Source organism: Halomonas hibernica, assembly GCF_013183775.1.
Classification (GTDB): Bacteria; Pseudomonadota; Gammaproteobacteria; order Pseudomonadales; family Halomonadaceae; genus Vreelandella; species Vreelandella citrativorans.
On the sequence record NZ_VIFN01000012.1, the window covers coordinates 1 to 57,671 of the forward strand.

A 57,671-nucleotide genomic window follows, 5' to 3' on the forward strand; every position below is an offset into this window, starting at 1 on the left:
TACTAACACCTTCTGAGCGTATTCAACCCACAGACCGCTGCATTAATATTCAGTATCATTTAGAAAATCCGATATTGTTGCGTTGGAAAGTTGGGATGCTTTACTGGCTGAAGGCAAGCAAATGCATCACTGCATTGGCAGTTATGCGGCACAAGTCAGCGCTCGCCAGGTATTTGTCTACCACATGGAAGCACCAGAAGCGTTAACCATCGCGCTCTCCCCACAAGGCAGCCAGTGGGGAGTGCAAGAAATACGTGGCTATTGCAATGCATTACCGAGCGAGGCGTCACTTAAGGCAATACAGCGATGGTTAACTGCTCACTATTAGGCGTGGGTTGTGGCTTGGGCTTCTGGCAGGAAGGCGTGCTCGTTCACCCATTTAGCTAAATCGCCCAGCGCTTTCATGGCGCCTGCTTTAGTGTACTCGTGGGGCCATGCACTCAATGCTAACCAGCGCCCTTTAACTTCGTACCAGGTATGCGTGTCATTGCCGTCTCTGTACCAACTACAGCTCGGCTGCTTAGTGACAGGCGTTACGTCCAGGAAAGCTTGCTCGATATTTTTTAGCCAAGGGTCATTGCTTGTTTGGCTTTCCAGATATACTCGAACTTCAAAACCGATACTTTCATCGCCTTCTGACACTGAAGAAGGATAATAAATGAGACATATTTGGGCAGCTCCTGAATTACCCCAAGTACTGGGGGAAAAGCGCCAGGCTTTTATATTGTCACCCCAGTCCTCGGGGTTATTTTTGGTATTAATGTCTGTCGTCGCTATTTGCAATGCAGCAGCAATATGACTTTTACCTTCCGCCACCAGTTCTTGCTCGAATTGTTTCAAACGTTGAGATGCTTCATATAAGCTATTGAAATGCTTTAACGAAAAATCCAGTTCGTTTTTTGTCATCGTCTTTTCTTCAGTTGGGTGGGCGATAGAGGCGAGATGCTGTAATAATTCCTGGTAGAAAACTTGCCATTTTGTCTGATTGGACGGGGCCACGTCTTGCCCGTAAAGTTCATACGCCGAGGCCACTATTTCCGAGTAGGATAGCGTCGGCCAGCCTGCGTTACGGGCGGGTATCCGAACACCTTCTTTGGTGTCATCCGGGCATAAAACGCACTTGTAGGTGGTAACCGCATAGCTTTCCAGCAATTTGTCATAGGCATAAAACGGATTATTCGTCGCTGCAGCCCATACTTTATGCTCGATGCCTAATACGAAGTCGTTTCCCGAAACCACTAAGTCCAAGCGTTTGGTTGACTCGCTTTCAACATTCCAGCTTCCTACTTCCCGTTCGGTAGTGATTGCTTCCCAGTCGACTTGCTGTAGATCGTCATGATCAAACTTACGAGCTAGCGCATGCAAAATGGCCTTGGCTAACCAGTGCGGTGCGCCGGGATAGCCGCCCATAAAGAAGGCCATTAAGTCGGATAGCCGGTTCTCATGCTGACCTGGCCCTGCAACGGAAAACAAATTGGGTGTTAAAGGTTCTGGTTTAGGCAGCAGTGCCAATTTCTCGAAAAAACGCTCCAACGCTGCCAAATCGGCCGATTCTGAAGACATTGATTAATCCTAAAGAGTGGTAAATGGATCCCGTCCATTAGCTTGCTGCCTAATTATACTATTGGCGAATGCGAATCGTATGACTAGGTAACCTTAAATTATCCAGCGATAATTGGTCACGCGATAGCATAGCGTTAAGGGAAACTGTCGGTATTCGTCATCGTTGCCAGGCGGGCCACGTGGCGCTGACGCCTTCTACGTTAACTGATAAGAGCGAATTAAAAGCTCAGCAATAGCTCACAGGTAACGCAGATAGCATTTCGCCCAGGGGCAAGCGCTCCTTGATGTTGTTCGCCACCGATACCGACAGAGACTGCTTGAAGTGAGGGTTGCCCATCTTTCAATGTTCCATCGAGTATCAGTATTTCATTCGCGTGGCTTTTAAGCTGGTGGCCGTCTGTAAAACAGGTTTGCACCAGGCTTCCAAGGCCCATGATCTGTGCCGTATCAATCCCGTAACGTTTAGCGGTTGCTGCGATGGCGGCATTGAGGTCTTGATTCGGGCGTAGCGTCAGTAAAAGCGCATTGGGCTTAGCAGCACTGCTGGCACCCTGGTAAGGCGCAAAAAGAGGAAACCGGGTTTCTTCATCAGCCGTGACGGCCAAATAGGCGCCTTCTATCGCGATACACGACACCTCAATGTCATTGGCTAATATCGACGCGGGCGCTAGCAGATGGCCAACCGCGGTATGCCCATCGCCTTGCTGCCATATCCCGTGGCAATGCAGGAAAGGTTCACCATCACGCAGGCCTACATGAATGCCTGCGGTGTGTATGTTTGCCGGTGGTGATAAGCGATGCGTTTCACTATACCAGGCAGCATGTTGCCCACTTGGGTCATCGCCCGGGATGACATAGTGAAGCGTTTGCATCGCTGCATTATTGATCGTTAAGTACGCTGACGAGATGGCCTGCTTTTGAAGCGCCTGGACGATGGCGTCATGTAGCGTTTGGCCGCCTTCAAGCGTGAGTGATCGCTCTTGTGTATGGCAGAGCTGCGCCTGGTAGCGCGTTTGTGCAGGCGTGCCTGGGTGTTCGATATAGCCAAGCGCTACCGCATTGCTGGGAGGAGAACTCATGTTGCCTCCTGTAATTCACCACGCTCAGTTAATGTTTCACGAATGAGCTTTTTAGTGATTTTTCCGTAAGCCGTTTTGGGCATTTCTTCCCAGAATACGTAGCTTTTAGGCATCTTGTAGCGAGCAATGCGCTCACTCAGCCATGCATTCAAGGAGGCAGTATCCAGTGGCTGGCCGGGGTAAAGCACACACACGGCCATGCCGACTTCACCCCAGACAGGGTCAGGTACGCCCAATACGGCTGTTTCGGAAATGGCAGGATGGCTAAGCAGCTTCTCTTCGATCTCGCGAGGATAAATGTTGGAGCCGCCCGATATATACATGTCCGAAACGCGCCCGGTCAGGTAAATGAATCCTTCTTCATCCCGATGGCCCAGGTCGCCCGTTAAAAACCAGCCATCTCGAAAGCTCTTTTGATTGGCTTCGGCGTTATTGTAGTAGCCCGCAAAAACAGCCGGCCCGATGACGGCGATTTCTCCCGTTTCACCGGCGGCCACTTCAGCACCGTTGCTATCCTGAATTTGCACCTGCATGCCGGTACGCGAAAAGCCGCAGCTCCCGATTTTCATGCGGTTATCGTCAACGTGGTGAAGCGCAGGGGGCAGCACCGTTATATTGCCGGTCACCTCGCCAAGCCCGAAATACTGGACCAGTACGGATCCTAATGTTTCCAGCGCTTTCACCTGGTCGGACCGGTACATGGGCGCACCAGCGTAGACAACGTAGCGTAAGGAAGAGTGGTCATGCCGCTTTACACTGGAGTGCTCAATGAGCATTTTGACGATAGTGGGCACGGTGAAAAGGTTGGTCACGTTCCACTTTTCAACCAGCTGCCAAATCACCTCGGGGTCAAATTTCTCGTCCGCCGGGAGTATGGTTTTAACGCCGTGAGCGACTTGGGCAAGCTGGTGAACGCCCGCGCCGTGAGACAAAGGCGCGACGACGATAGACGCGTCAGAGGCGTTGGTTCCTGGCATCAAGTCACATAAATGATTCGTGACAACGAAGGCCATTTGGCCATGGGTCAGTACCGCTGCCTTGGGGCGCCCGGTGGTGCCAGAGGTAAAGAAAAACCACGCAGGGTCATCGCGATTAACCGCGGCGGTTGGCATGTGCTGGCCTGAAAAGCGTTCCACCAGCGTTTCGTAATCGACGGCGAAATCACTCTCTCCAATCGAGATCGCTACATCAACAAGAGGGGCGCAAGCGGCGGCGTGATGGGTAAAGCTGGCGCCACAAAGCAGGCCTTTTGCCCCAGAGGATTCAGCCAGGTAAGCCACCTCGTCGGGCGACTGACGATAGTTGGTCGGCACCCATACGGCGCCTATTCTCCAACAGGCGAACATCGCTTCAAACATTTGGTGGCAGTTGGAGGACTGAACCAGCAAACGGTCACCCTTTTGCAGGCCCATTTCATGGCGGAGCGCGTACGCAAACGCTTGTGAGCGCTCCTCCATCTGTTTCCATGTCCAGGTCTTTTCGCCCCATACAAAGCCAATCTCATTCGAGAAGCGGCGCGCGCTTTCGGTGAGAAGGTGAGACAGGTTCATTACTCGGGTAGAAACAGGCATGACGCTATTGTGTTCATTCAGGCTCATTTCACACGCTCCAGAATAGACACGTAATTAGTGACGGCCGCGCCGCCCATATTGAAGACGCCAGCCAGGCTTGCATTGGGTATTTGCATCTGTTCCGCCTCACCCATTAACTGCATGGCGGCCATTACATGCATGGAAACACCCGTAGCGCCGATAGGATGACCTTTGGACTTTAGCCCGCCGGATGGATTGACGGGCAAGGCGCCATCTTTTTGCGTGATACCTTCCTGGATAACACGATAGCCTTCCCCCTTCTTGGCGAGCCCCATCGCTTCGTACTCAAGCAGCTCGGCGATAGTGAAGCAGTCGTGCGTTTCGACGAGGGATAAATCCATAATATTGACGTCAGCGCTTGCGAGCGCTTTCTGCCAGGCCATTGATGCCCCACGAAACTCCAATATGTCTCGTCTTGAAAGCGCCATTAAGTCATTGGCTTGCGTTCGTGCCCGAAAGGCAATCGCACGCTTTAATTGAGCGGCCGTCTCAGCATCGGCAATAATCATGGCTGCGGCGCCATCCGAAATGAGCGAGCAGTCTGTGCGGCGCAAAGGGCCTGCGACCGTCGGGTTGCGCTCAGAAACGGTGGCGCAGAAGTTGACGCCGATATCTTTACGCATTTGGGCATAGGGGTTAAACACACCGTTGGCGTGGTTTTTGGCCGCGATCATGGCGAGTTCGTAGGAGCGGTCCCCGTAGGTTTGGAAGTAACGTTCCGCAATTTCGCCGAACACCCCCGCAAAGCCCCCTGCAATATGGGCTTCTTCACGGTGATAGCTGGCACTTAGCAGAATGTTGCCCACTTCAGCAGTGGGCGTTGCTGTCATTTTTTCAGCGCCGATGACCAGGGCGATGCGCCCACGTCCAGACTCTATAAAGTCGAGCGCGCCATGCAGCGCTGCGCTGCCTGTCGCGCAGGCATTTTCGTAACGCGTGGCGGGCGTGTGCGCAAAGCGCTCATCGCCCATCGCAACCAGCGCTGCCTGGAAGTCCTGAGCCGAGAAACCGTTGTTATAGACACCGACAAAAATGCCGTCGATAGCCTCATGATCGACGCCTGCATGAACGAGCGCATCCTGAACGACGCTTTGCATCAGCGCTTGGGTGTCGGGTTCGGGCAATTTTCCAAAAGGGGAGTGGGCCCAGCCGACGATCTGTGCTTTTGTCATTATTTGCTCCTGGCGAGGGGAGTGGGAGATGTTTGATGTCTTGTAAATTCAGCGGCTAACAGATGCTCAATCGCTAACGCCTCTTCTTTTAATCTCGGCACAAGCGTTTGGGAGCGGCGTGGTTCCTGCATGCGGCTCTCTATCGCTGCCAACGAAAGTGAGCCGGCCAGTACGCCATCAGGCCAATGTAGGGCAATGCCGATTCCCCATGAATCCGCAAACACCAGCCCAGGGTTAACGGCATAGCCCTGCAACCGCGTTTCGTTCACCAGATTTACCATATGCTCTGGAGCCAGTTGGGGGTACTGCTGTTCAAGGAGCGGGCGTTGTGCATCTAACACGTGGGTAATTTCAGCGTCAGGCAGCGCTGCCAGCATGGCGAGTGAGCCTGCGCCTACTCCCAGAGGATGATAGGCGCCTTGCACAAGGGCATGGGTCCGAATGGGATAAACGCCGTCTTCACGATACAGACACAGCGAGAAGTGGCCTCGGCGGATAGAAAGACAGGCGGCATCTTCCGTTCGCTGCGCTAAACGAGCGACATTGCACGTAGCCAGTCGCGTCAGGTTATGTTGCTCGGAAGCTCTGTGGCCCAGCAAATAGGCTTCTGGGCCTAATTGATAATGATGATTAGCGGGCGATTGCTCTACCATTCCTGCATTAATAAGTGCCAGCAGCAATCGTCTTACCGTGGGCTTGTTTAAACCACTGTGCCTGGTTAAATCGGCCAGTGAGCTGCCTTCGGCTTGTCGAGCAATCAGGCTTAATAACCCCAGTGCACGGTCGACGCTTTGTGCACCAGCGGTTGTGCTCTCCGTTATTAAGGCTTTGTGTTCCATATTATGGACCGATTGTTGTTTTAGTGGCGCGTGTATTGAGCTTATTTTGCTGATACTTTGACTTTCTGGAGTGCTTTTGGCAAATTTTTATTGTCGTATATATAACGAATGGTCCATATTGTGGATTATAACAATCAAGTGCGTTAGCACGGATACGCCACGAGGAATAGAACATAATGAAACGCCATGCTTTTTTAAAAACTGTCTGGGCCACCTCTGCTGCAAGCTTGCTTTTTGCCAGTGCGGCATCCGCTGAAACATTAAGGCTTTCTCATAACACCGGTGACACCACCACGTGGCATGAAGCCGCTGAACTCTTTAACGACTTGTTAAATGAAGCCTCAGGAGGCGAACTATCGGTTCGTACGTTTCCTAACTCGCAGTTAGCGGGTGGCGACCAGATGCGCCAGTTTGAAATGGTGGGTAGGGGCGCTATTGATTTAGTGATGACCTCCGCCATTAATGTCACGCCGTTAATACCTGAAATGGCTGTTTTTTCACTGCCTTATCTCTACGACGGTTATGATCAGGTGGACGCCACCATGAACGGCGAGCCGGTTAAGTTGCTTGAAGAGATCATGGATGAAAAGGGCGTTAAGGTGCTGGCCTGGGGTGAAAGCGGTTTTCGTGAACTGACCAATAGTAAACGGCCGATTCGTAGCCCTGACGATATGCGCGGGTTAAATATGCGTGTGGCAGGCCCTATGTATGTTGATGTTATGGATGCACTGGGCGCCAACCCGCAGCAAATGCAGTGGGTCGAGACGATCTCGGCATTACAGCAAGGCGTTGTTGACGGCCAGGAGAACGGAATTGGTGCCGTTATCATTCCCCAGCGTATTTATGAAGTGCAAGACTATATAACGCTCTGGCACTACTCGTATGACCCTGTCTTTTTAGGCGTTTCCAAGCAGCGTTGGGAAAGCTTCGATGCTGAAACGCAGGAGATGGTTCAGCAAGCGGCTGACCAGGCCATGGCGCATCAGCTCGCCATCACTCGCGAAAATACGGCCAAGGGCGTCGACTTCCTTCGTGAGCAAGGCATGGATATTACCGAATTGACTCCGGAAGAGATCGAGGTATTTAGGCAAGCAACGGCACCTGCCTTTGATATCTGGGCTGAAAGAGTCGGTCCTGACATCGTTTCCAGCTTTGTCGAAACGATAGAAAGTTCCAAGCAGCAATAACGAATAGCATTTACTGACAATAACTCTGACTAACCTTAGTCAGAGTTATTGGTGTCAGTATAGGGTCAATGCCTTATGAAATTTATAATTAACGAATTTGAAAAAATAGTATGCACTGGCCTCTTTTTGAGTATGGCGCTGCTTGGTTTCGCTAATGTCGTTGTTCGATACGGTACTAACTACTCGCTTGCCGCGACAGAAGAGCTTCTTACCAATGGGTTTTTGATATTAACCATTTTTGGCGCGGCGATTGCGGCAAGGCGGGGTGAACACTTGGCGGTAACTGTTCTCTATAACGTATTGCCAAGGCACGCTAAAACAGTCGTCTTTATGTTGTCTGTGCTGCTGTCTGTAACGTTACTATGCATGTCAGCCTATTTCTCCTGGGAAGTGCTAAGCAATCAGTTTAATAGTGGAACCCGCTCTTACGGCCTAGGGTTACCCGCCTGGTACTACCACGTTGCGATACCTTTTGGCTTTATTCTCATTGCTATTCGATTTTTGCAGCGTGCATGGCAAGAAATGAACGGCAACGTGGAAGCCACGATCGGAGGCGCCGATGTTTGATATCTTCGGTACGCTTTCGACAGGTTCACAGATGATTACCGTCTTTTTCCTGCTGCTTTTGTTGAGAGTGCCCGTCGCATTCTCACTCGGCCTGTCCGCTATTTATGCCATGTGGCACATGGGGTTTGGATTAGATCTCGCCGGTGATTTGATTGCGACAGGTATTACCAAATTTTCATTATTAGCGATTCCCTTCTTTATTCTTGCTGGAACGTTGATGGGAAGGCTTGGAATCGCTGACCGGATGATCCGTTTTTTCAGAGTACTGGTGGGTGGTCTGCCCGGAGGAATGGGCATCGTCGGTACGGTCGTTTGTTTGTTTTGGGGGGCTGTTAGCGGTTCTGGCCCGGCATCGGTTGCCGCCATTGGGCCCATGATCATAAAAGGCATGGAAGAAGACGGCTACCGCAAGGCCTATGCTGCAGGTTTGGTGTGTACGGGCGCGGCCTTGTCGATCGTTATCCCGCCTTCTATCGGGTTGGTGATTTACGGCGTTATTGCTGAAACCTCAATATCGAAGCTGTTTATGGCTGCCATTTTACCTGGCCTGATGATGGGCGGTTTAATGATAGTGACCCTGCCGTGGGGGCGCGTGAAAAACGCGGGAACTGCGGGATCATCTGGCCTGTCATCTGAACCTTCCGTTATGTCGATGGGCGATAACCCTTACCCGCAACTGGGCTATGCAGGTCGATTATGGGCTTCCTTTAAAGACTCTTTTTGGGGCCTGCTCACACCGGTCGTTATTTTGGGAGGGATATACGCCGGTGTGTTTACCCCTACGGAAGCCGCATTAGTGGCCACTATCTATGCGTTACTGGTGGGCGCGGTCATCTATAAAACATTAAGCATCAAAAAATTGTATGAAGCTGTTAGTGATGCGGCGGCATCGTCTGCCGTCGTTATGCTGGTGGTTGCTTACGCAAGCCTGTTTGGTTGGGTGGTAACGGTTGATGACCTGGTAGGCACTTACTCTTCCATGCTGTTAGGCATGAGCAACAACGAGTGGGTTGTTTTATTGGTTATCATGCTGATTCTACTGATTATTGGCATGTTTATGGATGCGGTAACGGTAATGTTTATTTCGTTACCGGTGTTTCTTCCTATTGTGCACCAGCTTGGCTGGGACCCTGTCTGGTTTGGTGTTTTGGTGATGATTAACCTCTCCATTGGCCTGATAACACCACCTGTGGGTATTAATCTTTATGTCGCTGCGAATGTGACAGGTCTTTCCATTGAAAAAATAGCGCGAGGCACCTTTATTTGTGTTGGCGCGTGTTTGGTAGGGCTCGCATTAGTGGCTTTCTTCCCGCAGATATCCATGCTTTTGGTCAGTCAATAATAACGAGAGAAGAGGTGCTTGATGGTCACTAAAAAAGTTGCCGTTGTAACCGGTGGTGCACGGGGAATCGGGCTTGCTGCCGTAGAGGTTTTTCTTGCAAAGGGTTATGACGTAGCCGTGGTGGACATGAGCTATACGGTTGCCAACGAATTGGCCGAGACGTACAGCGGCGTGCTGCCAATCGAATGTGATGTTTCTAATCCTGATGACGTTATCGCCATGGCTGCGGTCATCGAGCGCCAATATGGTCGTGTCGATGCGCTCGTCAATAACGCAGGAATAGCCGCTCTTCATCCGATAGAGGAGACTGGCTTTGATAGTTGGAAAAAAATCATGTCGGTGAACCTGGACGGCACTTTTCTTGTCACGCAGGCCCTTACGCCGCTGATGAAAAAGGTATCCGGAGCGATTGTTAACGTAGCTTCTATCGCGGGTTTGCGCGCCAGTACGTTAAGAACGGCTTATGGTACGTCCAAGGCGGCGGTTATTCATTTAACCAAGCAGCAGGCAATGGAGTTGGGCGAGCACGGTATAAGAGCCAACTGCGTAGCGCCTGGGCCCGTAGAGACGGAGCTATTGGCAAAACTGGTGGAAGCCGCGCCGGAAATGAAAGCAAGCTACCTTGAGACCATTCCTCTTAACCGGTTTGGTCAGGAGAAAGAAATAGCCGAGGTGATTGCCTTTTTGTGCTCCCCAGAGGGCGGGTATGTCACCGGGCAGACGATTGCGGTTGATGGTGGTTTTCAGTCAGCGGGAGTGGGGCTCACCGCCTTACGAAGTGCTAATAACCCGTAAGTAGCTGGCGCAAGCTCCACTACTTGGCAGCATGCGCCACTGCGTTTATCGGCCGTTATTAAATACTTTTATCCCCTCTTAAACGGATTCAACCCATTGGCCTGCTGCATCATCATGCGCTTGGCGAGTGGGAAGCGTTCGGCCAAATGCAGGCTTAGATCACCCAGCTGGCGCAGAGGTTTGGCGCCGGTGAACAGGTGGTGGAAGCTGTCGGTCGCGGCGATCATGGCCTGGTTTGCCACGCGGCGCTGGCACTCGAAACGGTGTAGGTTAATGTGGTCGCCCGGGTCGCGGCCTTTAATAACCATCTCGGCCAATGTATCGGCATCGTGCAGGCCAATATTCAACCCTTGGCCTGCCAGCGGATGAACCACATGGGCAGCATCGCCAATTAACGCCAAGCGCTTGCCGATATAGCGGCGGGCGTGCTGGCGCTTAATCGGGAAGCTGGCGCGGGCGACAATGCGGGTCAGTTTGCCCAACCGTTTGGGGTACGCGTTTTCAATCGCCGCTTTAAGCGCGTCGTCATCCAGCGCTTCGCGGGCTTTGGTCGTCTCATCATGGTCGTACCACACTAACGATGCCCGATGGCCGGGTAGCGGCAGCATGGCGATGGGCCCGGTCGGCGTAAAGTATTGCCAGCTCACATCCTGCTGAGGAAGCGCTGTTTCCACGTTCACAATCAGCGCCCGCTGATGGTAGTTATGGCTAGTGACCTCAATGCCTGCCAACTGGCGTAGCGTTGAACGCGCACCGTCGGCACCGACCACCAGACGCGCGCTCAGCATCTTGCCGTTATCCAGCTCGACCACCCGCTTGTCGCCAGCAATCAGCGTATTGATAGGCGCGCAGTGGGTATAACAGGTAACGCTGGGCAGCTCTTTAAGGCGCTGCCAAAGGGCGTACTGAAGCGTTCGGTTTTCAATAAACAGGCCAAAATCGTCCATGCCGCTATCACTGGCAGAGAACACGCTATGCCCAGTGCCGTCCAGGTTGGAGACATCAATATGACGGAAGGGGCAGCAGCGTTCCTGGGGCAGTTCTGTACCGCTAAGCTTAACAAACGCCAGCGAGCGGGCGTTTAACGATGAAATACGCAGGTCATAATCGCCGCTCATGGGGGTAGGCTCGGCACCTCGCTCGATCAGTCCGATAGCGTAGCCCGCGTTACCCAACCGGGCCGCCAGCGCGGCTCCCACCATACCGCCGCCAACAATAATAATATCGTGATCGCTCTGCATGAGGCGCTCCTTCAATGCATGGTCAGGCATCGCTGCTCAGTACGCTGAGACCAGGTACGTTGCATGTGCCCATAATGTCCTACAGTATCGTCGAGATAGGGGAAACTTGCCTAGGGCATCAATTGACGCAGGCCGTGGAAATGGAAAAAAGTGTGGCCCAAGCGGGGTTTGAACTTGCTCGCTTTATCGAACAGCACCCCAGGTTGTGGGTAATTACCGGCGCAGGTGTGAGTACGGATAGCGGTATTCCCGACTACCGCGACGCTAACGGGCAGTGGAAGCGGCCACCTCCTGTTCAGCACGGCGACTTTATGGCATCGCTCAGCGTGCGTCAGCGCTATTGGGCGCGTGCGCTGGTCGGATTTAAAGCGCTCCGCGAAGCCGAAATAAGTGGCGCTCACCAGGCGTTGGCGGCGCTAGAGGCGATGGGGTTTGTAGAGCTTTTGGTAACGCAGAACGTTGACCGCCTTCATCAACGGGCAGGTTCAAAGCGTGTCATCGACCTGCACGGCCGGGCAGATTTGGTGAAGTGCATGACTTGCCATTACCAGATGATGCGCCACGCCATGCATAGCGAAATGGCGCGCATGAATCCTGCCTTTGCGGTACTTAATGCCACGCACGCGCCGGATGGCGACGCTGACCTGGAAACCGATTTCAGTACGTTTCGCGTGCTTGATTGCCCGCGTTGCGGCGGTATTTTAAAGCCGGACGTGGTTTATTATGGCGACGTGGTGCCTGCAGAGCGTCGCCAAGCGGCGCAGGCAGGCTTGAACAAGGCGGATGCGGTGCTGGCCGTAGGCACGTCGTTAATGGTGTTTTCGGGCTACCGCTTCTGTCGTGATGCTCATGCCATGGGCTTGCCCATTGCCTCGCTGTCGCTGGGTGTTACCCGGGCAGATACGCTACTCAGCCATCAATGGCGTGCCCCATTAACGCCGGTATTAACCCATGCCGTTAAGCGGTTGACGCTGGGTCAGCGCGCTTTGGATACCCACGGGTTGCCTTCCAGCCAAAACCGCCAGGGCGCATCACGGTCATGAGGCTCGGCGTAGTCGATGCCGACACGCGGGCCGCTGGCAATGGGCGTCGAGTGGCTGCCTGCACATACCCACAACTGCTCGGCGCGCGTCATATCGTGGCCGTAAAGTGCTTTATCCACGCCAAGTGCCCGGGTGAGTTTGCCGGGCCCGTTACATAATTGCCTGCCCGGTATACTGCGCCGCTCGCGCATGGCGTGTTCGTTAAGCACGGGTTCAACAGCGCGGATCAGCACTGCACAAGGCGACCCTTCAGGTTCGGTGACGATATTAAGCAGCCAGTGCATGCCATACACCAAGTACACGTAGGCGTGGCCGGGCTGGCCGAACATCGCCGCCGTGCGGGGCGTTAATCCACGGTGGGCATGGCAGGCTGAGTCGTGGGCGCCGCAATAAGCTTCGGTTTCAACAATACGCACCGCCATTTGAACGCCGTCTATGACACGCACTAACCAGCAACCTAACAGGTCGTTGGCGACGGCGACGGTATCGCGTTGATAGAAGTCGCGTGCTACCGGAGGCAAAGGTAACCCGTGAAGAGATGACATTATCTCACCGCCTGCTTGAGTGAACTGCTAGGGTATTAGGAGATAACGCCCAATGATAGAGGAGGTGACTGTGCTGACGTTTGAGCATTTTTACAAAACACTACCTGAGCCGCTGTGGATGGCGTGCCAGCCCACGCCGGTAAAAGCGCCCAGCTTAATTGCCTTTAATCACTCCCTTGCTCAAACCCTGGGGGCGAGTGAGGTGCCTGATAACGCCACGCTGGCGCAGTGGTTTAGCGGTAATACGCTGCCCCCAGGCGCGGACCCTATTGCGCTTGGCTATGCGGGCCACCAGTTTGGTAATTTTGTCTCTCAGTTGGGGGATGGCCGGGCACTTTTGCTGGGCGAAGTGGTAGACGAGCAGGGCCAGCGGCGGGATATACAGCTGAAGGGCAGCGGGCGAACTCCTTTTTCACGCGGTGGTGATGGCCGCTCGCCCTTGGGGCCTGTGCTGCGTGAGTACCTGGTCAGTGAATTTATGGCGGCGATTGGCGTACCCACTACGCGGGCGCTGGCAGCGGTAGCCAGCGGAGAGGTGGTTAGACGCCAACTACCTGAGCTAGGGGCTGTTTTTACCCGAGTGGCTCGCAGCCACGTGCGCGTTGGCACCTTTCAGTTTGCTGCGGTGCTGCGCAATGAACAGACCCTAAAAGCCCTGGCGGATTACGCGATTGAGCGCCACTACCCAAGCGCGGCCCAGGCCGATGATCCTTACCTGGCACTGCTGGAGGCGGTTGTTGCCCGCCAGGCCGCGCTGGTGGCGCACTGGATGAGCGTAGGCTTTATCCACGGTGTGATGAATACTGATAACACCAGCATCACCGGGGAGACCATTGATTACGGCCCCTGTGCCTTTATGGAGCAGTTTGATCCGCAAAAGGTGTTTAGCTCTATTGACGAGGCAGGCCGCTACGCCTTTGGCAATCAGCCGGCGATTGCCCAATGGAACCTGGCCCGCCTGGCGGAAACGTTACTGCCGCTAATGCAGGCGCAGGGCGATGAGGCGGTGGAGCAGGCAACCCAAGCCATTCATCGTTTTACCGATATACATGCCGATGAGCAGCGCAAGCGTCAGGCGGACAAGCTAGGGCTTTCGTCTGATAGCGAGCAAGCCAATACGCTGATGGCGTCGCTTGAAATCCAAATGGCCCAAGGCAAGATGGATATGACGGCGACCTTTGACGCGTTGACCCAGTACGCGGCCTCACCGGGTGCCCAAGCCCATGATGCCTTGCTTGCGTTAACCACTCAGCCTGACGCCTTGGGCGCGTGGATAGAAGCCTGGCAGGCCGAGTGTGTTGCTCATCAGGATGCAGCGCGTTGGGAGGCGATGCGGCACGCCAATCCGATCGTTATTCCGCGTAATCACCGCGTTCAGGAGGTCATTAATGCCGCTTACGAGGGCGACTACGCACCTTTTCATACCTTGCTTGCAGCGGTGACTAAGCCCTTCGAGGATTCACCGGAAGCGCGCTGCCTAGCCGTTCCCGCCACCAGCAGCGAACAAGTATTGAGAACATTCTGCGGGACCTGAACAGGAAAAACCTGTGATAAACTGTGTTTTTTTACAGGTGAGAAGGGTGGCCAGTGCGCAAAATTATCCACTGCGACTGTGACTGCTTTTACGCGGCGGTAGAAATGCGCGACAACCCGGCGCTCAAGGATATTCCCATTGCCATTGGGGGGAGCGTCGAGCAGCGCGGGGTGGTCGCAACCTGCAATTACCCCGCCCGCGAATACGGCATTCATTCCGCCATGCCGATGGCTCAGGCACTGAAACGCTGCCCACATTTAACGCTTATCCGTGGCAATATGGCCAAGTACAAGGAAGTGGCGCGCCAGGTCTTTGCGATTTATCGCGAGGTGACCGATTTAATCGAACCGCTGTCGTTGGACGAGGCGTTTTTGGATGTCTCCGAGGTGACGCTGCACCAGGGCAGTGCCACGCGCATGGCGCAGGCGATCCGCGAGCGGGTTCGGCGGGAGGTAGGCATCACCGTGTCGGCGGGGGTGGCACCCAACAAGTTTCTCGCCAAAATCGCCAGCGACTGGAATAAACCGGACGGCCTGTGTGTGATTACGCCTGATGAAGTGGAGCACTTTGTTCAGGCGCTGCCGGTGAAAAAGATTCATGGAGTGGGCCCACGCACCGCTGAAAAGATGGCGCGGCTGGATATCCATACCTGCGCTGACCTGCGCGCTCGCCCACTTACTGAGCTGGTGGAACAGTTTGGCCGCTTTGGTAAACGCCTGCATGAGTTAAGCCTCGGCCATGACGAGCGGCCGGTTAAAACCCATCGTGAGCGTAAATCGGTAAGTACCGAGCAGACCTATGCCAAGGACCTGCCCACGCTTGCGGCGTGCCGCCAACAACTCCCCGTGCTGTTAGAAGATTTAGAGCGCCGCTATGCCCGCCTGGACCCACCACCTGGGGTAAGAGGGTTAATGGTCAAGGTGAAGTTTAACGATTTTACCCAAACCACGGTGGAGCATGCCGACCCCGCGCCCAACCTTGAGCAGTTCGAAACGCTGTTGAACGTTGGTTGGGCGCGCGGCGAGCGCCCGGTGCGTCTGCTGGGGGTGGGGTATCGCCTGGCAGAAGCCGCACCGGCCGAGCAGCTCTCTCTGTTTTAGAAATCAGCGCCTACCGATATTTTGTTAGCCTGTTAAACCTTATGTCGATTGACGCTCTTTAGTTCGCACGTTAAAACGCTTATATGAAAACGGTTGTATGAAAACGCTTGTATGAGAACGATTGTATGAAAACGGTATTGCCACGTGTACTGGCGACCATAACGGCGGCGTTAAAGGCCCAAGAGTTTTTTTATGACAACAACCCCCGCACGGCCTCATCTGATGTTTGCCCATGCCAATGGGTTTCCTGGGCTAAGCTATAAAAGCCTGCTCGAACCCTTGGCCGATACCTTTGAGATCCACCCCGTGGATCGGCTTGGCCATCATCCGGACTACCCAGTGAACCACAATTGGGCCAACCTGGTGGATGAGCTATTAAGCTATCTGCCGGATACCGAAGCACCCCTGCTAGGCGTGGGGCATTCGCTGGGCGGCACCCTGATGGCCATGGCGGCCGACAAGCAGCCCGAGCGTTTTTGCGGGGTGATCCTGCTCGATCCGCCGTTGATGTTGGGAGCCGATGCCTGGGCCATGAAAGTGGCCAAGCGTTTTGGTTTTATAGATCGCATCACACCGGCAGGTAAGACCCAAGGGCGGCGCAGCGTGTGGCCAAGCCGCGAGGTGATGGCTAAATCCTTAAGTCAGCGCGGCCTCTTTAGCCGCTTTACCCCGGCAGCGCTTAACGACTACATTGAAGCAGGTACCCGGCTTTTAGAGGATGGCAGCGCAGAATTGACGTTTGATCCGCGTGTCGAGGTGGAGATTTTTCGCCACTTGCCGGACCACCTTTCGCGCTTGCCGAGCCGGGTAGGCGTGCCGCTGGCGATTATTGCCGGTCAGGAGTCGGATTTGCTTACCACAGCGCGTATCAAACGTTTGAAGCGGAAAGGCTTAACCGTGAGCGACACGCCAGGAACCCATATGTTTCCGATGGAGCATCCCGACGAAACACGGTTAGCCATTTTGGCCGCTTGGCAGCGCTTTTCGAGTGCAGCGGGTAGGCCACCACACACAGCGTAAGGAGGCGTTATGTATCTTTCTGTGCAGCTTAGTTACTACCCGCTGGGCAATGATGTTAAACCGCTGGTAAAAGACGTGGTCAAGCGCCTTGAGGCGACGGGGTTAGAGGTGTATCCCAACCGCATGAGCACTCAGATATTTGGTGAGTTCGATGCGGTGATGGCAGCCTTGAGCGAGGTGATGAAGTGGTCGTTTGAGACGTACGGCAAAGCGGTGTTTACGGCCAATTTCCTGGAGGGCGATCGACGACCCCGTGATTGATTTGGCGACGAAACGCCGCTCAATTTGAGCGGCGCGTTTGTTTTCGACACGTGGTCGTTCTAAGCCAGCGATTCCAAACATGACTCGATAATATCCAGTCCTTCGTTCAAAACGTCGTCTTCGATGGTAATGGGCATTAAAAAGCGGATGGTATTGCCGTACATCCCGCAGGAAAGCAGAATCAAACCCTCTTCGCGGGCCTTTTTGCATAATGCGCTGGCAAGCTCTGCATTGGGTGCTCGGGTAGTTTTATCAGCGACGAGTTCAAAGGCGGCCATAGCGCCCATGTGGCGAACATTAGCGACGCTTTCGTAACGTGCCTGCCACTGATTAAAATGCTTGGCCAGCTTATCGCCGAGGGCTTGGCTTTTCTCCAGGATGTTCTCTTTCTCAAACACTTCCATAACGGCAAGTGCGGCAGCGCAGGCGGTTGGGCTGCCTGTGTAGGTGCCACCCAATGAGTTGGGGCCTGAGGCGTCCATTATTGTATCGGTGCCTACCACGGCTGAAATCGGCATGCCGTCGGCCATGCTTTTGGCCATGGTCATGATGTCGGGCTCAACACCGCTGTGCTCAATGGCGAACATCTTGCCTGTGCGCCCGAAGCCAGACTGCACCTCGTCAATAATCATCAGAATGCCGTGCTCATCACAGATGTCGCGGATCTTTTTAAGAAACGAGGCCGGCGCCGGGTAAAAACCACCTTCGCCAAGCACGGGCTCCAGGATGATGGCGGCGGTATTGGACGGGCCCGCGTCGGTTTTAAGCGCCATCATCAGGCCGCGAAGGGCTTCATCTTCACTAACACCGTGATAATCGACCGGGTAGGGCGCCCGAAATACGGTGCCAGGCATGGGGCCAAAGTCGGTTTGATAGGGCGCTACTTTGCCATTCATTGCCATGGTGAAGAAGGTGCGGCCGTGGTAGCCGCCATCAAAGCAGATGACGTTAGCGCGTCCGGTCGCTGCGCGGGCAATCTTGACGGCATTTTCCAGCGCTTCGGCGCCGGAGTTGGCCAGCATTACCTTGGCATGGCCACGAACCGGTACCAGGTGGCTAAGTTTTTCGGCTACACGAACGTAGCCTTCATAGGGCATGACCGTTTGGCAGGTATGCATTACCTTGTCGAGCTGTGCCCTCACCGCGGCAACCACTTTAGGATGGCGGTGGCCGATGTTCAGGACGCCGATTCCGCCAGCAAAATCGATAAATCGGTTGCCATCAGCATCCCACACTTCAGCGTTTTCGGCATGGTCGGCAAACGCTGTGGCAGGGCTCGCTGCGCCGTTGGCAACGTATTTCCGCTTTAGTTCGTTTAGCTCAGCATTGCTCATGGCTCAACTCCTATCTAATAAGGGATAGGCTTTCAGCATAGTGCGTAATTAATAGGCGTAAACACCGTATACGCCGAGCAATCAAATAATACCTGCCTCACGCAGTGCCTGTTGTTGGGCCGGGCTAATGCCGATGTCGTTTAACACACGTTCAGTATGCTCACCCAAGCCTGGCGGTGCTGTGCTGGCGCTCATGGAGTGACCATTGACGCGAATAGGGTTAGCCACAAGGTCCACCTGGCCCGACTGTGTGTGGGGCAGAGTCTGTTTTAAGCCGCGCGCTTTTACATGTGGGTCATCAAATACGCGGTCCAGCGTATTGATGGGGCCGCTGGGCACGCCTGCTGCTTCAAAGGCGGTCAGCCATGTATCCATGGTTCGCTGAGCAAGGGCCGTTTCGAGTAGGGGCACGAGTGTTTCACGGTGGTTAACGCGGGCACCGTTGGTGGCGAAGCGCTCATCGAGCGGCAGATCGCTTAGCGAGAGCACCTCACAAAAGCGCGCAAACTGTGCGTCATTGCCTACGGCCACGATGATGTGTCCATCCGCGGTCGCAAACGCTTGATAGGGAACGATGTTAGGGTGCGCATTGCCCAAGCGTTGAGGCACGTTGCCGGAGGTCAAGTAGTTAAGCGCTTGGTTGGCCAACACGCCTACCTGGACATCCATCAGCGCCATATCAATATGGCAGCCGACGCCGCTGTCACGGCGTTGATAAAGCGCTGCCAGCACAGCGTTGGCGGCATACAGGCCAGTAAAAATATCGGTAAATGCCACGCCGCTCTTCACCGGGCCGCCACCGAGTTCACTGTCGGGTTTGCCGGTCAAACTCATGATGCCGCCCATGGCTTGAATCATAAAGTCGTAGCCTGCGCGGTGGGCGTAGGGACTTTGCTGGCCAAAACCGGTAATTGAGCAGTAGATCAGTGCCGGGTTAAGCGCTTGCAGGCTGGCGTAATCCAGGCCGTATTTCTTCAGGCCGCCGACTTTAAAGTTCTCAAGCAGCACATCTGACTGGGCAACGAGCTGCTTGATCAGCGTTTGGCCTTCTGGCCTGGCCATATCAATCGTCACCGAGCGTTTCCCCCGGTTGGCGCACAGGTAATAGGCTGATTCTGCGGTGTTTTCAAGCCAGGGAGGTCCCCAGTGGCGCGTGTCGTCGCCGCTGCCTGGGCGCTCGACCTTCACTACATCGGCCCCCATGTCCGCGAGCATTTGGCCACACCAGGGCCCGGCCAGTACGCGAGAAATATCGAGTACCTTAATGCCCGCCAGCGGTTTGGTTACGTTGCTCATGATGATTCCTGTGGCCTATTGTGGTTTGTGCGCGGCAGCTTAGAAAAATGCCTGAATGCCGGTTTGAGAGCGGCCAAGAATCAATGCGTGAACATCGTGGGTACCTTCGTAGGTATTCACCGACTCCAGGTTCACCATATGGCGAATTACCCCATACTCGTCGGAAACGCCGTTACCGCCGTGCATATCTCGCGACATGCGCGCAATATCCAGCGCCTTGCCGCAGTTGTTGCGTTTGATCAGCGAAATCATTTCCGGCGCCCAGTTGCCGCTATCCATCAGACGACCCACCTGAAGCGCGGCCTGAAGGCCCAGGGTAATTTCCGTTTGCATATCGGCCATCTTTTTCTGGATCAACTGGTTAGCCGCCAGCGGGCGGTTAAACTGCTTGCGGTCCAGGGTGTACTGGCGGGCGGCATGCCAGCAGAATTCAGCGGTGCCCATTACACCCCATGCAATGCCATAACGCGCTTTGTTCAAACAGCCAAAAGGCCCTTTAAGGCCGCTGACGTTAGGCAGCAGGTTCTCTTCAGGGACAAAGGCGCCATCCAGTACGATTTCACCGGTAATCGAGGCGCGAAGCGACACCTTGCCTTCAATTTTGGGGGTGGAGAAGCCTTCCGTGCCGCGCTCGACGATAAAGCCTTTGATCTGGTTGTCGTGGGCAGCCGACTTGGCCCATACCACGGCGATATCGGCAATCGGGCTATTGGTAATCCACATTTTGGCGCCGGTTAACCGATAGCCGCCGTCGACTTTTTCCGCGCGGGTAATCATGTTGCCGGGGTCGGAGCCGTGGTCGGGTTCGGTAAGGCCAAAACAGCCGACCATTTCACCGCTGGCAAGCCTGGGCAGGTACTTTTGTTTCTGCTCTTCTGAGCCGTACGCTTCAATGGGATACATCACCAGCGACGACTGTACGCTCATGGCTGAGCGGTAGCCGGAATCGACACGCTCCACTTCTCGGGCTATCAAGCCGTACGCAACGTGGTTAACGCCTGCACCGCCGTACTCCGGGGAAACGGTCGCGCCCAGCAGGCCCAGTTCTCCCATTTCCGTCATGATCTCGCGGTCAAAGCGCTCTTCACGAAATGCACTTAATACACGGGGCTGCAGGTTGTTTTGGCAGTAGTCGTGGGCGGCATCGCGAATCTGGCGCTCTTCCTCTGTGAGCTGGTGCTCCAGCAATAGCGGGTCGTCCCAATTGAAGTGTGTCATTACGTAGTCTCCTGAGAATTCTTGAGGGGAAACAGGTTCGCGTCGACACATCCAGGCGCCCACGCCGATCCAGCGATCTACTTTGAAAGCTATTCCAATTTATCGCCGTTATTTAAAAATATCTACATTTTTTTGAAATGAAGAATTTATTGGATGCCGCGAGCCTTAAGCACTTGCGTAATGATGGGGACTGGTGTCATCAAGTGATCGCGCATTAACGTGTCAGCCTGCTCGGCATTGCGGGCCAAAATAACCTCAACAAGGGCGGCGTGCTCTTGGCGCTTTTGCGCTAGTGCGGTGGGTGACATAACGGTTTCCTGTAGCCACAAGTGGCGGTAACGTTCCACCTGATCAAACAGAGTGTGGCGCATTTGCAGCAGGTGAGGGGAGTTGCAGCCGCTGGCAATCGCGGTATGGAACGCCTTGTGACGTGTATCCCAGCCATCAAGTAGTTCATCGGGCGAGCTGATATCGGTTACCCTGGAAAGCCGGTGTGCCGTGGCTACCACCGAGGCTTCCCACTCATCGTCGCCCCGCTCGATGGCCAAGCGCAAAATAAGCCCTTCCAGCTGGGCACGTGCGTCATAAATATCATTAAGCTCAGCAAGTGACATGGGCGCTACGCGGTATCCCCGCTGGCTAATAGCCACGACCAGGCGGTCGGCTACCAGTTGCGAAAGCGCCTCCCGTAGCGGCCCGGTGCTAACGCCGTAATGCTCCTTTAAGCGGCTCATAAGGAGCTTCTCTTCAGGCGCATAGCGGCCTCGGATAATGTCGTGCTTGAGCGTTCGGTAAGCGTTAATCGCTAAGTTTTGACGCGGCGCATCTGGCTCCATGGCAATCTCCATTGCTATAACGTCGGCTCGCTGGTGAAAGGGTGGCAAACCGGCGAAGATATAAGAATAGCGGCTATTATTACTAAAAATTAACACTTTGGCATAAGAGGCGTGATTGATGTGGGATTTCATCATTATTGGCGGCGGAATCCTTGGGATGTCTACCGCAATGCAGCTGCAGCAGACCTACCCTGATAAGCGTCTGCTGGTGCTTGAAAAAGAGCACGGCCCCGCTCAGCACCAATCCGGCCATAACAGCGGTGTTATTCATGCCGGGGTGTACTACACGCCGGGCAGTTTGAAGGCGCGGTTTTGTCTTGAGGGCAACCGAGCAACGCGGGCGTTTTGTGATCAGCATGGGGTCGATTACGCCATTTGCGGCAAGCTGCTGGTGGCCACCGATGCCCTTGAGATCCAGCGCATGCAAGCGCTTTGGGAACGTACTGCGGCCAATGGTCTGGAGCGTGAGTGGCTTAGCGCGGAGGCGCTTAAAGAGCGTGAGCCGAATATCCGTGGCGAGGCCGCTATTTACGTCCCTTCAAGCGGCATCGTCGACTATGCCCAGGTGACTCGTGCCATGGCCGCTGAATTTGAACGTCTTGGCGGGAAAATTCGCTATGGCGTTGAGGTGAAAGGGTTGGAAGAGCGCCGTGCCGAGGTGGTGGTCACCACTTCCAGCGATACGTTGAGCAGCCGCTATCTGGTGACCTGTGCCGGGTTAATGGCTGACCGGGTGATCCGCATGCTGGGTCAGAAACCAGGCTTTACCATCTGCCCGTTCCGGGGGGAGTACTACTTACTGCCCGAGCAGCATAATCATATCGTTAACCACTTGATTTACCCTATTCCGGACCCGGGCATGCCGTTTTTGGGCGTGCATTTAACCCGAATGATCGATGGCCGGGTAACGGTCGGCCCCAACGCGGTATTAGCGTTAAAGCGTGAAGGCTATCGAAAACAGGATATGTCGCTACGCGATATAGCTCAGATGTTGTCCCATCCCGGTACTTTAAAGGTATTGGGCAAGCACCTTAAGCCAGGAATCGGGGAGATGAAAAACTCGTTTTATAAGCGTGGCTACCTGGAGCTGGTCCGCAAATATTGCCCTGATATCACTATTGATGACCTTCAACCTTACCCCGCAGGCGTTCGCGCCCAGGCCGTATCCCGTGACGGTAAGTTGGTCGATGACTTTTTATTCGTCAATACACGGCGGACGGTGAACGTAGGCAATGCTCCTTCGCCAGCGGCAACATCAGCGCTTCCTATTGGGGCGCATATTACTCAGCAGGTCGTGGCACTATTGTCCCATTAACATCAACGCAACAGCCGTGCTAACGTCACGTGGCCGCCGCTGCGAATGCAGCGGCAAGCACAACAAATATTCTGATCGTCACGCATACTTATAAGTCCAAGCCGGACGGAGGCAACTCGCATGCAAACACTAAAATATGCAGCCGCAGCATCGCTGCTCGCCATAGCACTGCCCGCCAGCGCCCAACAGCTTTCTATCGCCACTGGCGGTACCGGGGGCGTTTACTATCCTATTGGCGGCGGCCTGGCTGAAATGATCAATAACCATATTGAAGGTGCTCAAGCGACGGCGGAGGTGACCGGCGCCTCGGTTGAAAATATGGGGCTCATCATGCGCGGCGACGCCGATCTTGCCACCGCACTGGCCGATACGGTGTATCAAGCCTATACCGGCACCGACGATTTTGAAGGGCGTCAGGTGGAAAACACCCGGGCGCTGGCATCCCTCTACCCCAATGCGGTGCAGTTGGTGACGCTTGCCGAGTCCGATATTCAAAGCATCAATGACCTGGCGGGCAAGCGAGTTTCGGTTGGCGCACCGGGTAGCGGCACCGAGCTTAATGCCCGCGCCGTACTGGAATCCAACGGCATTAGCTACGAAGACTTTACTCCCCAGCGGCTCAATTTCAACGAAACGGCCGATGCCATCCGCGATGGCGATATTGATGCCGGTTTCTGGAGCGTAGGCCCGCCTACCAGCTCAATTCTTAACCTGGCCGCCACGCGCGACATTCGCTTGATCAGCCTGTCCGATGAAGAAATTGCCAACGCGCAGGAAGAGGAAGCGGTGTTTGCTCCCTATGAGCTTGCCGCTGGCATGTACGACGGCATGAACGAAGCCGTTCAAACCATCGGCATCCCCAATGTCCTGGTGGTTAACGCCGAGATGGATGAAGAGCTTGCCTACCAACTGACCCAACTGCTGTTTGAGCACACCGATGAGCTGATTGCCGTCCACCCCGCCGCCAACGACACCACGATTGAGTTCACCATGAACTCAACGCCCGTGCCGCTGCACCCGGGCGCAATTCGCTATTTTGAAGAGATGGATGTCGAGATTCCGGACCGTTTGCGTCCGTAACGACGCCTTCATCTAACGGAGCATTCGTCATGCAGTGGCAACAAAAACTGATGGCGCTCCTGTTGGTCTGCTTACCGTTCGCCGAGGCTGGGGCTTCCCCCGCCTCGGCGTCTGCGTACCTTACGGTTACCACTGAAGATGGCGAAACGCTGTTGGAGGAAGCCGCTCCTGAAGGCGTGCGCTGGTGCATTCAGTGGCAGCATTCGGTTGAACACTTCACGGTACTGGATTGCTATCGCAACGCCAACGGTGTCATGCAGCTTGAGCGCAGCCATCAGCCTGACTTTGCCGCAGGGCTTGGGCACATTGTTGGCCGAGGTGAGCAAGTGTCTGATGGCCAGGGTGGCTACTGGATCAATGCGATTAACGAGCCTGTCATCAATAACCGGTATGTACTTCGAGTCGGTGCTAATGCGGTCAATCATCAAGTGGTGTGGCCCGATGGCGAGCACCCTGACATTAGCCTGAGCGAGCAAGCGGCAGGGCAGCGAGTCATCATCCAACTGGGTGAGCCAGAGCGCTTCTAAAAGAAACAAGCGAGACAACACTTCCGAGGACTTCATGAACGAATCCACTCCACCGCCGGTATTAATGCCGGGCGGTAATGCGATTCAACCCCGCCTGGTGCTGCGGTGTATCACCATCGTGGCTGTCGGGCTTTCCCTGTTTCAGCTCTACTCCGCCGGTATTCAGCCGTTGGGGCTGTTTTATCAGCGCGGTATCCACTTGGCGCTGATTATGCTGTTAGCGTTTTTAATGTTCCCGGTTTTTGGGCCGAACCGTAAGCGAGGTGTACTTGGCTGGGGAATTGATCTTGTCTTTTTAGCGGGCGCGCTGATTACCGGCGGCTATCTTGTGCTGTTTTTAGACGAGATTATCAATCGTGCGGGTTTCTGGAGTGAAACCGATATTCTGGTGGCCTGCATTGCGACGGTCACGGTATTGGAAGCTAGTCGCCGAGCCGTGGGCTTCGGGATGACGATTATTGGCGTGCTGGCCATCTTATACGCCTTTGCCGGGCCGCGCGGTGAGCTGCCTTGGTTAGGCGATTGGATGCCCGGTATTTTAAATCATCGCGGCTATTCTCTGGACCGAGTGGCAGGTCAGCTTTACTTGGGTCAAGAAGGTATTTTTGGTTTGCCGTTAGGGGTTGCCGCGACCTACATCTTTATCTTTGTGCTGTTTGGGGCGTTTTTAGAGAGCACCGGGGCGGGAAAATTCTTTATCGATATGGCTTACGCTGCAACGGGCCGCCAGCGCGGTGGTCCGGCGAAAGCGGCTGTGCTGGCGTCGGCGGGCATGGGGTCTATCTCGGGTAGCGCGATTGCTAACGTGGTAACCACGGGCGCGTTTACTATCCCGTTGATGAAAAAACTGGGCTATCAGCCCAGGCAGGCGGGAGGAATTGAAGCCGCTGCCTCCACCGGTGGGAAAATTATGCCGCCGCTGATGGGCGCAGGCGCCTTTTTGATAGCCGAGTACACCAATACGCCGTACCTGGATATTGTCAAAGTCAGTATTTTACCGGCGATCATGTACTTCGCGACGGTGTATCTGTTTGTACATATTATTGCCCTTAAACAGGGAATGCAGGGCATGCCGAGAAGCGAGCTGCCGAAAATGCGCCAGGTCATGAAGGATGGCTGGCATTTTCTGCTGCCGCTGGCCGTGCTGGTGTGGCTACTGGTAATGAACCTTTCGCCCATGCGGGTCGGCTACTACGCGGTGATTACCATGATTGCCGTGGCCGTTTTACGTTACGCGTTATGGTACTTCTTTGTCGCGCCTGGCCAGGGTCAGCCGGTGACAGTCAGGCGGACCCAAGAGGTGGTTTGGATCGGCCTGGTGAAGTTGGTGCAGGGCCTTGAACTGGGCGCACGCAATGCCGTGGCGGTTTCCATGGCGTGTGCGGTGGCAGGCATTATCGTGGGTGTGGTTGGGTTAACCGGCCTAGGGCTTAAGTTCTCCTCCATGATGCTCGCTTTCTCGGGCGGCAATCTGGTACTTGCCTTGGTCATGGTGTTGTTGGCAAGTCTGATTCTGGGTATGGGCCTGCCGGTCACTGCAAGCTATATCGTGCTGATTGTTCTGGTGGGCCCGGCGCTTACGGCGGAGTTTGGCGTGCCGCTACTGGTGGCTCACCTGGTAGTATTCTGGTACTCCCAGGACTCTAACGTGACGCCGCCCATCGCCTTGGCAGGGTTTGCCGGGGCTGCAATCGCGGGCAGTAAACCGATGGAAACCGGCTTTCAGGCGTGGAAGTTTGCCAAGGGGCTTTATCTCATTCCGCTGTTTATGGTGTTCAATCCGGAGATTATTGTCGGCGGCCCGGTGCCGGTGGTGGCCTGGAATGCCGTCATTGCGATTTTTGCGTTGTGCGCCTTTGCCGCCGCCCTTGAAGGGTACTTGTTTACCCGTATGGGCTGGGTGCCGCGTCTTGCCATTGGCGCCGCTATTGTGGGGGTTTTCTACCCCAGCTTGATCACCGAGATTGCCGGTGTTGCCGTCATGATCGTTGCGATTGGCACAAACTGGCGAGCCAGTAAGCATGAAGCGCCGAGTGTTGCATAGCGCTTAAAACGATGGCGAAAGCTGGATGTAAAAAAGCCCGGAGACCATTAGGTTTCCGGGCTTTTGCGTTTCTTGAGTTAGCGGTTACTGGCTTCAGGCTTACTTAGAAGATGGATTCCGCTGTACCCGAGCCTTGTGAGCCGCTGGCCTCTTCCAGCTCGCGGCTAATTCCGCGCGGCTGGTAGTCGGGCAAGTGGTCGCGGTGGAAGAACTCGCTGATGCCTCCCGGCTGGTTGTCATGTAAGCGTCGGCCTGAGTTAGGGTCTATCCGCGCAGTCACCACCGTGTCAGGACGCTCAGGCACGGCGGAGGGTGTGCCTTCAAGCGCCTTGCCCATAAAGGCGTTCCAAATAGGCAGTGCAGCGTTGGCGCCATACTCGGCAATGGTTTCGTTGCTGTCTTTGCCCACCCAAACGGTCGTCACCAGGTCGGTGTTAAAGCCTGCAAACCATGCATCACGCTGGCTGTTGGTGGTGCCGGTTTTACCGACGATATCTTCACGGTTAAGACTCAGCGCCCCACGGCCAGTACCCGAGGTAATAACATCACGCAGCATATCGCGCAGAATGTAGGTGGCCGCTGCGTTGGCAACGCGTTTGGCAACCGGGTATTCACGGCCATCAATCTCAACAGTTTCCTGTCCCTCTGCACAGCTGGGGCAAGCCACTTGGGGTGTCGCTTCATCAATGAGCTCGTGATCATCATTGCGAGTTACGCGTTCAATAAACCACGGCGCCACCTGAAAGCCGCCATTGGCAATCACGGAGTAGGCGTTGGTCATTTCCATGGGCGTTAGACTTGCGCTGCCCAAGGCCAAAGAGAGGCCATGAGGCAGGCGGCCTGGCGCGAAGCCAAAACCTTCCAGATAGTTAATCGTATGATCAAGCCCCATCGCCTGTAGAACGCGAATAGTGACCAGGTTGCGCGAACGAGCAAGCGCCGGGCGCAAGCGCATTGGTCCTGCGAAGTCGCGGCTGGAGTTAACAGGGCGCCAGAGCGAGTTACTGCCGTCGTCCAATACAACAGGCGCGTCATTGATCACAGTGGAAGCGTTCATTTCGCCATCTTCAAGTGCCGCAAGGTAAATGAAGGGCTTGAAAATAGAACCCGACTGGCGCTGTGCCTGAACCGCGCGATTAAACTTGCTGGCGTTAAAATCAAACCCGCCCTGCAAGGCGAGAATAGCGCCGGTACGTGGGTCTTGAGCAACGAGCGAGCCTTCTGCATCTGGCCGCTGAGAAAGGCGTACGGTGCCATCCTGAGTTTCGAGAATGCGAACCAGGTCACCGCGTACGGCAATCTGGTCGGCAGAGCTTGGCTCAGCACCACGACTGCGCGGGCTGTTATAGGTACGTGCCCAGCTTAGGCCGTCCCAGTTAATGGTTTTCAGCTCGCCACCACGGGTAAGTACCTGCATTTCACGACCACCGCTTTCCACGACGATGGCGGGTTTTAGCAGACCATAGTTGGGGGTGCGCTCAAGCACCTGCAGCCAGTTACTGACATCACCTTCAACGCCGGCGATTTCCGTTTGGCTACGCTCGGCGGCCTGGCGGGCTGTCTGACGAATTTCAGGCGACTCGGCAAGCTCTTCTTCCAGCCCCTGGGTTGCTGTACGCTCTTGGGCTTCAACGAGACTGGGAGCTATATCGTGCTGTTCAGCGCCCCGCCAGCCGTGGCGTAAATCATACTCAAGCAGGCCATTGGCCAAGGCCTCGCGGGCAAACGGCTGAAGCTCACTGTCCAGCGTCGTATAAATGCGGTAGCCGCCGGTGTACGCCGCATCGCCAAAGCGCTCAATCGCATATTGACGCGCCATTTCTGCCACGTAAGAAGCATCTACTTCGGTTTGGGTGAAGTGACGACGTGCAGTAACCGGCTCCTGTACGGCAGCCTGATAAGTGGTGTCATCAATAAAGCCCAGCTCGCGCATACGGAACAGAATCCAGTTGCGACGAATCAGTGAGCGCTCGGAGTTGGCCAGCGGATTAAACGCGGAAGGCGCTTTAGGCAACCCGGCAATCATGGCCGTTTCTGCAAGCGTCAGTTCGGAAAGCGGCTTGTCGTAATAGGTATCGGCAGCGGCTGCAATGCCATACGCTCGATTTCCTAAGAAAATTTTGTTAACGTAAAGTTCGAATATCTCATGCTTGCTGAGCAGTTTTTCCATCTGCAGAGCCAGCAGAATTTCACGCAGCTTACGAGTAAAGGTTTGGTCAAGCGTCAGCATATAGTTACGCGCGACCTGCATAGTGATGGTGGAGCCGCCTGATTGAATGGCACCACTTCGGGCAAGCTCAACGGCCGCCCTTGCGAGTCCTCGAGGATCAACCCCCGAGTGCTCAAAGTAATTGGTGTCCTCGGCGGCCACCAGAGCGTTGACCATGTTCTGAGGTATTTCGTCGAAATCAACGACGATGCGCCGTTCCTCACCAAACTCACCGATTAACTTACCGTCATTGGTGAAAATTCGTAGCGGTGAGTGAAGCTCGAAGTCTTGCAACTGACGAACATCAGGTAAGCCAGGCGAAAAATAGATAGCCGCGCCCACCATGGCTAACGCGGCGGCCCCGACTAACGACACGATAAGAAAGAACAGCGACAGAATGAGGGTTCGCAAAAACGTCATGAACAGAGGGCACCCATGAAAAGGAGAATAGGATCGGCATCCAAGCGGCCGTATCGCGCAATTGGCTGCCATTATAGGAAGGCGAGGCAGCGGCCACCAGTGTTGATATGCCGTAAATATAACGGCGCGTTACCTGACTAGCGCGTTATGCCACTACTTCTTGGGCATGTCAGATGGCAGGAATAAACTCATAATGCGCCTGTTTAAAGCCAGTAAGGGATTGATCGGCATCGATATTACATCGACCGCCATCAAGCTGTTGGAGCTTAAAAAGAGTCACGACACCTACCAAGTGGAAAGCCATGCGGTTTGCTCACTTCGTGACGGTGCAGTGGCTGAACGGCGTATTCAGGACATTAATTACGTCACAGATAGTTTAAAACGTGCCATTGACCACGCCAAGCCCTCTACGCGTAATGCCGTGGTAGCACTTCCTGCCAGCATGGCGATTACTAAAATGCTCACGTTTGCTGCTGAGTTGAACGAGCAGGAAATCGAGGAGCGTTTGATGATCGAATCAGACCGTCATCTGCCTTTTCCGTTCAATGAAGTGGCGTTTGATTTTGCATGCATGGGGCCTGCTCCCTTGGCTGCGCATTTACAACAAGTAATGTTGGTGGCTTGTCGTCAACAGGATGTTTGGCAACTGACAGAACCCTTAGTACGCGCAGGGTTGGAACCCGTTGCGGTGGACGTCGAAACCTTTGCGATTGAACGTGCCTTTGCTGCGCTGCGCCCTCAGATATCAGCGGCGTATGACTCTGACGCAAGCGTTGCGTTGGTCGATATCGGGGCGCAGACAAGTACGTTTCGCGTTTTTTATAATGCACGCACCGTTTACGTCCGCGAAAACCTGCAGGGCAGCGAACCGTTAACCGCCGCGACTCAAGAGCGATACGCGCTCAGTCGAGAAGATGCCTTATGGGCTCGTCAGCATGGCGGCTTGCCAGATGATTTTCAGGACGTGGTCCTGAAGCCTTTTCTGGATGCATTCGCACAAAGCATTGCGCGAGCCTTGCAACTTTATATCGCCACCAGCCGCCAATCGCCTGTGGGTCATATCGTGCTAGCCGGTGATATAAATGCGCTGCCGGGGTTAGCGACCTTTATGGCTGATACGTGTCAGCTACCGGTGACGCCGCTAAATCCGCTGCAGACGATGCCGGTCAACAAGCGCGTGGATAGGCAGGCGCTTACTCTGAATCTCCCCGGCTTGCTGACCGCAAGCGGCCTTGCGATGCGGGCGCCTTTATGAGCATTACGATCAACCTGCTGGCTTGGCGGGAAGAGCGCCGAGAACAGCACACGCGACGCTTTTATACGGTCATGCTGTTGTTACTGATCGCCGGTATCGCGCTGGGTAGTGGGGTTTCGCATGTCTATCAGAGGATGCTGGGCGTTCAGGAGCAGCGCAATGCGTATATCGCTGCTCATATAGAGCGTTATACACATGAAATTAGTGAAGCTGAACGCACTGTTCTGCAGGGAGAACAGCTGCGCCAGCAGTTAACCCGCTTCCAGCGCCTGCTTCAACAGCGAACACAGACGGCTCAGCTGTTTAACGACCTTGCCGCAAGTCTTGGCGAGGGCGTGGTCTTTCAGCACCTTGAACAGCGCCATAATCGGCTAAGCGTATCCGCAGTCGCAGAAGATGAGCGTCAGATAACCGAGCAGTTACGTCGTCTTGCTGAAATGCCGGGGTTTGATATTCCGGTACTCTCCGAAATGGCCAGTGATCCGCAGGGCAGTGGGAGAACCTTCCACTTTGAAGTAACCCTCACCCAGCCGAGCGTTTCTTTGGTCGATTCTGGAGTATCGCCATGAAATCAGGGGCGCCGCTATACCTGCTGCGATGGGGAAAAGTGTGGCAGCAAGAGTGGCAGCGTTTGCGTGCGCTTGACTGGCAGACGCTTGATTTACGTGATGCAGGCGCATGGCCCTGGTTATTAAAAGTGCTTAGCGGCGGGCTGGTGTTTCTAATGGCGTTAGTGGCGACTTGCGCATGGCTGGTGAGTGAGCATCGTGCGTCGCTGGCACAGGCGCAGCAACAAGAGATAAGGCTGTTAAGCGATTACCGCAGCAGCGTTCACGCCGCCGGTTTACTGAACGGTGCGCGTACCCAGCTGGCTGGCCTGGAGGAGCAAATGACCCGGATGCGTGCCCTGTTAACACCCCCGGCGGCGCTTTCATCTTTACGGGATAGCATTAGAGACGCTGCTGATGAGAACCAGCTCACCATCAATGATATTTATCTGCGTCCTGTCGTCAGCCAAGTGTCAGAACATCCTATTGAGATTCAGGTAGTAGGCGACTATCACCAGTTGGCGCAGTTTATTAATGATATTAGTCAGCTGGAATACCTTGTCACGCAGCATGACATTACGCTTGCGCCGATTGATCAAGCTGCGAGCAGATTGTCCCTGTCGTTTGTGGCTAAGGCCTATAGCGACGCTGATGCTGTTAGCCAGGATGAAAGCGAAGAGGCTGAAGGCGAAAAGGGTAGCGGCGAAAATAGCTTAAATCGGCGGGAGGAAGATCAGTGAAGTGGCTTGCCCGCGTGATGAGCTGCCTGGTCAGCGTCGTTTTGCTTTCTGGTTGTCATGGGCCTGAGCTTGATCAACTGGATGACACGCTCTCAAGGATTCGCCAAACCCCAGGCACTCCCTCCGCTTCGCGTATTGAGCCACTGGTTGTATATCCCGTAGAGGCGTATGGCTACTCAGACACGCGCAACCCTTTTCAGGCAGTGCAGTCGCCTTTGCAGATAGCTGACGTAAACCAGGATGCCCCGCTGGTGCCTGACGCACAGCGAACCCCCGGGCCGCTTGAGCGTTTCTCTATTTCGGAGCTTCGCCTGGTGGGCACGCTGGTTATGGGAGAGCGCCATGTCGCGTTGATAGAGACGCCGGATGGGCATGTAACCAGTGCTCGTACGGGAGACCATGCGGGTAGCAATGGCGGGCGTATCACGCATATTGAGGCGCACAAAGTTCGTATTACCGAGCGCATTACTACTCATCAGGGGTGGCAAGAGCAGCAGGTTCTCCTTTCGCTGACATTGCCGCCATGATCAATCCAGGCGACTCGGTGAGCTTACCGAAAGCCTCTTTTTTTCTTATCGGAGCACGCCATGGCCGTGGTTAGTCGAATCATTATGCTTGTGTGGGTGGTACTGCCTTGGCAGGCAGTGGCGTCGGTGCTGACCGATATTGACGTACATCCAGTTAGTGCTGGCGCCGTGGATATTGATCTGCACTTCAGCGGTGGCGTCGCCAACGTTCAGGGTTATAGCTTGGAGGCTCCGCCACGCCTGGCGCTGGACCTGGCCAATACACAAAATGGCTTGGGTCATCGCCACATTGAGGTAGCGCGTGCGGGTGTAGAGCACATTAAGGTATTGGAAGGCAGTGGCCGTACGCGGTTAGTTATCGGCCTGGCCAACTCGTCGAATTACACCTCCCGGGTAATGGGGGATCGGCTACGAATTTCCTTGCGTGAATCGACAACGCTTGAATCGCCAATAGAGGGCTCCATTGAAGCCCTCCAGGGCCCACAGATTAGCGCTATTGATTTTGAGCGTGGGGCTGGTCAGGCAGGTCGCTTGCTGGTGACGTTTGACCGCGAAGGCGTCGTTGCAAGCGTTCAGGAAAGCGGCCATTCGAATGTATCGGGCGGCGAGGTAATTGCCACGTTGCCTAACGTAACGCTGCCGGATGCGCTTAGCCAGATTTATGACGTTGCCGATTTTGCGACACCGGTGATGCGAATTACCCCTCACGTTGATGCGCAGGAAACGCGTTTGGCACTTACCATCGACGGCCCCTATGCCATGCTCTCTTCACAACATGGCCGTGTGCTGAGTATTGAAGTACAGCCTGCTGCCCAGCAACGCTTGGCCGATCATGAGCTCCCGCAAGACAGTTTTAGTGGTGAGCGGATAAGCCTGAACGTCCAGGATATGGAGGTACGTGCGGTGCTGGTAACGCTTGCTGAATTTACGGGGCTTAACCTGATTGCCAGCGAAAATGTGACTGGACGTATCACGCTGAACCTTAATGAGGTGCCCTGGGATCAAGCGCTTGCCTTGATGTTAAAAAGCCAAGGGCTTGCAAGTCGTGAGCATGGCAACGTTATCCTGGTGGCGCCTGTCGCCGAGCTTGCTGAGCTCGAACGCCAGGAAATGGAGGCTCACCGCTATCATGAAGCGCTGTCACCAACCATTGATGAATTTATCGAGGTTAAGTACGCGCGTGCTGAAGATCTTGCCCAACTGCTGCAGGGTGGGGATGGCTTTGGGCTTCTGACCGAGAAAGGGCGAATCAGTGTCGACCCAAGAACCAATGCCTTATTGGTTCAGGACACGGCGAACCAGGTAAGTATTATCAAGCGTACTTTGGAGCGCCTGGATGTGCCGGTGCGTCAGGTGCAAATTGAAGCACGCATCGTTATCGCCCGGGATACCGCCTCTCGAGCGCTAGGCGTTAACTGGGGCGCTTCGACGACGCGAGGTTTTCAGGCGTTGGATAACGGCAATTTTGGCCCGCGCAATATCAACCCCGATGGCTTGAACCGTGCCCGCAGCGGTTTAGCGGTAGACCTGGGCGCGCCTTCAGGGCCAGGTACAGGATTTAGCTTTGGTTACTTGTCCGGCGACATTTTGCTGGACCTGGAGCTTCGTGCGCTGGAAAGTGAAGGCAAAAGCCAAACCATCTCGCAGCCAAGGGTCATCACGGCCAATCAGCGTACGGCAATTATTCGCCAAGGCGAGGAGCGCGCATTTCAGAGTGTCGATGCGCAGGGAAACCCCGATACTGAATTTAAAGAGGCCGAGCTTTCGTTGGAAGTGACACCGCAGATCACGCCGGATAATCGTATTATCATGGACCTGGTGGTGAAAAATGATAGTTTCAGGGAGTCGGGGTTTGGCGGAGAACCGCCCATCGATACCAATCAAATTGAAACGCAGGTGCTGGTCGATAATGGCCAAACGGTTGTATTGGGTGGCATTTTGACCACGGAACAATTAAACCAAATGACCAAAACCCCGCTTTTGGGTGATATTCCTTTGCTCGGACACCTGTTTCGCTATACCGAAGAGAGCAATGAAAAGGTAGAGTTGTTAGTCTTTATTACTCCACGACTACTTGACGATGGCTTGGCGGTTCGCTGATGCAGGATTTACCCAACCTTTTTTTGATCGGCCCCATGGGGGCTGGTAAAAGCACAATAGGTCGCTTGTTGGCGGCAGAGCTTACGCGCACATTTTATGATAGCGACCACGCCATACAGGATCGCTGCGGTGCGGATATCCCGTGGATCTTTGATGTAGAGGGTGAACCCGGTTTTCGCCAGCGTGAGCTGCAGATGATCGATGAGCTGACAAGGCTCTCCTGCGTGGTGATGGCAACAGGCGGCGGCGCCGTGCTGCACCAGGATAATCGCCGGATGCTGCGTGAGCGCGGAACGGTGATCTACCTGATGACCACGGTTGAACAGCAGCTTAAACGCACGGCGAAAGACCGTAATCGCCCGCTTCTTCAGTGCGCAAACCGGGAGCAGGTGCTCAACGATATATTTGCTGCCCGCGACCCGCTTTATCGCGCCACCTCGGATATTTCAGTGCGCACGGATCGGCGTAGCCCGCGCGCCGTAGTCAATGAGATATTGCGCCGAGTGCGGCGTTTGACCGACCCGCTGGAAAATAGCGCCACGCTTAACTCAAAGGTATCCCAATGACACAGCCCGCCAGTGCTCAGCGTACACTTCATGTTGCGTTGGGTGATCGCAGTTATCCGATCCATATTGGCGCCGGCCTGCTGAGCGACCCAGAGGCGATAACGCCCTATCTGGCCGGTAAGCAGGTGATGGTGGTGACGAATGAAACCATCGCGCCCCTTTATCTGGAGGCGCTGTGCGCCAATCTTCCTGACGATGTGGAGGTGCGTACCGTCGTTCTACCTGACGGGGAGCAGTACAAGAGCATTGAGCAGGTTAGCCGCATTTGGGACGCGCTGTTGGAGGCAGGGTTTAACCGCCGCTGTACGCTGATTGCGTTAGGCGGCGGCGTAATTGGTGACATGGCTGGATATGCCGCCGCGTCGTACCAGCGTGGCGTGGCCTTCATTCAGGTGCCCACCACGCTGCTTTCCCAGGTGGACTCTTCTGTCGGAGGGAAAACGGGCGTTAATCACCCGCTTGGCAAAAACATGATTGGTGCTTTCTGGCAGCCGAAAGCGGTACTGATCGACATTGCAACGCTTGCGACGCTGCCCGAGCGAGAGCTTTCTGCCGGGCTTGCTGAAGTTATCAAGTATGGCTTTATTCGTGATGAAGCGTTTCTTGGCTGGCTTGAGGCCAATATGGCCGCGCTGCGTCATATTAGCCCCGACGCCATTGTCGAAGCCATCGCACGCAGTTGCCAGATTAAAGCCGACATTGTGGCCGATGACGAAACGGAGCAGGGCGTGCGCGCATTGCTCAATCTTGGTCATACCTTTGGTCACGCGATTGAGGCCCACCAAGGGTATGGCAACTGGCTGCACGGCGAAGCAGTCGGTGCAGGCATGGCCATGGCGGCTGCCCTTTCTCAGCAACTGGGGCGTATCAGTAGTGCGGATTTAACGCGTATCCAGGCGGTGATTGAAAGCGCTGGTCTTCCTCTTCATGCCCCAGCGGATATGCTAAGTGACGACTTTTTAGCCCGGATGCGTCTGGATAAGAAAAACGTGGATACCAGACTTCGGCTGGTGCTGCTAAACGCTACCGGCGATGCATGTGTTGATGACACGACGCCAGAGGCGTTAGTGCGTGCTTTGTTGGATAACTACCCACGGCTGTAACCCGCCTGTAAACGTATTTTGTGCTCACTAAGCCCACCGACAAGGTGGGTTTTTTTATGGCCCGATATTACCAGGCGATGCGCCGGATAATGTTATTAGCATGCCGTATGCACTATCGGCATGGCTATATTAGGGGTATTTAGACTAAAGTTTAACGCTCGGCATCCTTCGTTGAAATAGCGTTATATGGCTTTTTAAGTGTTTGAAGTGTATGCATTTTTCGTTGAGGGGGTGGTTTGCAACTATAGGATTTGAAAAGACTTTTCGGGGTTTTGATGTTGGCGGTGATTGCGCTGGCGGGGAGCAAGTCGCTATGCTGAGCGACCATTTTCTTGCGGCAGTGAATCGGGGGAACACCCAGTTATAGGCGGGTAGAGGTTTTTGTGTGAAAAGAAAAACCGTCTATTAAATCATAATAACGCTGCTAATAAAATACCTTTGACTAGAGGCACGCCCATGAATAAAGGTCTTCACCAGCCCGGCGAGTTTCGCGATAACTGTGGCTTTGGCCTTATTGCCCATATGGAAGGGCAGGCCAGTCACGATTTGCTGAAAACCGCTATCGAATCACTCACCTGTATGACGCATCGGGGCGGGATTGCCGCTGACGGTAAAACCGGTGATGGCTGTGGGTTGCTGCTTAAAATGCCGACCCGTTTTATGCGCGAAGCCGCACAAGACGCGCTGGAGATTACGCTGGGCGACCAGTTCGCCGTGGGCGTTGTTTTTCTACCCAACGATGATGCCCGTGCCGAGGCTGCGCGCGAGACGTTTGCGCGCGAATTGGGTGCTCGTGGCCTAAATGTCGTCGGCTGGCGCGTTGTGCCCACTGATTCAAGCGTTTGTGGCCCCATGGCGCTTGACTGCCTGCCGCGTATCGAGCAGGTCTTTATCGAGCCCGGTGAGAGCGAGCAGTTCACTGTTGATCTGTTTATGGCGCGCCGTTATACCGAGCAGGCTTTACGGGCCGAAGAAGACTTTTATGTCGCATCGCTCTCCTCTGACGTGGTGTCGTATAAAGGCCTAGTCATGCCGGAAGATCTTCCGGCGTTTTATAAAGACTTAAACGACCCGCGTCTGGAAACCGCTATCTGTGTTTTCCACCAGCGCTTTTCAACCAATACGGCGCCGCGCTGGCCGCTGGCACAGCCGTTTCGACTGTTGGCGCACAACGGTGAAATCAATACGATCGAGGCTAACCGCGGTTGGGCGAACTCACGCAAGGCCAACTTCGTTAACGAGCGACTGCCCGATATCGCACAGCTGGATGAAATCGTTAACACCACGGGTTCCGACTCTTCCAGCATGGACAATATGCTGGAAGTACTTCTGACGGGAGGGATGGAGCTGCACCGTGCGGTGCGCATGATGGTGCCGCCTGCCTGGCAGAACGTTGAAACCATGGATGCTGAGCTGCGCGCCTTCTACGAGTACAACTCCATGCACATGGAGCCGTGGGATGGCCCGGCAGGTGTGGTCATGACTGATGGCCGCCAAGCCGTGTGTATGCTGGACCGTAACGGCTTGCGTCCCGCTCGTTGGGTCATCACCAAAAACGGCTATATCACCCTGGCATCTGAGATTGGTACTTACGGTTACAAGCCTGAGGACGTGGTCGCCAAAGGCCGTGTAGGCCCGGGTCAAATGCTGGCGGTGGATACCCAAACCGGCGAAGTACTGCATACCCAGGATATTGATGATCGCCTGAAGTCTGCCTATCCCTATAAGCGCTGGCTCAAGCAGGAAGCCAACTATCTGGAATCCGCACTCACCGAACTTGCACGCTTTCAGACCATGGGTGCTGATGCGCTGAACGTGCACCAGAAGATGTTCCAGGTGACGTTTGAAGAGCGTGACCAGGTGCTGCGCCCGCTGGCTGAAAGTGGCCAGGAGGCCGTGGGTTCCATGGGTGATGACACACCCATGGCGGTGCTTTCTAGCCGTCCGCGTCTGTTAACCGACTTCTTCCGCCAGAAGTTTGCTCAGGTAACCAACCCGCCGATTGATCCGCTGCGTGAAGCGATCGTGATGTCGCTGGAAACCTGCTGCGGAGCGGAACTCAACGTTTTCAAGGCAACGCCTGAGCACGCGCATCGGTTAATCCTGACCACGCCGGTACTGTCACCGCGTAAATTTACCGCACTGGTTAGCCAGGAAGACCCCGCCTTTGCAAGCCACACGCTGTCAATGGGCTACGATCCTGAACAGCAGAGCTTAAAACAGGCGCTTAATACGCTTTGTCAAGAGGCCGAAGCCCAAGTGAAAGCGGGCAAGGTGATCTTGGTGCTTACCGATGCGGAGCTGCCCAAGGGCATTATTCCTATTCAGGCACCACTCGCTGTTGGCGCGGTGCATACGCATCTGGGCCGCCTGGCATTACGTCCCAACGCCAATATTATCGTTGAGACTGGCTACGCTCGTGACGCCCACCAGATGGCCGTGCTGTTTGGTATCGGTGCGACCGCCGTGTATCCGTGGCTTGCCTATCAGATTATGGCCGATATGCACCGTACGGGTGAGCTTACCGGCAACCCGGCCGACGACCGTGAGAACTATCGCAAAGGCTTGCAAAAAGGCCTGTTCAAGATTCTCTCTAAAATGGGTATCTCGACGCTGGCCTCCTATCGTGGCTCCATGCTGTTTGAAGCCGTAGGGCTTTCTGATGAGGTGATGGATACCTGCTTTGCAGGCATGGCATCGCGCATTCAGGGCGCGGGTTTCACCGAGCTGCAAATGCAGCAGGAACTGTTGGCCAAGGATGCCTGGATTACCCGTAAAGGTATCTCCCAAGGCGGTATGTTCAAGTATGTGCATGGTCATGAGTATCATGCGTATAACCCTGATGTGGTGAAGTCGCTTCAGGCTGCCGTGCAGGAGGGCAGCTACGCCAAGTGGAAGGCGTTTGCTCAGCTGGTTAATGAGCGCCCTGTTGCCACTATTCGTGATTTGCTGACGCTAAAGCCTGCCGCGACGCCGTTGCCGCTTGAAGACGTCGAGCCGGTTGAAGCGCTGTTGCCGCGCTTTGATAGTGCCGGGATGTCGCTGGGAGCGCTCTCTCCTGAAGCGCACGAGGCGCTGGCCCAGGCAATGAACGAGGCGGGCGGGCGCTCCAACTCGGGTGAGGGCGGCGAAGACCCGGCCCGTTACGGGACGATCCGCAGCTCTAAAATCAAGCAGATTGCCTCGGGGCGCTTTGGGGTAACGCCTGCTTACCTGGTCAATGCAGAAGTGCTACAGATTAAAGTCGCCCAGGGCGCGAAGCCGGGCGAAGGTGGCCAGCTACCTGGCGGCAAGGTCAACCAACTTATTGCGCGTCTGCGCCACGCGGTGCCTGGTGTCACGCTGATTTCACCGCCGCCGCATCACGATATTTACTCGATTGAAGACCTCGCGCAGCTGATCTTTGATCTTAAGCAGATCAATCCGGATGCGCAGGTGTCGGTCAAGCTGGTATCTGAGCCGGGGATTGGCACCATCGCCACCGGCGTTGCCAAGGCTTACGCCGATCTGATCACGGTGTCGGGTTACGACGGAGGCACCGCAGCAAGCCCGCTGACCTCTATCAAGCATGCGGGCTCCCCTTGGGAGCTGGGCCTGCCTGAGGTGCATCAGGCACTGCGTATCAACGGCCTGCGCGACAAAATTCGCCTGCAAACCGACGGCGGCCTCAAAACCGGTCTGGACGTCATTAAGGCGGCCATTCTGGGGGCGGAAAGCTTTGGTTTTGGTACCGCACCGATGGTGGCGCTGGGCTGTAAGTTCCTGCGTATTTGCCACTTGAACAACTGCGCCACCGGGGTCGCTACTCAGGACGACTTCCTGCGCGGCGAGCATTTCCGCGGCACGGTGGATATGGTCAAAAACTACTTCCGCTTTATCGCTGAAGAAGTGCGTGAGCTGATGGCCATACTGGGCGTGCGCCAACTGACCGACCTGATCGGGCGTACTGACCTGCTGGAAGTGCTTGAAGGCAACACGGCAAGCCAGCGCAAGCTCGATCTGATGCCGTTATTGGCCAATGACTTTGTACCCGCCGAAGCGCCTCAGTTCTGTACGGTGAGCCGTAACGTGCCGCACGACCCGGGGGCCAAAAACCAGGAAGTGTTGGCGGCGCTGAAAGACGCTATTGAGCATCAAACCGGCGGTGAGTTCAGCTTTACGATCACCAACTGCGACCGCAGCGTTGGCGCACTTTCCTCCGGCGCTATCGCCAAGCGTTATGGGGAAGAGGGGGTGGAAAACGCGCCCGTTACTGCACGCTTTACCGGTGTGGCAGGGCAGAGCTTCGGCGTCTGGAATGCCCGAGGCCTGAACCTGTACCTGGAAGGCGATGCCAACGACTACGTGGGTAAGGGCATGAACGGCGGCAAGATCGTCATCGTGCCACCCTGGGTCAGCCAGTTCGAAAGCTATAAAACCGCGATTATCGGTAACACCTGCCTGTATGGCGCAACCGGCGGCACGTTGATGGCTGCGGGCACCGCTGGCGAGCGTTTCGCGGTGCGTAACTCCGGCGCCACGGCGGTGATTGAGGGCGCAGGCGACCACTGCTGCGAATACATGACCGGCGGCCTGGTGTGCGTGCTGGGTGAGACGGGCGTTAACTTTGGCGCAGGCATGACCGGTGGGTTCGCTTACGTGCTGGATGAAGACCGTACCTTCGTGGACAAGTACAACCACGAGCTGGTCGAAATTCATCGCGTCAGCACCGAAGCCATGGAGGCCTATCGTCGCCACCTTCGCGAGCTGATTAGCACCTACGTCGAGGAGACGGGTTCTAGCCGTGGGGCAGCGATTTTAGAAGACTTTAGCGACTACTTGCGTCACTTCTGGCTGGTGAAGCCAAAAGCGGCGAGCCTGGGTAGCCTGCTGGATCAATCTCGGCGTCAGCCGCAATAAACCGCCTGTGTCTACGCTTCGAGGAGAAATATCATGGCTAACCGTTTAAACAACGATTTCCAGTTTGTTGATGTGGGTCGTCAGGACCCACAGAAAAAAGCCGCCCATACGCGTGCCAAAGAGTTCGCCGAGATTTACGAGCCGTTCAAACCCACGGATGCGGCAAGCCAGGCGCACCGCTGTCTGCACTGCGGCAACCCGTACTGCGAGTGGAAATGCCCGGTTCACAACTATATTCCCAACTGGCTGCAGTTGGTGGTGGAAGGCAACATCATTGAAGCTGCGGAGCTGTCGCACAAGACCAACTCGTTGCCGGAAGTGTGTGGCCGCGTCTGCCCGCAAGACCGGCTGTGTGAAGGCGACTGTACGCTTAACGACGGCTTTGGTGCGGTCACCATCGGCTCGGTTGAGAAGTACATTACCGATACCGCGTTTGCCATGGGCTGGCGCCCGGACATGTCCAAGGTCGTGTGGACAGATAAAAAAGTCGCCATTGTAGGCGCAGGCCCTGCCGGGCTTGGTTGCGCCGATATTCTGGCGCGCAACGGCGTCAAACCTGTGGTGTTTGATAAGTACCCGGAAATCGGTGGCCTGCTAACTTTCGGCATTCCTGAGTTCAAGCTTGAAAAGAACGTCATGGAGCGTCGCCGGGCGGTGTTCGAGGAAATGGGCATTGAGTTTCGTCTGAACACTGAAATCGGCACGGATATCGAGTTCGACACGCTGCTTCAGGAGTACGACGCGGTTTTCCTGGGTATGGGAACCTATAAGTACATGGAAGGCGGCTTCCCCGGTGAAGACCTGCCCGGCGTGTACAAGGCGCTCGATTTTCTGATCGCCAACGTCAACCGCTGCCTTGGGTTTGAAAAAGATCCCAGCGATTACATCTCAATGGAAGGCAAGCGCGTTGTGGTGCTTGGCGGTGGTGACACCGCCATGGATTGTAACCGCACCTCTATTCGTCAGGGCGCTGAGAGCGTTACTTGTGCTTATCGCCGTGATGAAGAGAACATGCCCGGTTCACGCCGTGAGGTGACCAACGCACGTGAAGAGGGCGTCGAGTTTCTGTTCAACCGCCAGCCTGTGGCGGTGGTGGGCGAAGATAAGGTCGAAGGCGTCAAAGTGGTGCGCACTCGCTTGGGCGAGCCTGATGAAAATGGCCGTCGCCGTCCTGAGGTGGTGCCGGGTTCTGAAGAGACTATTGTCGCCGATGCCGTGGTCGTGGCATTTGGTTTTCAGGCAAGCCCTGCGCCCTGGTTTGAAGGTTCGCGGATTGATCTGAATGAGCGTGACCTGGTGAAAGCCCCCGAGCACGGTCAGTACGCGTTCCAAACCAGCAATGAAAAAATCTTTGCCGGTGGCGATATGGTGCGCGGCTCCGACCTGGTCGTGACCGCTATCTATGAAGGGCGCCAAGCGGCAGAAGGCATCATGAACTACCTGGGCGTTTAAGCGATGAGCAGGCCGTGCTGCTACGGCCTGCTCATGGTGGATGGAAGCAGGCTTCAGCCAGCGATTGTTGAATGTGGCGCCGCGACTAAGGGAAGGCTTGTCGCCTTCCATCGGCAATATGCCGAATCGCCCAATAAATTGGGCTCCCACAATGGTGATGGTGGCGTAATGGCTGTGGGAGCAGGCTTCAGCCAGCGATTGTTGGAGGCGATGCCCAAAACGGAAGCTATGGCTTATCCGATATTGATAGTTCAAATTGAGCCTTGGGGCGTAGTCTGCTATTCTGTCGTCCCATCCTGGTGTGGCTTTCTGTTACGCCTTTTGATCACGTTTCGACAGGTTTTCCATGACACGATATATCTTCGTGACCGGCGGCGTTGTGTCCTCTCTTGGCAAGGGCATCGCGTCGGCCTCGCTGGCGGCGATTTTAGAGGCCCGCGGCCTTAAGGTCACCATGCTCAAGCTCGACCCGTACATCAACGTGGACCCGGGCACCATGAGCCCGTTCCAGCACGGCGAGGTGTTCGTCACTGAGGATGGCGCCGAAACCGATCTGGACCTTGGCCACTACGAACGCTTTATTCGTACCAAGATGACCCAGCGTAATAATTTCACCACTGGCCGTGTTTACGAGCACGTGCTGCGCAAAGAGCGCCGTGGTGATTACCTGGGCGGCACGGTGCAGGTAATTCCGCACATCACTGATGAAATCAAGCAGCGCGTTTATGCCGGCGGCGAAGGCTTTGACGTGGCGCTGGTGGAAATTGGTGGCACGGTCGGCGATATCGAATCGCTGCCGTTTTTGGAATCCATCCGTCAGATTCGCAGCGAGCTGGGCGCTAACCGCGCGCTGTTCATGCATTTGACCTTGGTGCCCTATATCAAGACAGCCGGTGAGACGAAAACCAAGCCGACTCAGCACAGCGTTAAAGAGCTGCGCTCTATCGGTATCCAGCCGGATATTCTGATTTGCCGTAGCGAAGTTGAGCTTGAAGAGAGCGAGCGTCGCAAAATCGCGTCGTTCACCAACGTTGAAGAGCGTGCGGTCGTTCCGCTTCAGGATGCCGATACGATCTATCGCATTCCGTTGATGCTCCACGAGCACGGCCTGGACGATATCGTGTGCGACAAGCTGCGTCTGGAAGCCGAGCCTGCTGATCTTTCCGAGTGGGTAAAAGTGCTGGATGCCAAGCTGAACCCGCTGAAGTCGGTCAGCATCGCCATGGTCGGTAAGTACATGGAACTGCTGGATGCGTACAAGTCGCTTAATGAAGCACTGATCCACGCTGGTATTCAAGGGCGCATCAAGGTCAACGTCGACTACATCGACGCTGAAGACATCGAGCGCCACGGCACGGAGCGTCTGGCAGGTAAAGATGCGATTCTGGTACCTGGCGGCTTTGGTGAGCGCGGCGTGGAAGGCAAAATTCTGACCGCCCAGTTTGCGCGTGAAAATAACGTGCCTTATCTGGGCATCTGCTTAGGTATGCAGGTAGCGGTGATTGAGTTTGCGCGTAACGTGGCGGGTTGGAAAGATGCCAACTCCACCGAGTTTACCCACGATACTCAGCACCCGGTGGTCGGCCTGATTACTGAATGGCTGAACGCTGAAGGTAAAATCGAGCTGCGTGATGCGGCGTCCGATTTGGGCGGCACCATGCGCCTGGGCGGCCAGGTATGCCACCTGACCTCGGGCAGTAAAGCACGCGAAGCCTACGGCTCTGATGAGATTGTCGAGCGCCACCGTCACCGCTTTGAGGTCAATAACCAGTTTATTGATGAGCTGGAAAAAACCGGCCTGGTGATTTCGGGTAAAAGTGTCGATCAGTCGCTGGTCGAAATGGTTGAGCTTGCGGATCACCCCTGGTACGTGGCGTGTCAGTTCCATCCGGAGTTTACCTCCACTCCGCGTGACGGGCATCCGCTCTTCTCGGGTTTTGTGAACGCAGCGCTTGAGTACAAAACAGCGCGGACCAGAACTCACACGACACCTCAGGAATAAGGGGGAAGCCAATGTCTTCTCAAGCACCTTTCCAAGAGCGTCATATCAACATTGCCGGCCTAACCGCCGGCAATTCTTTGCCTCTCATGTTGCTGGGAGGCATGAATGTGCTGGAGTCGGCAGAACTTGCCGATGAAGTCGCCCAAGCCTACGTTAGCGTGACGCAAAAGCTCGGCATGCCTTATGTATTTAAGGCAAGCTTTGACAAAGCCAATCGCAGCTCGATTCATTCGTACCGTGGTCCAGGTATCGAGAAAGGCTTGCAGATACTCGCTGACATTAAGTCGCGTTACGGCGTGCCGATCATCACCGATGTCCACGAACCCTGGCAGGCGGCCCAAGCGGCAGAAGTGGCGGATATTATTCAGCTGCCTGCTTTCCTGGCACGTCAGACGGATCTCGTGGTAGCGATGGCTAAAACCGGTGCGGCGATCAATATCAAAAAGCCGCAGTTTCTGGCGCCTCATGAAATGCGCCATATCCTCAGCAAGTTTCAGGAAGCCGGTAATGATCGCCTGATGCTGTGCGAGCGCGGTTCAAGCTTTGGCTATAACAACCTGATTGTCGATATGCTCGGGTTTGGCGATATGAAGCAGACCGGCTACCCAGTGTTCTTCGATGTTACCCATGCGCTGCAACGCCCCGGCGGGCGTGCTGATAGTGCGGATGGGCGGCGTGCCCAGGTCGCCGAGCTTGCCCGTGCAGGCGTTGGCGTCGGGCTTGCGGGGCTGTTTTTAGAAGCGCATCCTGATCCGGATAACGCCAAGTGCGATGGTCCCTGTGCGTTGCCGCTTGACCAGCTTGAGCCATTTTTAACGCAGCTATCTCAGCTTGATTCATTGGTGAAAAATTTTGCGCCGTTGACCATTCGCTGATCGCGGCCATCATGCGATACATAACCTTCTAATAGACCGCCAACCAAGGAGACTGTCATGACCAAAATTGTAGATATCAGTGCACTGGAAGTACTCGATTCACGCGGTAACCCGACGGTGCTAGCGCGTGTGCGCCTTGAAAGTGGGGCAACGGGCGAAGCCTGCGCACCCAGCGGTGCTTCGACCGGTTCGCGTGAAGCGCTTGAGCTACGTGACGGTGACAAAGCACGCTATCTCGGCAAAGGTGTACTGACAGCTGTCGATGCGGTCAATGGCAAAATCCGTGAGGCGCTGCTTGGTATGGACGCGCGCGATCAGCGTGGTCTGGACGATGCCATGCTGGCGCTGGATGGCACTGACAACAAAGCCACTCTGGGTGCGAATGCAATTCTCGCGGTATCGCTGGCGGCCGCTAAAGCCGCGGCTAACGCCAAGGGCGTGCCGCTTTATGCACACATTGCCGAGCTTTACGGTCAGCCAGGTCAGTACAGCATGCCCGTGCCGATGATGAACATCATCAACGGCGGCGAGCATGCGGATAACAACGTGGATATTCAGGAGTTTATGGTGCAGCCGGTCGGCGCCAAAAACTTCCGTGAAGGCCTGCGTATGGGCGCTGAAATTTTCCACGCGCTGAAGAAGGTACTGTCTGCCAAAGGCCTGTCTACCTCTGTGGGCGATGAGGGTGGCTTTGCCCCTGACTTGGCGTCCAATGCGGATGCCTTGGCTGTTATCAAGCAGGCGGTGGCGGATGCTGGTTATTCGCTAGGCAGTGATGTCACGCTGGCACTCGACTGCGCGTCGTCTGAGTTCTACAAGGATGGCCAGTACAATCTTTCCGGTGAAGGTAAAAGCTACGATGCACAAGGCTTTACTGACTACCTGGCGGGCTTGTGCGAGGACTATCCGATTGTCTCTATTGAAGACGGTATGGATGAGTCGGATTGGGATGGCTGGAAAGCCCTCACCGACAAGCTGGGCGATAAAGTGCAGCTGGTGGGCGACGATCTGTTCGTTACCAATACCAAAATTCTTAAGCGCGGTATCGACGAGCAGATTGGTAACTCGATTTTGATCAAGTTTAACCAAATCGGTTCGCTGTCTGAAACGCTGGACGCCATCAAGATGGCTCAGGATGCAGGCTTTACTGCGGTTATTTCGCACCGCTCTGGTGAAACAGAAGACACCACCATTGCTGATTTAGCGGTGGGCACCTGTGCAGGCCAGATTAAAACCGGCTCCTTATGCCGCTCTGACCGGGTTGCCAAATATAACCGCTTGTTGGTGATTGAGTCAGAACTTGGCGATGTCGCTTATCCCGGCTTGAAGGCTATCAAGGGCCAATAACGGGATTTGTTAGCTGTCTTGTAAGAAATGTCTCAAGATTTTGTAAGACATGTCCTACAAAAACCGACGAAAATCGCTCGACGTGGGTAGGAAAAGTAGAAAATTTTCGTCTAATTTAAGTTTATCTAATTGATTTTAAGTTGTTTTTTATTGAAGGGCAGGCCACTTAGGCTTGCCCTTTTTGTTATAGGCCGCCTTGAGATGACGTTGTTATCTGCCACAATGCATTCAGGATAGGGGAGGCAGGGATGCTTTAGACAGAATGCAACGCAATGGGGTGTAAACAGGCCCACCGAATGACACACTGAGGTGAATTTCGGTAGGGAAGTGGCCTGAGGAAGTTGACACATGGAGCGGTCAGAGGAAGTGTTTGGAGCGGGCGACCTAAGGGTCGCCTTTTTTTGTGCTTACGTTTTATACCTACGTACGTTGAATACCTGGCAAGAGGGTTGTTCCCGGTGTTTATTACAACCGGCCGACGCAACCAGCCAAATGATTCCTAGGTTATAAGTAAAATCCATTTTTATTCTTCTTCGCTATTACTTACCATGGCCCGCAGAATTAGCAGGCTATGCTTCTGCTGCTGCGCTTGTCACACGGTACATCGTTGATGTGCCGTTTTTTGTTATTCAGGAGGTGCGTTACATGCATGGGTTGATTGCGATCAACGTGTTGGTCTTTATACTGGCGATTGCACTGCTGGCGCGCTGGCAGCGGCGTGGTGCCAGCCTGTCTCGCGTGGTACTTGCAGGCCTGGTCGTTGGGGTAGTGCTTGGCGCGCTATTGCAATGGGGATACGCCGGTTCAGAGGTGCTTGAGGGCACCATCGACTGGGTAAACCTGGTGGGCGGTGGCTATGTCCAACTGTTAAAAATGATCATTATGCCGTTGGTGCTGGTGACCATTTTATCTGCTGTTACGCGCTTACATGATGCCAGTGCGCTGGGCAAGATTAGCCTGGGGGTACTTGGTATGCTCATGCTGACAACGGCGATTTCTGCCGTTATCGGCATTAGCATGACCCAGCTGTTTGGATTGTCTGCCGAGGGGCTGGTACAAGGCGCTCGCGAGCTGGAGCGCGGCCAGGCGATTGTCGAGCGTAGTGTTCAGGTGGCAGATCTGACCATCCCACAGCTTCTGCTCTCGTTTATTCCCAGCAATCCGTTTCAGGATTTAGCGGGCGCACGACCCACCTCCATTATCAGTGTGGTGATCTTTGCGACGTTTCTCGGCTTGGCCGCTCTGGGCATCAAGCGTGAAAATGCAGTGATTGGCGACAAGCTTATCGAAGGCATCGATATTGTGCAGAAGTGGATCATGCGTTTGGTGCGCATGGTGATCCGCCTTACGCCCTACGGGGTACTGGCGTTAATGGCCAAAGTGGTTTCTACGTCGAATCTCAACGATATCTTTAATCTGCTCGGATTCGTCGTTGCCTCCTACGTTGGCTTGGCACTTATTCTGGTCATGCATGCGCTATTTTTGATGGGCGTTGGGGTTAACCCCAAACGCTATTTTCAGAAGGTCTGGCCGGTACTCACCTTTGCCTTTACCTCACGTTCAAGCGCGGCCACGATTCCTTTGAATATCGAGGCGCAGGTAGACCGCATTGGCGTACCCCCTGCGATTGCCAACTTTTCCGCCTCCTTCGGAGCGACCATCGGCCAAAACGGCTGCGCGGGGCTTTATCCGGCCATGCTGGCCATGATGATTGCGCCCACGGTGGGGATTGATCCGTTTTCACTGGAGTTTCTGGCAACGCTGGTACTGGTCGTGACGCTGGCCTCTTTCGGCATTGCCGGTGTTGGCGGCGGGGCAACCTTTGCCGCGATCATCGTGCTCTCAACGCTTGACCTACCGATTGCTTTGGCGGGGCTTCTCATCTCGATTGAGCCGTTGATTGATATGGGCCGTACCGCCATCAACGTCAATGGTTCAATGACGGCGGGTACGGTGACCAGTCGTTTGCTCAAGCAGCACGACGCGGCTATTTTTGCTTCCAACGATGACCAGTTGGACGAGCCGAAAGCAGCGTAATCCAACCGGCAAGTTAAGCAAACTATAAAAAGCCGCCTTTCGGGTGGCTTTTTGCGTTTGTCGAGTGCGTTATCCTTGAAGAGACGGGGCAAGCAGATATAAAAAAACCAGCGCGGACGCTGGTTTTTAAGCCGATGGCTAACGACACGGTACAAAAAGCGTGCTGTGTTATCGCTCCAGCTTGTCGATCTTGCCGCTCTTGCCATCCCACTCTTCGGCATCCGGCAAGGCATCTTTCTTTTCAGCTATGTTGGGCCACACTTCAGCCAACTCAGCGTTGATCTCGATAAACGGTTCTTGCCCATCCGGCAGCTCATCCTCTGAGAAGATGGCTTCGGCCGGGCACTCAGGCTCGCATAGCGCACAATCAATGCACTCATCCGGGTGGATCACCAGGAAGTTGGGGCCTTCATAAAAGCAATCGACCGGGCAAACTTCTACACAGTCGGTGTATTTGCATTGGATGCAGTTTTCGGTAACGACAAACGTCATCGCGCTATCCCTCTTGCGGGACCGGGGGAGGTCCCGGTCATAGGTCAATCATGAATGGTTATAAAACGGCTGTTTCTTATAAGCTAAAAAGTATGGGCGACATTCTAGTGGCGCCCATACCTCACGGCAAGCACTTGGCTATCTTCTCTTGCACCGGTTACAACAAATCTCGCCATTGATAGACCAACGCCAGCGCCTCGCGGGGCGATAAATCATCAATGTCGGCACGCTCCAGTGCTTCTAAAACTGGATGTGGCGCACTGGCAAAGAGATCGTTTTGCTGGGGTGACGGGCTATTGGCAGGGGCCTGTTGTGCCGGGCCTGGGCGCGCCTGATGGGTGTCTACATCGCGCTGTTCCAGGGCAATCAACTTTTCACGGGCGCGCTTGATAACGTGGCTTGGAACACCAGCTAGTTGGGCGACCTGTAAGCCGTAGCTTTGGCTGGCCGGGCCTGCCTCAATGCGATGCATAAACACAATGCTATCGCCATGCTCTGTAGCGGTTAAATGAATATTTTCCACGCCTTCGGCCTGCTCGGGAAGGGCGGTCATTTCAAAGTAGTGTGTAGCAAAGAGCGTCAGTGCCTGCGCCTGCGCCAGGTGCTCAGCGCTTGCCCAGGCCAGGGAAAGTCCGTCGAAAGTACTGGTGCCCCGGCCGATTTCATCCATCAGCACCAGGCTGTGCTCTGTGGCATTGTGCAGGATATTAGCCGTTTCGGTCATCTCGACCATAAAGGTGGAGCGCCCACCGGCAAGGTCATCCGAGGAGCCTATGCGGGTGAATATCCGGTCGACAGGACCAACCTCAGCCGCATCGGCAGGCACAAAGCTACCGCTATGGGCTAGCAGCGCGATCAAGGCGGTCTGGCGCATATAGGTCGATTTACCGCCCATATTGGGGCCGGTAATAATCAGCATGTGACGATCAGGCGAAAGTACAACGTCATTGGGCACAAACGGCTTGTCGCTGACTTGTTCTACCACTGGGTGGCGGCCAGCGGTAATGCTAATGCCGGTCGCGTCGCTCAGGGTCGGGCGCACCCAGTTAAGCGCATCGGCACGTTCGGCAAATGCACACAGTACATCAAGTTCGGCAAGCGCCCGGGAAGTGCTTTGTAGCGCCATGAGATGTTCGTTGAGTTCGCTTAGCAGGCGCTCATACAGCCACTTTTCACGGGTCAGTGCGCGTGACTTGGCGGAAAGCGCTTTGTCCTCAAACTCCTTGAGCTCGGGGATAATAAACCGCTCAGCATTTTTCAGCGTTTGGCGGCGGATGTAATCAGCCGGTGCTTGCTGGGCCTGGGAGCGGGGTAGCTCTATAAAGTAGCCGTGCACCCGGTTGTAACCCACCTTGAGGTTGGCAAGGCCAGTACGCTCACGCTCACGTAGCTCCAGTTGAACCAGGTAACTGCCAGAGTTTTCGGCCATACCGCGATGTTCGTCAAGCTCGGCATCATAGCCATCGGCAATCACACCGCCATCGCGGATCACCACCGGCGGGTTCTCGATCAACGCCCGGCTCAGCTGGTCGGCGATATCCGGATACGGGCGAATATGCGGACGCAAATTATCCAGCGTACTGCCGCTTTCTACGCCACCTAACTGCTGCTCAAGTGCTGGCAACGTATTAAGGGCGTCTCTTAAGCGGGCCAGGTCGCGTGGGCGGGCGCTATAGAGCGCGACGCGGGCCAAAATACGCTCTACATCACCCACATCATTGAGTGTGTCGCGTAGCGTCATGTATGCCGCGTCGAGGCTTAAAAGTGCCACCCCCGCTTGGCGGCCCTGCACGGTTTCACGCTGGCGTAGGGGGCGATTCAACCAGCGCTTTAAAAGCCGCGACCCCATGGCGGTGGTGCAGGTGTCCAGTACGCTGGCAAGCGTGTTGTCCGTGCTACCGCCAAGGTTGATATCGATTTCTAAATTACGTCGGCTGGCAGCATCAATGACCACCGCATCATCACGGTTTTCAACGCTGAGTGCCGTTACGTGGGGCAAGCGCGAGCGCTGGGTATCTCGGGCATAGTCAATCAGTACCCCGGCGGCCACCAAAGCGGTGGTAAGGTGGGCGCAGCCAAACCCACGCAGGTCCTGAACTTCAAATTGGTCGCACAGGCTGCGATTGGCGCTTTCCAAATCAAACAGCCACTCGCCCTGGCGACGCAAGCTGCGCTTCTGCGACCACACGTCGGGCAGCGTCAGGCTCTCAGGCACCAGTAGTTCGGCAGGTGAAAGGCGGGTCAGCTCGGCAAGCATTTCGGCTTCGCTCTCGACTTCCAGCACGCTAAAACGCCCGCTGGATAGCTCAAGCCACGCAAGCCCCCAGCGGTCGCTGCCGGGTGCCAACGCGACCAGCACGTTGTCGCGCCGGGCATCCAGGAGCGCCTCATCATGCAGTGTGCCGGGTGTTACGATGCGCACGACTTGCCGTTCAACCGGACCCTTGCTGGTTGCCGGGTCACCAATTTGCTCGCAAATGGCCACGGATTCACCGGTAGCCACCAAGCGGGCCAGGTAGCCTTCGGCGCTATGATAAGGAACGCCCGCCATCGGAATGGGTTTGCCTCCCGATTGGCCACGCTGAGTAAGCGTGATATCCAACAGCGCAGCCGCGCGCTTGGCATCATCAAAAAACAGCTCGTAGAAGTCCCCCATCCGGTAGAACAGAAGGACGTCAGGGTGTTCGCGTTTGATCTTTAAATACTGCGTGATCATGGGCGTATTGGGGGGGATGGCCTGTGACATGGGCGTCCTGATTGAGCGTGGCGTAAGCGCATTTCGCTTACGGCATGTTCATTAAATAAAAGCGTTAAATACGTTCTTTGAGCGATTTCGTTGAGAAAGCTAAACGCAGTATTCTACGCTGACTGATATCTTACATGAAGGAGCGACCATGACGCCCAGCATAACGAGCCTAAAAAATCTGGATTTGTCCCTGCTGGCGCAGCGGCTTGGAAAGCTTTGCCAGCAGTTGGATATAGAGGTGACCACGGCAGAGTCGTGTACCGGTGGCGGCATTGCCAGTGCGATCACCTCGGCTGCAGGCAGCTCGGCCTACTTCACAACGGGTTACGTGACGTATGCTAATGCGGCTAAAACGCGGCTGATCGGTGTCTCAGACGTTACACTACACACCCATGGCGCTGTCAGTGAAGCGGTGGTGAATGCCATGGTGGCCGGTGCCTGCCGTGATAGCGGCGCGCAATTGGGCGTGGCGGTCAGTGGTGTGGCAGGCCCCGGGGGCGGCAGCGATGAAAAGCCGGTGGGTACGGTGTGGTTGGCCTGGGGCGATGCTAATCACCAGGACGCCGAATGTTTTCATTTTCCCGGTGATCGCCAAGCGGTACGCGAGCAGGCCGTTCGCGAGGCGTTGGCAGGGCTGGTGGCGCGCCTGGATATGCTGGCTGAGGGTCAGGAAGAGAAATAATCGTTAAAAACCACGTTGAGGATTTGTTTAGCGACGAATTTTTGGCATAATACTGGTTAATTATACAGTCTGTGATGAGGGTGTTTGCATGGCTCAGGATGACAACCGTACGAAAGCGCTAAACGCCGCACTTAGTCAGATCGATCGTCAGTTTGGTAAAGGCACGGTGATGCGCTTGGGTGACGCGCCTCGCGTTGTGATGCCGTCAGTCTCCACTGGCTCGCTGGGGCTGGATATTGCGCTTGGCATTGGAGGATTACCCTTTGGCCGAGTAGTCGAAATCTTTGGCCCTGAATCCTCCGGTAAAACCACCCTGACGCTTTCCGTGATTGCTCAAGCACAGAAGCAGGGCAAGGTGTGTGCGTTTGTTGATGCCGAGCATGCGCTTGATCCAAGCTATGCGGAAAAACTGGGTGTTAACCTCGATGATCTGCTGGTTTCCCAGCCAGACACGGGTGAACAGGCGCTTGAAATCACCGATATGCTGGTGCGCTCAGGCGGCGTTGACGTGATTATTATCGACTCCGTGGCAGCGCTTACTCCGCGTGCGGAGATCGAAGGGGAGATGGGGGATACCCACGTAGGCCTGCAAGCACGTTTGATGTCTCAGGCGCTGCGTAAAATCACCGGTAATATTAAAAACGCCAACTGTTTAGTGGTCTTTATCAACCAGATTCGCATGAAAATCGGCGTTATGTTTGGTAGCCCGGAAACCACCACAGGCGGTAACGCACTGAAATTCTACTCCAGTGTTCGGTTGGATATTCGCCGCACCGGCTCGGTGAAATCGGGCGATGAAGTCACCGGTAACGAAACGCGCGTTAAAGTAGTTAAAAACAAGGTAGCACCGCCGTTCCGTCAGGCCGAGTTCCAGATTCTTTACGGCAAGGGTATCTACCATGCCGGTGAGGTGGTCGACTTGGGCGTACAGTGCAACCTGGTCGACAAGGCGGGTGCCTGGTATAGCTATAAAGGCAGCAAAATCGGTCAGGGCAAGGCAAATGCGGCTCAGTACCTGGAAGAGCATCCGGCCATTATGGAGGAGATCGAAAGCCAGATCCGCGAACAGTTGCTTGCCAAGCCTGACCCCAAGAAAGAAGAGGCATCGGCTGCTGATGTTGCCGCCGATGCTGACGACGACCTGCTGTAACGCTTATGTTTGCTTCGTCACGTGATGCCACCCCACGCGACATCGCACTACAGCTGCTATCTCGGCGCGAGTACTCTCGCGCTGAGATAGCGCAAAAGCTAAAACAAAAAGCCGTTGATACCGCTGACATTGAGGCGTGCCTGGACACCCTTGAAGAGCAGGGGCTTCAGTCAGACGTCCGCTTTGCTGAAAGCTTTATCCGTTCACGCATTATGCGCGGTCAGGGCGTGATACGGATTAAAGGCGAGCTGCGTCAACGCGGCATCAGCCAGGAAATAGTGGCAGAAACCCTCGCTACCGTAGAAGAGAATGAAGGTGTCGATTGGTTTGAACTGGCCAGTGATACCTTATCGCGACGCTTTTCCTCCCCCGGTGAATCCCCCAAAGAGCGGGCCAAACGAGAGCGCTTTCTAGCGTCACGAGGCTTCGATTTTGAACAAATTCGTTACGCGCTCTCTTGCCTGTAAAGCCTTCTTTCATCACTATTGTGGGTTATCGATTTCTGACGTCTTTAGCTCTTAGCCATTAACTGCCGCTTTAGTCGTTAGACAACTGCGCTATAATGGCGCTTTTGCGACCCCAGCGGGTAGCGGCGACAGCGCCCTGGGGCATCATGCTTTATTGTTACGGATACCCTATGAGAAGCGCAGAGATTAGACAGGCCTTTTTATCCTTTTTCGAAGAGCAAGGGCATACCATTGTGCCCACAAGCTCTCTGGTGCCAGGTAACGACCCGACATTGCTGTTTACCAACGCGGGCATGGTGCCGTTCAAAGATGTGTTTCTTGGCCGTGACCCACGCCCTTATGTGCGTGCCACCTCATCTCAGCGCTGCGTGCGTGCCGGTGGTAAGCATAACGACCTGGATAACGTTGGCTATACCGCACGCCACCATACGTTTTTTGAGATGCTGGGTAACTTCAGCTTTGGTGATTACTTCAAGCGGGACGCTATCCGATTTGCGTGGACGTTTTTAACCGAAACGCTAGGCCTGCCTAAAGAGAAGCTGTGGGTCACCGTGCATATTAGCGATGACGAGGCCGAGCGCATCTGGAAAGATGAAATCGGCATCGACCCGGAGCGCTTCTCCAGGCTGGATGAAGATAACTTCTGGCAAATGGGCGATACCGGCCCCTGCGGCCCCAGCTCAGAAGTCTTCTTTGATCACGGCCCTGACGTATGGGGTGGTCCTCCCGGCAGCGCTGACGAAGATGGCGACCGCTACATTGAGATCTGGAACCTGGTCTTTATGCAGTTCGATCGCGACGCCCAGGGCACGCTGAACCCGCTGCCCAAGCCCTCTATTGATACCGGCATGGGGCTTGAACGGGTAGCGGCCGTTATGCAGGGCGTGCACTCCAACTACGAAATCGATCTGTTCCAGAATTTGCTTCAGGCGGCCGCCAAGGCGACCGGGCATGCCGATATGGCAACGCCTTCACTACGCGTTATTGCGGACCATATTCGTTCGTGTGCGTTTTTAATTGCCGACGGCGTACTGCCTTCAAATGAAGGCCGTGGTTATGTGCTGCGGCGCATTATCCGTCGAGCGGTTCGTCATGGTCACAAGCTGGGCGCCACCAAGCCGTTCTTCTATACCCTAGTGGATGCACTGGATGCCGAGATGGGCGATGCCTATCCCGAACTGCGTGAGGCGAGCGCCCAAATTGCCCGTATCCTGCTGAAAGAAGAGGAGCAGTTTGCGCGCACGCTGGACCACGGCATGGGCTTATTGAATACCGCGCTTGAGGAGCTTGATGGCAACGTGCTGTCGGGTGAAACCGTGTTCAAGCTGTATGACACGTACGGTTTCCCGTTTGACCTTACGGCGGATGTTTGCCGTGAGCGCGGTGTGACATTGGATGAAGTTGGTTTCCAGCGCGAGCTTGACGCTCAGCGCGAGCGTGCCCGAGCGGCCAGCCAGTTTGGCGCCGACTACAGCGCCTCTATTGAGCTGGATGGCGAAACCCAGTTTACGGGGTATGACCAGCTTGAAGATCAGTCCACGGTAACTGCTATTGTGGATAGCGAAGGCAACGCCCTTGTCGCGCTGGAAGCAGGCCAGAAAGGCACTGTCGTATTAGACCGTACCGCGTTTTATGGTGAATCGGGCGGCCAGGTGGGCGATACCGGCTACTTATACGTAGAGGGCGGCCGCTTCGAAGTTACCGATACACAAAAGCAGAACGGTCATCATCTGCACCAAGGCGTGATGATAGAAGGCACGTTGAACGTGGGGGCCAGCGTTCGTGGCGAGGTTGATGCCAGCTTGCGCTCTGCGACCATTCGCAACCACTCGGCCACCCACCTGCTGCACAAAGCCTTGCGCATGGTGTTGGGCGATCACGTGCAGCAGAAAGGCTCACTGGTAAATGCTGAACGTCTGCGCTTCGATTTCAGCCACTTCGAGCCTCTGAGTGCTGATCAGTTGGCAGAGGTGGAGCGTCTGGTTAACGAGCAGATCCTTGCTAATGCGCCGACGTACGTTGAGCAGATGAGCCTGGAGCAAGCCAAGGCCAAAGGGGCTGCGGCGTTGTTTGAAGCCAAGTATGCGGAAAATGTTCGCGTATTGACGATCGGTGCTGACGGCTTTTCGATTGAACTGTGTGGCGGTACTCACGTTGCACGAAGTGGTGATATCGGCTGCTGCCATATCGTCAGTGAAGTAGGTATTGCCTCTGGCGTGCGGCGCATCGAAGCCATTACCGGCGAGAATGCGTTGGCCTACTTCCGCGAGCAGGAAGCGCGCGTGCAGCGGTTGGGTGATCGCTTGAAAACCAAGCCCGAGCAGGTGGAAGCCCGCGTAGAGTCATTGGTCGAGCGTAATCGCAGCCTGGAAAAAGAGCTTGAGCAGTTGAAGGCTAAGCTGGCAAGCGCTGCGGGTAGCGACATGCTGAGCCAGGCGCAGGAGATCGGCGGCGTTAAGCTGCTGGCGACTCAGTTGGAGGGAGTATCCGGTAAGGATCTGCGTGGCGTGCTTGACCAACTTAAAAACAAGATTGGCTCTGGCGTTATTATCCTGGGCGTTGCCGATGAGGCGGCGGGCAAGGTCAGCCTGATTGCAGGCGTGACTCAAGACCTGACCGAGCGCGTTAAAGCCGGTGAGCTGGTTAACCATGTCGCCTCGCAAGTTGGCGGTAAAGGCGGTGGTCGTGCTGATATGGCGCAGGCGGGTGGCAGTCAGCCAGAAGCGCTGGCTGGCGCGTTAAGTAGCGTCCCCGCGTGGCTGGAAAACATACTTAGCTAATCACAAAGGCCGGTGGCAATTATCTGCAACCGGCCTTTTGCTAACTTAATATAACTACTTTCATCCCCCATTCCCGGACGAATAGGAAAAAACGGCATATGGCACTATACGTACAGAAGTTCGGTGGCACCTCGGTAGGTTCTGTTGACCGTATCAAAGCCGTGGCGGAAAAGGTCAAGGGCTTTCGTGACCAGGGCCACCAGGTCGTGGTCGTGGTCTCCGCCATGAGCGGAGAGACCAACCGGTTGACCGATATGGCCAATGCGCTTAATGATGACCCCGCCCCGCGTGAAATGGATATGCTGCTCTCGACCGGTGAGCAGGTAACGATTTCATTGCTCGCCATGGCGCTCCAGCAGGTTGGCGTTGCGGCCACTTCACACACCGGTGCCCAGGTCGGTATTCATACTGACAATGCTTATACCAAAGCGCGTATTCAGCGCATTGAAACCGAAGACCTTAAGGCTGACCTCGACGCAGGCAAGGTCGTGGTTGTGGCTGGTTTTCAGGGCGTTGATGAAGACGGCAATATCACTACGCTAGGACGTGGTGGCTCGGACACTACCGGGGTAGCGCTTGCTGCGGCACTCGGCGCCGATGAGTGCCAGATCTATACTGACGTTGATGGGGTTTACACCACTGACCCCCGCGTATGCACCAAGGCACAGCGCCTGGAGTGCATTACGGTGGAAGAAATGCTGGAGCTTGCAAGCCTGGGCTCCAAAGTGCTGCAAATTCGTGCGG

46 protein-coding genes (1 of these 46 running past the window's edge) are annotated in these 57,671 nt (G+C 55.1%); 32 read left to right on the forward strand and 14 right to left on the reverse strand.

Features of this window, described 5'->3' with window-relative positions; genetic code table 11:
- Positions 1 to 82 precede the first annotated feature (82 nt).
- On the forward strand, positions 83 to 328 hold the full coding sequence (locus tag FKN99_RS15035; RefSeq protein WP_264757788.1) for a PcfJ domain-containing protein: 246 nt from the start codon (positions 83 to 85) through the stop codon (positions 326 to 328).
- Here FKN99_RS15035 and FKN99_RS15040 read toward each other — a convergent pair.
- From FKN99_RS15040 to FKN99_RS15060, 5 genes are all read right to left on the reverse strand, one after another.
- Positions 325 to 1,563 carry a PDDEXK-like family protein gene (locus tag FKN99_RS15040; RefSeq protein WP_172118639.1) on the reverse strand — a complete coding sequence of 413 codons (1,239 nt, stop codon included), beginning with the start codon at positions 1,561 to 1,563 and terminating at the stop codon, positions 325 to 327. The two genes, FKN99_RS15035 and FKN99_RS15040, sit on opposite strands and share 4 nt — an antisense overlap.
- Before the next feature lie 218 nt (positions 1,564 to 1,781).
- On the reverse strand, positions 1,782 to 2,642 hold the full coding sequence (locus FKN99_RS15045) for a PPC domain-containing DNA-binding protein (RefSeq protein WP_172118640.1): 861 nt from the start codon (positions 2,640 to 2,642) through the stop codon (positions 1,782 to 1,784).
- Entirely contained in the window at positions 2,639 to 4,240 is a 1,602-nt protein-coding gene (locus tag FKN99_RS15050) for an acyl-CoA synthetase (protein ID WP_172118641.1), read from the reverse strand. The genes FKN99_RS15045 and FKN99_RS15050 overlap by 4 nt, the downstream gene beginning before the upstream one ends.
- Entirely contained in the window at positions 4,237 to 5,406 is a 1,170-nt protein-coding gene (locus FKN99_RS15055; protein ID WP_172118642.1) for an acetyl-CoA acetyltransferase, read from the reverse strand. Before FKN99_RS15055 ends, FKN99_RS15050 begins: the two co-directional genes overlap by 4 nt.
- Positions 5,406 to 6,245, reverse strand: coding sequence for an IclR family transcriptional regulator (locus tag FKN99_RS15060; protein WP_172118643.1), 840 nt, complete (start codon positions 6,243 to 6,245; stop codon positions 5,406 to 5,408). Before FKN99_RS15060 ends, FKN99_RS15055 begins: the two co-directional genes overlap by 1 nt.
- A 176-nt stretch (positions 6,246 to 6,421) precedes the next feature.
- Here FKN99_RS15060 and FKN99_RS15065 point away from each other — a divergent pair, with 176 nt between their 5' ends.
- From FKN99_RS15065 to FKN99_RS15080, 4 genes are all read left to right on the forward strand, one after another.
- The gene (locus tag FKN99_RS15065; RefSeq protein ID WP_172118644.1) at positions 6,422 to 7,432 is read left to right on the forward strand and encodes a DctP family TRAP transporter solute-binding subunit; all 1,011 of its coding nucleotides are present in this window, start codon (positions 6,422 to 6,424) and stop codon (positions 7,430 to 7,432) included.
- 75 nt (positions 7,433 to 7,507) lie between these two features.
- On the forward strand, positions 7,508 to 7,999 hold the full coding sequence (locus tag FKN99_RS15070) for a TRAP transporter small permease (protein WP_172118645.1): 492 nt from the start codon (positions 7,508 to 7,510) through the stop codon (positions 7,997 to 7,999).
- Entirely contained in the window at positions 7,992 to 9,341 is a 1,350-nt protein-coding gene (locus FKN99_RS15075) for a TRAP transporter large permease (RefSeq protein ID WP_172118646.1), read from the forward strand. Before FKN99_RS15070 ends, FKN99_RS15075 begins: the two co-directional genes overlap by 8 nt.
- A 21-nt stretch (positions 9,342 to 9,362) precedes the next feature.
- The gene (locus FKN99_RS15080; RefSeq protein WP_172118647.1) at positions 9,363 to 10,136 is read left to right on the forward strand and encodes an SDR family NAD(P)-dependent oxidoreductase; all 774 of its coding nucleotides are present in this window, start codon (positions 9,363 to 9,365) and stop codon (positions 10,134 to 10,136) included.
- 68 nt (positions 10,137 to 10,204) lie between these two features.
- Here the strand turns inward: FKN99_RS15080 and FKN99_RS15085 are convergent, their stop codons facing one another.
- Complete coding sequence (locus tag FKN99_RS15085; RefSeq protein WP_172118648.1) at positions 10,205 to 11,377, reverse strand: UbiH/UbiF/VisC/COQ6 family ubiquinone biosynthesis hydroxylase; 1,173 nt, start codon at positions 11,375 to 11,377, stop codon at positions 10,205 to 10,207.
- Positions 11,378 to 11,517: 140 nt separating this feature from the next.
- On the opposite strand from FKN99_RS15085, the gene FKN99_RS15090 reads away from it, so the two are divergent.
- A complete protein-coding gene (locus FKN99_RS15090) occupies positions 11,518 to 12,420 on the forward strand; it encodes an NAD-dependent protein deacetylase (protein WP_172118693.1) in 903 nt (300 codons plus the stop codon).
- On the opposite strand, the gene FKN99_RS15095 is transcribed toward FKN99_RS15090, so the two are convergent.
- Positions 12,354 to 12,965 carry a DNA-3-methyladenine glycosylase gene (locus FKN99_RS15095; protein WP_172118649.1) on the reverse strand — a complete coding sequence of 204 codons (612 nt, stop codon included), beginning with the start codon at positions 12,963 to 12,965 and terminating at the stop codon, positions 12,354 to 12,356. The genes FKN99_RS15090 and FKN99_RS15095 overlap by 67 nt on opposite strands.
- A 52-nt stretch (positions 12,966 to 13,017) precedes the next feature.
- On the opposite strand from FKN99_RS15095, the gene FKN99_RS15100 reads away from it, so the two are divergent.
- From FKN99_RS15100 to FKN99_RS15115, 4 genes are all read left to right on the forward strand, one after another.
- A complete protein-coding gene (locus tag FKN99_RS15100; RefSeq protein WP_172118650.1) occupies positions 13,018 to 14,499 on the forward strand; it encodes a protein adenylyltransferase SelO in 1,482 nt (493 codons plus the stop codon).
- 53 nt (positions 14,500 to 14,552) lie between these two features.
- Entirely contained in the window at positions 14,553 to 15,599 is a 1,047-nt protein-coding gene (gene dinB / locus FKN99_RS15105) for a DNA polymerase IV (RefSeq protein ID WP_172118651.1), read from the forward strand.
- A gap of 192 nt (positions 15,600 to 15,791) precedes the next feature.
- Positions 15,792 to 16,619, forward strand: a complete 828-nt coding sequence (locus FKN99_RS15110; RefSeq protein WP_172118652.1) for an alpha/beta fold hydrolase — start codon at positions 15,792 to 15,794, stop codon at positions 16,617 to 16,619.
- Between the two features lie 9 nt (positions 16,620 to 16,628).
- The gene (locus FKN99_RS15115) at positions 16,629 to 16,880 is read left to right on the forward strand and encodes a thiamine-binding protein (protein WP_172118653.1); all 252 of its coding nucleotides are present in this window, start codon (positions 16,629 to 16,631) and stop codon (positions 16,878 to 16,880) included.
- Positions 16,881 to 16,939: 59 nt separating this feature from the next.
- On the opposite strand, the gene gabT is transcribed toward FKN99_RS15115, so the two are convergent.
- The 4 genes from gabT to csiR form a co-directional block, all read right to left on the reverse strand.
- Positions 16,940 to 18,214 (reverse strand): 4-aminobutyrate--2-oxoglutarate transaminase, encoded by a 1,275-nt coding sequence (gabT, locus tag FKN99_RS15120; RefSeq protein ID WP_172118654.1) that lies wholly within the window; start codon positions 18,212 to 18,214, stop codon positions 16,940 to 16,942.
- Between the two features lie 81 nt (positions 18,215 to 18,295).
- On the reverse strand, positions 18,296 to 19,510 hold the full coding sequence (locus FKN99_RS15125; RefSeq protein WP_172118655.1) for a CaiB/BaiF CoA transferase family protein: 1,215 nt from the start codon (positions 19,508 to 19,510) through the stop codon (positions 18,296 to 18,298).
- Positions 19,511 to 19,549: 39 nt separating this feature from the next.
- Complete coding sequence (locus tag FKN99_RS15130; RefSeq protein WP_172118656.1) at positions 19,550 to 20,728, reverse strand: acyl-CoA dehydrogenase; 1,179 nt, start codon at positions 20,726 to 20,728, stop codon at positions 19,550 to 19,552.
- 146 nt (positions 20,729 to 20,874) lie between these two features.
- Positions 20,875 to 21,564 carry a DNA-binding transcriptional regulator CsiR gene (csiR, locus tag FKN99_RS15135; RefSeq protein ID WP_087107872.1) on the reverse strand — a complete coding sequence of 230 codons (690 nt, stop codon included), beginning with the start codon at positions 21,562 to 21,564 and terminating at the stop codon, positions 20,875 to 20,877.
- 118 nt (positions 21,565 to 21,682) lie between these two features.
- Here csiR and lhgO point away from each other — a divergent pair, with 118 nt between their 5' ends.
- From lhgO to FKN99_RS15155, 4 genes are all read left to right on the forward strand, one after another.
- A complete protein-coding gene (lhgO, locus tag FKN99_RS15140; protein WP_172118657.1) occupies positions 21,683 to 22,879 on the forward strand; it encodes an L-2-hydroxyglutarate oxidase in 1,197 nt (398 codons plus the stop codon).
- A gap of 120 nt (positions 22,880 to 22,999) precedes the next feature.
- Positions 23,000 to 23,959: a TAXI family TRAP transporter solute-binding subunit gene (locus tag FKN99_RS15145; protein ID WP_172118658.1), complete on the forward strand. Its 960-nt coding sequence runs from the start codon at positions 23,000 to 23,002 to the stop codon at positions 23,957 to 23,959.
- 29 nt (positions 23,960 to 23,988) lie between these two features.
- Positions 23,989 to 24,486: a DUF1850 domain-containing protein gene (locus FKN99_RS15150; protein WP_172118659.1), complete on the forward strand. Its 498-nt coding sequence runs from the start codon at positions 23,989 to 23,991 to the stop codon at positions 24,484 to 24,486.
- Between the two features lie 34 nt (positions 24,487 to 24,520).
- Positions 24,521 to 26,530 carry a TRAP transporter permease gene (locus FKN99_RS15155; RefSeq protein WP_172118660.1) on the forward strand — a complete coding sequence of 670 codons (2,010 nt, stop codon included), beginning with the start codon at positions 24,521 to 24,523 and terminating at the stop codon, positions 26,528 to 26,530.
- Positions 26,531 to 26,633: 103 nt separating this feature from the next.
- Here the strand turns inward: FKN99_RS15155 and FKN99_RS15160 are convergent, their stop codons facing one another.
- Entirely contained in the window at positions 26,634 to 29,159 is a 2,526-nt protein-coding gene (locus FKN99_RS15160; protein ID WP_172118661.1) for a penicillin-binding protein 1A, read from the reverse strand.
- Between the two features lie 193 nt (positions 29,160 to 29,352).
- On the opposite strand from FKN99_RS15160, the gene pilM reads away from it, so the two are divergent.
- From pilM to FKN99_RS15225, 13 genes are all read left to right on the forward strand, one after another.
- The gene (gene pilM / locus FKN99_RS15165) at positions 29,353 to 30,414 is read left to right on the forward strand and encodes a type IV pilus assembly protein PilM (RefSeq protein WP_172118662.1); all 1,062 of its coding nucleotides are present in this window, start codon (positions 29,353 to 29,355) and stop codon (positions 30,412 to 30,414) included.
- A complete protein-coding gene (locus tag FKN99_RS15170) occupies positions 30,411 to 30,983 on the forward strand; it encodes a PilN domain-containing protein (RefSeq protein ID WP_172118663.1) in 573 nt (190 codons plus the stop codon). The genes pilM and FKN99_RS15170 overlap by 4 nt, the downstream gene beginning before the upstream one ends.
- Positions 30,980 to 31,702, forward strand: coding sequence for a type IV pilus inner membrane component PilO (gene pilO, locus FKN99_RS15175; protein ID WP_172118664.1), 723 nt, complete (start codon positions 30,980 to 30,982; stop codon positions 31,700 to 31,702). The genes FKN99_RS15170 and pilO overlap by 4 nt, the downstream gene beginning before the upstream one ends.
- Entirely contained in the window at positions 31,699 to 32,229 is a 531-nt protein-coding gene (locus FKN99_RS15180; RefSeq protein WP_172118665.1) for a pilus assembly protein PilP, read from the forward strand. Before pilO ends, FKN99_RS15180 begins: the two co-directional genes overlap by 4 nt.
- Positions 32,230 to 32,289: 60 nt before the next feature.
- Complete coding sequence (gene pilQ / locus FKN99_RS15185) at positions 32,290 to 34,329, forward strand: type IV pilus secretin PilQ (RefSeq protein ID WP_172118666.1); 2,040 nt, start codon at positions 32,290 to 32,292, stop codon at positions 34,327 to 34,329.
- The gene (aroK, locus tag FKN99_RS15190) at positions 34,329 to 34,895 is read left to right on the forward strand and encodes a shikimate kinase AroK (protein WP_172118667.1); all 567 of its coding nucleotides are present in this window, start codon (positions 34,329 to 34,331) and stop codon (positions 34,893 to 34,895) included. Before pilQ ends, aroK begins: the two co-directional genes overlap by 1 nt.
- Positions 34,892 to 35,998: a 3-dehydroquinate synthase gene (aroB, locus tag FKN99_RS15195; RefSeq protein WP_172118668.1), complete on the forward strand. Its 1,107-nt coding sequence runs from the start codon at positions 34,892 to 34,894 to the stop codon at positions 35,996 to 35,998. Before aroK ends, aroB begins: the two co-directional genes overlap by 4 nt.
- Before the next feature lie 456 nt (positions 35,999 to 36,454).
- Entirely contained in the window at positions 36,455 to 40,897 is a 4,443-nt protein-coding gene (gltB, locus tag FKN99_RS15200) for a glutamate synthase large subunit (RefSeq protein ID WP_172118669.1), read from the forward strand.
- Positions 40,898 to 40,930: 33 nt separating this feature from the next.
- On the forward strand, positions 40,931 to 42,349 hold the full coding sequence (locus tag FKN99_RS15205) for an FAD-dependent oxidoreductase (RefSeq protein ID WP_172118670.1): 1,419 nt from the start codon (positions 40,931 to 40,933) through the stop codon (positions 42,347 to 42,349).
- A gap of 346 nt (positions 42,350 to 42,695) precedes the next feature.
- The gene (locus FKN99_RS15210) at positions 42,696 to 44,351 is read left to right on the forward strand and encodes a CTP synthase (RefSeq protein ID WP_172118671.1); all 1,656 of its coding nucleotides are present in this window, start codon (positions 42,696 to 42,698) and stop codon (positions 44,349 to 44,351) included.
- A gap of 11 nt (positions 44,352 to 44,362) precedes the next feature.
- Entirely contained in the window at positions 44,363 to 45,226 is an 864-nt protein-coding gene (kdsA, locus tag FKN99_RS15215) for a 3-deoxy-8-phosphooctulonate synthase (RefSeq protein WP_087107934.1), read from the forward strand.
- A 57-nt stretch (positions 45,227 to 45,283) separates the two neighbouring features.
- Complete coding sequence (gene eno, locus FKN99_RS15220) at positions 45,284 to 46,573, forward strand: phosphopyruvate hydratase (protein ID WP_087107936.1); 1,290 nt, start codon at positions 45,284 to 45,286, stop codon at positions 46,571 to 46,573.
- 645 nt (positions 46,574 to 47,218) lie between these two features.
- Complete coding sequence (locus tag FKN99_RS15225) at positions 47,219 to 48,610, forward strand: L-cystine transporter (protein WP_172118672.1); 1,392 nt, start codon at positions 47,219 to 47,221, stop codon at positions 48,608 to 48,610.
- 168 nt (positions 48,611 to 48,778) lie between these two features.
- Here the strand turns inward: FKN99_RS15225 and fdxA are convergent, their stop codons facing one another.
- Together fdxA and mutS are read right to left on the reverse strand one after the other, a co-directional pair.
- A complete protein-coding gene (gene fdxA, locus FKN99_RS15230) occupies positions 48,779 to 49,102 on the reverse strand; it encodes a ferredoxin FdxA (RefSeq protein WP_087107940.1) in 324 nt (107 codons plus the stop codon).
- A 157-nt stretch (positions 49,103 to 49,259) separates the two neighbouring features.
- Positions 49,260 to 51,848 (reverse strand): DNA mismatch repair protein MutS, encoded by a 2,589-nt coding sequence (gene mutS, locus FKN99_RS15235; protein WP_172118673.1) that lies wholly within the window; start codon positions 51,846 to 51,848, stop codon positions 49,260 to 49,262.
- A gap of 148 nt (positions 51,849 to 51,996) precedes the next feature.
- Between mutS and FKN99_RS15240 the strand changes: the two genes are divergently transcribed.
- The 5 genes from FKN99_RS15240 to FKN99_RS15260 all read left to right on the forward strand — a co-directional run.
- On the forward strand, positions 51,997 to 52,530 hold the full coding sequence (locus tag FKN99_RS15240; protein WP_172118674.1) for a CinA family protein: 534 nt from the start codon (positions 51,997 to 51,999) through the stop codon (positions 52,528 to 52,530).
- Between the two features lie 88 nt (positions 52,531 to 52,618).
- Positions 52,619 to 53,680 (forward strand): recombinase RecA, encoded by a 1,062-nt coding sequence (recA, locus tag FKN99_RS15245; RefSeq protein WP_087107947.1) that lies wholly within the window; start codon positions 52,619 to 52,621, stop codon positions 53,678 to 53,680.
- Positions 53,681 to 53,685: 5 nt separating this feature from the next.
- A complete protein-coding gene (locus FKN99_RS15250; protein WP_172118675.1) occupies positions 53,686 to 54,147 on the forward strand; it encodes a regulatory protein RecX in 462 nt (153 codons plus the stop codon).
- 170 nt (positions 54,148 to 54,317) lie between these two features.
- On the forward strand, positions 54,318 to 56,927 hold the full coding sequence (gene alaS / locus FKN99_RS15255; protein WP_172118676.1) for an alanine--tRNA ligase: 2,610 nt from the start codon (positions 54,318 to 54,320) through the stop codon (positions 56,925 to 56,927).
- 98 nt (positions 56,928 to 57,025) lie between these two features.
- Positions 57,026 to 57,671, forward strand: the 5' portion of a protein-coding gene (locus FKN99_RS15260; RefSeq protein ID WP_087107953.1) for an aspartate kinase. 605 nt of this gene lie beyond the right edge of the window; 646 of the gene's 1,251 nt are visible here — the first part of the coding sequence; the start codon lies at positions 57,026 to 57,028; its stop codon lies off the right edge, out of view.

What these genes read in the sequence shown, in the direction of transcription:
- FKN99_RS15250 (WP_172118675.1), top strand. Translation starts at nt 53,686, where the DNA reads ATGTTTGCTTCGTCACGTGATGCCACCCCACGCGACATCGCACTACAG.
- aroB (WP_172118668.1), top strand. Translation starts at nt 34,892, where the DNA reads ATGACACAGCCCGCCAGTGCTCAGCGTACACTTCATGTTGCGTTGGGT.
- FKN99_RS15155 (WP_172118660.1), top strand. Translation starts at nt 24,521, where the DNA reads ATGAACGAATCCACTCCACCGCCGGTATTAATGCCGGGCGGTAATGCG.
- FKN99_RS15060 (WP_172118643.1), bottom strand. Translation starts at nt 6,245, where the DNA reads ATGGAACACAAAGCCTTAATAACGGAGAGCACAACCGCTGGTGCACAA.
- recA (WP_087107947.1), top strand. Translation starts at nt 52,619, where the DNA reads ATGGCTCAGGATGACAACCGTACGAAAGCGCTAAACGCCGCACTTAGT.
- FKN99_RS15090 (WP_172118693.1), top strand. Translation starts at nt 11,518, where the DNA reads ATGGAAAAAAGTGTGGCCCAAGCGGGGTTTGAACTTGCTCGCTTTATC.
- FKN99_RS15080 (WP_172118647.1), top strand. Translation starts at nt 9,363, where the DNA reads ATGGTCACTAAAAAAGTTGCCGTTGTAACCGGTGGTGCACGGGGAATC.
- csiR (WP_087107872.1), bottom strand. Translation starts at nt 21,564, where the DNA reads ATGGAGCCAGATGCGCCGCGTCAAAACTTAGCGATTAACGCTTACCGA.
- lhgO (WP_172118657.1), top strand. Translation starts at nt 21,683, where the DNA reads ATGTGGGATTTCATCATTATTGGCGGCGGAATCCTTGGGATGTCTACC.
- FKN99_RS15145 (WP_172118658.1), top strand. Translation starts at nt 23,000, where the DNA reads ATGCAAACACTAAAATATGCAGCCGCAGCATCGCTGCTCGCCATAGCA.
- pilM (WP_172118662.1), top strand. Translation starts at nt 29,353, where the DNA reads ATGCGCCTGTTTAAAGCCAGTAAGGGATTGATCGGCATCGATATTACA.
- FKN99_RS15040 (WP_172118639.1), bottom strand. Translation starts at nt 1,563, where the DNA reads ATGTCTTCAGAATCGGCCGATTTGGCAGCGTTGGAGCGTTTTTTCGAG.
- FKN99_RS15100 (WP_172118650.1), top strand. Translation starts at nt 13,018, where the DNA reads ATGATAGAGGAGGTGACTGTGCTGACGTTTGAGCATTTTTACAAAACA.
- FKN99_RS15075 (WP_172118646.1), top strand. Translation starts at nt 7,992, where the DNA reads ATGTTTGATATCTTCGGTACGCTTTCGACAGGTTCACAGATGATTACC.
- FKN99_RS15130 (WP_172118656.1), bottom strand. Translation starts at nt 20,728, where the DNA reads ATGACACACTTCAATTGGGACGACCCGCTATTGCTGGAGCACCAGCTC.
- FKN99_RS15110 (WP_172118652.1), top strand. Translation starts at nt 15,792, where the DNA reads ATGACAACAACCCCCGCACGGCCTCATCTGATGTTTGCCCATGCCAAT.
- pilQ (WP_172118666.1), top strand. Translation starts at nt 32,290, where the DNA reads ATGGCCGTGGTTAGTCGAATCATTATGCTTGTGTGGGTGGTACTGCCT.
- FKN99_RS15170 (WP_172118663.1), top strand. Translation starts at nt 30,411, where the DNA reads ATGAGCATTACGATCAACCTGCTGGCTTGGCGGGAAGAGCGCCGAGAA.
- FKN99_RS15160 (WP_172118661.1), bottom strand. Translation starts at nt 29,159, where the DNA reads ATGACGTTTTTGCGAACCCTCATTCTGTCGCTGTTCTTTCTTATCGTG.
- FKN99_RS15115 (WP_172118653.1), top strand. Translation starts at nt 16,629, where the DNA reads ATGTATCTTTCTGTGCAGCTTAGTTACTACCCGCTGGGCAATGATGTT.
- mutS (WP_172118673.1), bottom strand. Translation starts at nt 51,848, where the DNA reads ATGTCACAGGCCATCCCCCCCAATACGCCCATGATCACGCAGTATTTA.
- kdsA (WP_087107934.1), top strand. Translation starts at nt 44,363, where the DNA reads ATGTCTTCTCAAGCACCTTTCCAAGAGCGTCATATCAACATTGCCGGC.
- FKN99_RS15225 (WP_172118672.1), top strand. Translation starts at nt 47,219, where the DNA reads ATGCATGGGTTGATTGCGATCAACGTGTTGGTCTTTATACTGGCGATT.
- FKN99_RS15125 (WP_172118655.1), bottom strand. Translation starts at nt 19,510, where the DNA reads ATGAGCAACGTAACCAAACCGCTGGCGGGCATTAAGGTACTCGATATT.
- FKN99_RS15095 (WP_172118649.1), bottom strand. Translation starts at nt 12,965, where the DNA reads ATGTCATCTCTTCACGGGTTACCTTTGCCTCCGGTAGCACGCGACTTC.
- FKN99_RS15205 (WP_172118670.1), top strand. Translation starts at nt 40,931, where the DNA reads ATGGCTAACCGTTTAAACAACGATTTCCAGTTTGTTGATGTGGGTCGT.
- gltB (WP_172118669.1), top strand. Translation starts at nt 36,455, where the DNA reads ATGAATAAAGGTCTTCACCAGCCCGGCGAGTTTCGCGATAACTGTGGC.
- aroK (WP_172118667.1), top strand. Translation starts at nt 34,329, where the DNA reads ATGCAGGATTTACCCAACCTTTTTTTGATCGGCCCCATGGGGGCTGGT.
- FKN99_RS15210 (WP_172118671.1), top strand. Translation starts at nt 42,696, where the DNA reads ATGACACGATATATCTTCGTGACCGGCGGCGTTGTGTCCTCTCTTGGC.
- gabT (WP_172118654.1), bottom strand. Translation starts at nt 18,214, where the DNA reads ATGAGCAATGCTGAGCTAAACGAACTAAAGCGGAAATACGTTGCCAAC.
- eno (WP_087107936.1), top strand. Translation starts at nt 45,284, where the DNA reads ATGACCAAAATTGTAGATATCAGTGCACTGGAAGTACTCGATTCACGC.
- FKN99_RS15045 (WP_172118640.1), bottom strand. Translation starts at nt 2,642, where the DNA reads ATGAGTTCTCCTCCCAGCAATGCGGTAGCGCTTGGCTATATCGAACAC.
- pilO (WP_172118664.1), top strand. Translation starts at nt 30,980, where the DNA reads ATGAAATCAGGGGCGCCGCTATACCTGCTGCGATGGGGAAAAGTGTGG.
- FKN99_RS15085 (WP_172118648.1), bottom strand. Translation starts at nt 11,377, where the DNA reads ATGCAGAGCGATCACGATATTATTATTGTTGGCGGCGGTATGGTGGGA.
- FKN99_RS15070 (WP_172118645.1), top strand. Translation starts at nt 7,508, where the DNA reads ATGAAATTTATAATTAACGAATTTGAAAAAATAGTATGCACTGGCCTC.
- fdxA (WP_087107940.1), bottom strand. Translation starts at nt 49,102, where the DNA reads ATGACGTTTGTCGTTACCGAAAACTGCATCCAATGCAAATACACCGAC.
- FKN99_RS15150 (WP_172118659.1), top strand. Translation starts at nt 23,989, where the DNA reads ATGCAGTGGCAACAAAAACTGATGGCGCTCCTGTTGGTCTGCTTACCG.
- alaS (WP_172118676.1), top strand. Translation starts at nt 54,318, where the DNA reads ATGAGAAGCGCAGAGATTAGACAGGCCTTTTTATCCTTTTTCGAAGAG.
- FKN99_RS15050 (WP_172118641.1), bottom strand. Translation starts at nt 4,240, where the DNA reads ATGAGCCTGAATGAACACAATAGCGTCATGCCTGTTTCTACCCGAGTA.
- FKN99_RS15240 (WP_172118674.1), top strand. Translation starts at nt 51,997, where the DNA reads ATGACGCCCAGCATAACGAGCCTAAAAAATCTGGATTTGTCCCTGCTG.
- FKN99_RS15065 (WP_172118644.1), top strand. Translation starts at nt 6,422, where the DNA reads ATGAAACGCCATGCTTTTTTAAAAACTGTCTGGGCCACCTCTGCTGCA.
- FKN99_RS15055 (WP_172118642.1), bottom strand. Translation starts at nt 5,406, where the DNA reads ATGACAAAAGCACAGATCGTCGGCTGGGCCCACTCCCCTTTTGGAAAA.